This window comes from Candidatus Margulisiibacteriota bacterium (assembly GCA_028706105.1).
Taxonomy (GTDB): Bacteria; Margulisbacteria; Riflemargulisbacteria; order GWF2-35-9; family DYQY01; genus DYQY01.
Genome location: JAQWCF010000002.1, coordinates 1 through 56,061, shown reverse-complemented (window position 1 = coordinate 56,061; position 56,061 = coordinate 1). Strand labels below are relative to the sequence as shown.

General features: G+C 34.4%; 34 protein-coding genes. 12 read left to right on the top strand and 22 right to left on the bottom strand.

Going from position 1 to position 56,061, the window contains the following annotated elements:
• Nucleotides 1-252 precede the first annotated feature (252 nt).
• Complete coding sequence (locus PHF25_00500) at nt 253-1,041, top strand: ATP-binding cassette domain-containing protein (protein MDD4526498.1); 789 nt, start codon at nt 253-255, stop codon at nt 1,039-1,041.
• A 77-nt stretch (nt 1,042-1,118) separates the two neighbouring features.
• Here the strand turns inward: PHF25_00500 and PHF25_00495 are convergent, their stop codons facing one another.
• Nucleotides 1,119-1,400: a hypothetical protein gene (locus PHF25_00495; protein MDD4526497.1), complete on the bottom strand. Its 282-nt coding sequence runs from the start codon at nt 1,398-1,400 to the stop codon at nt 1,119-1,121.
• A gap of 108 nt (nt 1,401-1,508) precedes the next feature.
• On the opposite strand from PHF25_00495, the gene PHF25_00490 reads away from it, so the two are divergent.
• Nucleotides 1,509-2,084 carry a hypothetical protein gene (locus PHF25_00490; GenBank protein ID MDD4526496.1) on the top strand — a complete coding sequence of 192 codons (576 nt, stop codon included), beginning with the start codon at nt 1,509-1,511 and terminating at the stop codon, nt 2,082-2,084.
• 1 nt (nt 2,085) lies between these two features.
• On the opposite strand, the gene PHF25_00485 is transcribed toward PHF25_00490, so the two are convergent.
• From PHF25_00485 to PHF25_00460, 6 genes are read right to left on the bottom strand one after another with little or no spacing between them, the layout of a single operon-like run.
• Nucleotides 2,086-4,095 carry a methyl-accepting chemotaxis protein gene (locus PHF25_00485; GenBank protein ID MDD4526495.1) on the bottom strand — a complete coding sequence of 670 codons (2,010 nt, stop codon included), beginning with the start codon at nt 4,093-4,095 and terminating at the stop codon, nt 2,086-2,088.
• Between the two features lie 43 nt (nt 4,096-4,138).
• A complete protein-coding gene (rfbD, locus tag PHF25_00480) occupies nt 4,139-4,987 on the bottom strand; it encodes a dTDP-4-dehydrorhamnose reductase (GenBank protein ID MDD4526494.1) in 849 nt (282 codons plus the stop codon).
• A 2-nt stretch (nt 4,988-4,989) separates the two neighbouring features.
• A complete protein-coding gene (locus PHF25_00475; GenBank protein MDD4526493.1) occupies nt 4,990-5,382 on the bottom strand; it encodes a Smr/MutS family protein in 393 nt (130 codons plus the stop codon).
• A gap of 31 nt (nt 5,383-5,413) precedes the next feature.
• Nucleotides 5,414-6,340 carry a DNA polymerase III subunit delta gene (holA, locus tag PHF25_00470; protein MDD4526492.1) on the bottom strand — a complete coding sequence of 309 codons (927 nt, stop codon included), beginning with the start codon at nt 6,338-6,340 and terminating at the stop codon, nt 5,414-5,416.
• Complete coding sequence (locus tag PHF25_00465) at nt 6,341-6,649, bottom strand: DUF1844 domain-containing protein (protein ID MDD4526491.1); 309 nt, start codon at nt 6,647-6,649, stop codon at nt 6,341-6,343.
• Nucleotides 6,649-7,416, bottom strand: a complete 768-nt coding sequence (locus PHF25_00460; protein MDD4526490.1) for a YebC/PmpR family DNA-binding transcriptional regulator — start codon at nt 7,414-7,416, stop codon at nt 6,649-6,651. The genes PHF25_00465 and PHF25_00460 overlap by 1 nt, the downstream gene beginning before the upstream one ends.
• Nucleotides 7,417-7,671: 255 nt before the next feature.
• Between PHF25_00460 and PHF25_00455 the strand changes: the two genes are divergently transcribed.
• Nucleotides 7,672-7,893 carry a hypothetical protein gene (locus tag PHF25_00455; protein MDD4526489.1) on the top strand — a complete coding sequence of 74 codons (222 nt, stop codon included), beginning with the start codon at nt 7,672-7,674 and terminating at the stop codon, nt 7,891-7,893.
• Nucleotides 7,894-8,195: 302 nt separating this feature from the next.
• Here PHF25_00455 and glgA read toward each other — a convergent pair whose 3' ends face one another.
• The 14 genes from glgA to PHF25_00385 all read right to left on the bottom strand — a co-directional run bounded on the left by glgA (nt 8,196) and on the right by PHF25_00385 (nt 46,028).
• The gene (gene glgA, locus PHF25_00450) at nt 8,196-9,662 is read right to left on the bottom strand and encodes a glycogen synthase GlgA (GenBank protein MDD4526488.1); all 1,467 of its coding nucleotides are present in this window, start codon (nt 9,660-9,662) and stop codon (nt 8,196-8,198) included.
• A gap of 116 nt (nt 9,663-9,778) precedes the next feature.
• Nucleotides 9,779-11,380, bottom strand: a complete 1,602-nt coding sequence (locus tag PHF25_00445; protein ID MDD4526487.1) for a DUF1957 domain-containing protein — start codon at nt 11,378-11,380, stop codon at nt 9,779-9,781.
• Between the two features lie 7 nt (nt 11,381-11,387).
• Entirely contained in the window at nt 11,388-12,605 is a 1,218-nt protein-coding gene (locus PHF25_00440; protein ID MDD4526486.1) for a DUF4912 domain-containing protein, read from the bottom strand.
• A 17-nt stretch (nt 12,606-12,622) separates the two neighbouring features.
• Nucleotides 12,623-12,916 (bottom strand): isoamylase early set domain-containing protein, encoded by a 294-nt coding sequence (locus tag PHF25_00435; GenBank protein MDD4526485.1) that lies wholly within the window; start codon nt 12,914-12,916, stop codon nt 12,623-12,625.
• Between the two features lie 141 nt (nt 12,917-13,057).
• On the bottom strand, nt 13,058-14,845 hold the full coding sequence (gene aspS, locus PHF25_00430; protein MDD4526484.1) for an aspartate--tRNA ligase: 1,788 nt from the start codon (nt 14,843-14,845) through the stop codon (nt 13,058-13,060).
• A 252-nt stretch (nt 14,846-15,097) separates the two neighbouring features.
• The gene (locus PHF25_00425) at nt 15,098-15,487 is read right to left on the bottom strand and encodes an HI0074 family nucleotidyltransferase substrate-binding subunit (protein ID MDD4526483.1); all 390 of its coding nucleotides are present in this window, start codon (nt 15,485-15,487) and stop codon (nt 15,098-15,100) included.
• Complete coding sequence (locus PHF25_00420) at nt 15,484-15,786, bottom strand: nucleotidyltransferase domain-containing protein (GenBank protein MDD4526482.1); 303 nt, start codon at nt 15,784-15,786, stop codon at nt 15,484-15,486. Before PHF25_00420 ends, PHF25_00425 begins: the two co-directional genes overlap by 4 nt.
• A 110-nt stretch (nt 15,787-15,896) precedes the next feature.
• Nucleotides 15,897-16,562: a 7-cyano-7-deazaguanine synthase QueC gene (queC, locus tag PHF25_00415; GenBank protein ID MDD4526481.1), complete on the bottom strand. Its 666-nt coding sequence runs from the start codon at nt 16,560-16,562 to the stop codon at nt 15,897-15,899.
• A gap of 26 nt (nt 16,563-16,588) precedes the next feature.
• Nucleotides 16,589-18,058: a hypothetical protein gene (locus PHF25_00410; protein MDD4526480.1), complete on the bottom strand. Its 1,470-nt coding sequence runs from the start codon at nt 18,056-18,058 to the stop codon at nt 16,589-16,591.
• 3 nt (nt 18,059-18,061) lie between these two features.
• Nucleotides 18,062-19,738, bottom strand: coding sequence for a hypothetical protein (locus PHF25_00405; protein ID MDD4526479.1), 1,677 nt, complete (start codon nt 19,736-19,738; stop codon nt 18,062-18,064).
• Between the two features lie 78 nt (nt 19,739-19,816).
• Nucleotides 19,817-20,194, bottom strand: coding sequence for a hypothetical protein (locus PHF25_00400; protein ID MDD4526478.1), 378 nt, complete (start codon nt 20,192-20,194; stop codon nt 19,817-19,819).
• A gap of 173 nt (nt 20,195-20,367) precedes the next feature.
• Nucleotides 20,368-41,925: a hypothetical protein gene (locus PHF25_00395; protein MDD4526477.1), complete on the bottom strand. Its 21,558-nt coding sequence runs from the start codon at nt 41,923-41,925 to the stop codon at nt 20,368-20,370.
• A gap of 118 nt (nt 41,926-42,043) precedes the next feature.
• Nucleotides 42,044-45,307 (bottom strand): hypothetical protein, encoded by a 3,264-nt coding sequence (locus PHF25_00390; protein MDD4526476.1) that lies wholly within the window; start codon nt 45,305-45,307, stop codon nt 42,044-42,046.
• Nucleotides 45,308-45,647: 340 nt separating this feature from the next.
• The gene (locus PHF25_00385) at nt 45,648-46,028 is read right to left on the bottom strand and encodes an endonuclease domain-containing protein (protein ID MDD4526475.1); all 381 of its coding nucleotides are present in this window, start codon (nt 46,026-46,028) and stop codon (nt 45,648-45,650) included.
• A gap of 398 nt (nt 46,029-46,426) precedes the next feature.
• Between PHF25_00385 and PHF25_00380 the strand changes: the two genes are divergently transcribed.
• The 3 genes from PHF25_00380 to PHF25_00370 all read left to right on the top strand — a co-directional run bounded on the left by PHF25_00380 (nt 46,427) and on the right by PHF25_00370 (nt 50,986).
• A complete protein-coding gene (locus tag PHF25_00380) occupies nt 46,427-46,993 on the top strand; it encodes a hypothetical protein (protein MDD4526474.1) in 567 nt (188 codons plus the stop codon).
• 67 nt (nt 46,994-47,060) lie between these two features.
• Nucleotides 47,061-48,311 carry a homoserine dehydrogenase gene (locus PHF25_00375; GenBank protein ID MDD4526473.1) on the top strand — a complete coding sequence of 417 codons (1,251 nt, stop codon included), beginning with the start codon at nt 47,061-47,063 and terminating at the stop codon, nt 48,309-48,311.
• Nucleotides 48,312-48,613: 302 nt separating this feature from the next.
• Nucleotides 48,614-50,986, top strand: coding sequence for a DUF3536 domain-containing protein (locus tag PHF25_00370; protein MDD4526472.1), 2,373 nt, complete (start codon nt 48,614-48,616; stop codon nt 50,984-50,986).
• 53 nt (nt 50,987-51,039) lie between these two features.
• Here PHF25_00370 and PHF25_00365 read toward each other — a convergent pair whose 3' ends face one another.
• Complete coding sequence (locus PHF25_00365) at nt 51,040-51,321, bottom strand: GIY-YIG nuclease family protein (GenBank protein ID MDD4526471.1); 282 nt, start codon at nt 51,319-51,321, stop codon at nt 51,040-51,042.
• Between the two features lie 351 nt (nt 51,322-51,672).
• On the opposite strand from PHF25_00365, the gene tgt reads away from it, so the two are divergent.
• From tgt to PHF25_00335, 6 genes are all read left to right on the top strand, one after another.
• Nucleotides 51,673-52,749, top strand: coding sequence for a tRNA guanosine(34) transglycosylase Tgt (tgt, locus tag PHF25_00360; GenBank protein MDD4526470.1), 1,077 nt, complete (start codon nt 51,673-51,675; stop codon nt 52,747-52,749).
• 6 nt (nt 52,750-52,755) lie between these two features.
• Nucleotides 52,756-54,084, top strand: a complete 1,329-nt coding sequence (gene secD, locus PHF25_00355; GenBank protein ID MDD4526469.1) for a protein translocase subunit SecD — start codon at nt 52,756-52,758, stop codon at nt 54,082-54,084.
• A 10-nt stretch (nt 54,085-54,094) separates the two neighbouring features.
• The gene (secF, locus tag PHF25_00350) at nt 54,095-55,012 is read left to right on the top strand and encodes a protein translocase subunit SecF (protein MDD4526468.1); all 918 of its coding nucleotides are present in this window, start codon (nt 54,095-54,097) and stop codon (nt 55,010-55,012) included.
• 64 nt (nt 55,013-55,076) lie between these two features.
• Complete coding sequence (locus PHF25_00345; protein ID MDD4526467.1) at nt 55,077-55,427, top strand: DUF5674 family protein; 351 nt, start codon at nt 55,077-55,079, stop codon at nt 55,425-55,427.
• Nucleotide 55,428: 1 nt separating this feature from the next.
• A complete protein-coding gene (locus tag PHF25_00340) occupies nt 55,429-55,758 on the top strand; it encodes a hypothetical protein (GenBank protein ID MDD4526466.1) in 330 nt (109 codons plus the stop codon).
• A 172-nt stretch (nt 55,759-55,930) separates the two neighbouring features.
• Nucleotides 55,931-56,061: undecaprenyl-diphosphate phosphatase (locus tag PHF25_00335; GenBank protein ID MDD4526465.1), on the top strand; the 131-nt coding region annotated here is incomplete at its 3' end.

Below are 56,061 nucleotides of genomic sequence, written 5' to 3'. Positions count from 1 at the left end.
CTTAAATCATAGATAATACAAACTTACTGACTAATACTTGGGTACAAAAATACTTATCTTATCCTAAATTCCGGCTCAAAGATTGAAAGAACAAATTTCGAAACATGTTTGTGACACAGTCTGTTAATGAGGTACGAATTTAGCGGTTGTCCTCGCAGTAAGCCTCAGGCTTACAAGAGTATCTTGCTACCCCGACCATTTAAAGCCAAAATCATGTTTCTCCACCCTCCTCTACTATGATAAACTTTACATATGAAAAAAATTACTGATATTTTACTAGAACTCAATAACGCTTCAGTCCAACGTGATTCCAAGCTCATCCTTAACAGAATTAACCTTAAAATAGCAATAAATGAACAAATTGCTATACTGGGGCCCAATGGTTCGGGGAAATCAACACTTATAAAACTTATTACAGGAGACATCAGACCACTCTATCACGCGAATAACCCAATTAAATTATTAGGAGAAACCCATTGGGTGCTTTCCGAATTACGTCATAAAATTGGACTAGTATCTAATGAACTGCAAGCCAATTATCAACGTAAAGCCTCTGGGCTAAATATCATTTTGTCTGGATTTGATGGAAGTATTGGCGTCTTCAATCATAACTTTAGTAAGACACAACTACAAAAAGCAAAAGAAATTAGTAAAGTTCTCGAAATTAGCCATCTTCTAGAACAAACAATTAACAATATGTCCTCGGGAGAAGCAAAACGATTTCTGATCGCCAGAGCGCTTGTACACAATCCACAAATGCTTATCTTGGATGAGCCAACTAATTCACTTGATATCAAAGCGCAATCCATAGTAAAGGCTAGCATTCAAAATTTAATAATCAAAAAACAAGGGCTCATTATGGTAACTCATCAACTAAGCGATATTCTACAGGAATTTAGCAGAGTGATTCTTATAAAAAACGGCAAAATTGTTGCAGATGGGCCACGCAGTATAGTCTATACTGCAAAAAATATTTCAACACTATTTGACATGGATATTGATTCTACTCTTCAGCAATCAGCTTCTTGCAATTTATATTAGCACTTAATTATTAACAATTTGCGGAATATTTATTCTGTCTAAATAGGATACAACTGTATCCTATTTAGACAATTTAGTTATTTTGTAGCATCTACCTCTGGGACAACAACTGTCACAGGTTTTTCGATTACTTTTTTAACCTTTTCTTCAACTAACTTAGGGGACTTAACTTCCTTAATAACCTTAACATCTTTAGTTACTTTAGCATCCTCGGTTACCTTTATATCACCAGTCACTTGAACATCAACACTGACTTTCACTGGAACCTTAACCTCAACAACTTCTGCTTTTTTTGCAGCAAATCCAAAAGAAACCAAAACAAACAAACTTAAACTTAGAATTACTATCTGCTTTTTCATTTCACTCACCTCCTTTGTATCATGCTATTTTCTAATTTATTATTTTACACCCGACTGCAACTAATAAGAAGATAATTTAAAAATATCTTCAATGGTATAATAGCAACTATGATTACTCACATTACTGTTCCTGCTTTTGAAAATAAAACAAAAACCTTAGTTCATTATGGTAAGGAATATTTGCCAACACTTATTGAAACCTTCCCATTAGAAACTTTTCATACCAAAACGATTGCCGCCCTTATAGGCATCCTAGCCGAAAACAGTAAACATAATAACAATAATCCTATAGACGTAACTATTTCTACCGACAATGACTACCTATACATTGATGCTGATGATAGCGGACCGGGATTCGAGGCTCCAATATTAGTTAGCATTAAAGAAAAATTTTCCACATATAAAAACAGCAAAGGGAAAGGGCTTTTTTCTCTAATTATCATAATAATTTCTTGTAACGGAACACTCTCTATCCAAAGCAAAAAAAGAAAAGAAGCATATTCTTTTCAACAACGACTTAATAACAATCCCAATCAAATTATGCTCGATGAATTAATCTCTGCTATTAAAATACCTTATCAGACTGAAAACGCAAAAGGATTGCAAATAAAAATTTTTATTCCCTTAAAAAATATCAAAAAAGCTACAGCTGAGATTAATTTAGATTCCTATACTAACTTATAAATCAACTATCTAAAAACTCTTTTAAACGTGTTGATAAACCTCTAATGTTATGAATTAACTTAACATTCATATCTGTTGCTTGAGTAAGATCAAAGGCAGAGGCGGTAACTTCTTCTGCAATGGAATTATTATCTGTAGCGATATTACTTATTTCCTTTGTCTCAGACAGCATTTGCTCTGTACTATTTTGTATTAAATCTAGTTCTTCTATACTCTTGGAAAAAATGGCAGAAACATCCGTCGAACTCTCAGCAATTGCTCTTGAAGAATCAGCCAAAGATTTAATCGAAACAGAATTTTCATCTACTGAAGCAAAAAGTTGTTCTGTAATACGCATAACGCTGTCAAAACTACTGGACATACTTTCCGAAGAGGTATAAATATTCTCAACCATACTAACGGTATTATCAACGGCATCAATGATATTAAGTAAAGCAATTTTAGCATTCTCTGTCTGGGCGACACCGTGCTCAACTTGCTCATTACTCTTATCCATTGATTGTGCTGCTTCTTTAGTGATATTTTGTATTGTATATAACAAATCTGCTATTTCTTTTGTTGCCTTGCCAGATTTCTCAGCTAATTTTCTAACCTCGTCTGCAACAACCACAAATCCAACACCAGCTTCTCCAGCTCTAGCTGCCTCTATCGCAGCATTAAGTGCCAATAAATTCGTCTGGTCAGCAATATCATCGATAATATCAATAATATCCTCAATCCTCCTAGAATATTGAGATAAATCACTAATTTTTTTAGAAGAATCAGCAACTATTTTTTTAATATCACTCATTTCTTGATAAATATTTTCAACGCTTATTTTACCTTTTTCAGCAACTTCAGAAGAAGCTATTGAACTGTTATAAACATTCTTTGTGTTATCTTTTATTTTATTAACTGCTTCTAATGTTCCTGTCATGTTCTCACTGGTTAACTCTATCTTGTCTCTTTGTATTTGAGCGTTCTCATTTAAAACTTGTATTAGCTGACTAGTATTCTGCAACGCAATCGTATTGTTTTGAACACTTTGATTCTGAATTTTCACGTTATCATTAATATTTTTAACGCTCTGACCAACCTGATCAATTGCCCCAGTAACTGTTGATAATCTATCCGTCTGTGACATCGCACCTTTAGCTACCTCAAACAAAGCCGTTGTAAGTTTATGAAAATTGCTAGAAATCTCTAAAACATTTTTTTCTAAAGAATCAAGATTGGCATGCAAATCATCTGACAAACTACTTGATTTATGCACGAACTCTTTAAAATAATTTACTAACCGTACATACTCTTTTTGTAATGGCAAAAAAGTATTACAAATTTCAAAACTTGGTTCATACCTAACAACATTATCACATAAGGCAGTCATCTCTTTGGAAAACCTTTTAACATCATTCGAAACTCGTTTTTTCTTGATGATGACATAAGAAGTAACAGCAAAAACATACCCAAACAAAGACAAAACAAATAGCCATAACATTATTTTTTGGTCTACTACTGTTTCTTTTGCAACTGAGTCAGTTCCAATTATAATATCGCTGCCTTCTAAAAGTTTAGCTACCGCAATCTTCCTAACAACTACACCATCCTCAGCTGATGAATAATAAATAATTGATGCTTTACCTACGATTAATGCTTCATTGATTAACGTTAATAAAAAGGGATTTCCTTTCTGATCCTTAAATTCAGCTAAAGATAATTTACTAATGTAATAGCTAAGGGGATGATAAAGAACTCGTTCATCCTTATCAATAGCCCAAAAATATTTACTTGAGGTTTTAAAGTTTTTTATTAAGCTTAATTTAGCATCTATATTATCAATTTTATTTAAAGCAGTTTCTAAAGAGTTTGTTTGCTCAAACAACTTTTCCACAATTATCTCGTCCAAGATGATACTGTTACTAGAGTTTAAATGAGAAACAATAATAAGGGTTAAAAAAAATGATGCTAGTACAAAAAAGATTGGAATAAGGTAATAAAGAGCCCTTTTATTATATGCTTTTTTTATGTTCAAAACTTCCCCCCACTACAAGACAAAAAGTATTCGTCTATATAATTTATATTTTAGTCAATAAAAGATACTCTGACAATGCTTCTTGCCATTCTCTTATCGAATACCCCAAAGCTTTTTTTAGTTTAGAATTATCCATGATGCTAAACTTCGGTCGTTCTGCCTTTGTAATGTATTGCTCGCTGCTAGACTTAGTTAAATTAACAGACATCTTTTGTAATTCAAAAATCTTCTTAGCAAAATCATACCAACTACAAGCACCATTATTAGTTGCATGAAAAACTCCGCTGATGTTTTTATCAATCAGCTCCATCGTCCAAACAGCCAAATCCTTAGCAAAAGTGGGGCTTCCAAATTGATCATTTACAACTTTTATATCTTTACCCTCACGAGCCAATCTTATCATCGTTTTAACAAAATTATTACCATATTCACCATAAAGCCAAGCCGTCCTTAACAACAAATACTGTTTATCTACAAGGACTCTTCTCAAATGCTCTTCGCCTTGCAGCTTACTTTCACCATAAACACTTTTGGGTCCAGTTTTATCATTCTCTACATAAGGGATTATTCCATCACCAGGAAAAACATAATCAGTCGAAAAATGAATAAATTTAGCATTAAGACTTAACGCCAATTCAGCTAAATTTTTAACACCTTCACTATTTACTGCAAAGGCAGTCAACTTATCATCTTCTGCTTTGTCTACAGCTGTATAAGCTGCACAATTTATGATAACTGTTGGAGCATATTGTTCTACGACAGCTAATGTCTGTTTATTAGTTATATCTACATCTTTTATAGTGAATTCAGAGTATTCTTTCTTTCTTATCTTACATAAAGAAACAAATTCACTCCCCAACATCCCATCTGCACCAATAATTGCAATTCTCATTTCTAGCTCCTTTTCATCCTCTTCAGATAACGTTGTTTTCCTTTTTCTTTTTTTTCATTAACTCCATCTAGGTAAGTATTTTCGATTAAACTTTCTTCACTTTTTTTATTCTTTCTTGGTGAGTATTTATTAATAATAATTTCCTTATATTTAAGCCTTACCTTTAAAAAACCTGAGTCTCCAATTTCCATTGTATTCTCACCCTTAATAATATCGACCCACTTATCTTTGTGCGCATATAAAGTTTTCATAACAGATTCCCTTAATGCTCCCGTTCCTTTACCATGAATTATCACCAGCTCCGTTACACCAGAAGAGGTTAGCAATTCTCTCTCAAGAATCAACTCCGCTTGTTCGCAATATAATCCATGCAAATCAATCTCTCTTCTACTCATAACTTAATTTTTTTCCTTTTCTCTTATTAAATCAAACATGCCGGGAAAGAGCTAATTCTAGCCCAACCAATGGCTTAACTTTTCCAGCCTTAATGTCGAAATCTAATTGATGTAGTTCAGACAAGAAAGATTTAGCTTCAGAGAAACTCCAACCTTTAATATCTTTTGTTAAATTCTCTAAATAAAATCTTTTCTTATTTATTCGTGTAGCTAAATCATCTAAAAAAGAATAATTAGTACTTTTAAGTAATAATATAAGCCTTAAATGTGAAGATATTCCACCAATTAAAGCGATAATGTCCTCTGGCTTATTGGTTTCAAAAACATATTTATATAAGATTTTATCTTTCTTTCTTAAAGCCTCAAAAATATCAAGAATACCTTTTTCTCCTAATGTTGATAATTCCCTTACATCTTTTTCACTTATAGCCTTATCGGGAAGCACATAGGTCTCCATTCTCAACAAATTCGATTCGATAGACCACAAGTCAGTACCTACCAACTCAATTAACAGCTCCGCTGAGGCTCTATTAATACTAAATCCTCTTATTTTTTCTCTACTTAAAATCCAATCAACTACTTCGCCTTTCTTCCAAATGCTAAAGGGCTCAAAAGATTCGCTTTCAGAATTTTTTAACAAGAATTTAACAAACTTTTTTCTTTTATCAGGTTTTCCCCTATAAATAAAGACAATATCATGAGCCGTTTGCTGTTCATATAACAATTTCTGAAAATACTCTTCATAATCTTCTCTAACCTTAGGAAGACCTTTATAAACAATCATTTTCTTTGCTGAGAATAACGACATCGAGGAAAAAGCATCGATAAACTTCTCGATCTGATCACTTTCTGAAAATTCCTCATAAGAGTAATCACCATTCTTTGTTACAAATTCTTCTTTTAGCTCCATAGCTCTTTGAGTTAATAATAACGTTTCTTCACCATACAAAAAGCGCATCTATGCTTCCTCTACTTCTACTTCAGAGAAACCAATATCCTGTTGAGAGGAAATTTCTGCTAAATACTTTGAAACATTTTCTATGATTTTATCCAAAAACCTACTCTCTTCGTCAGACAAATTGCCTAAAGTTTTAGACTTAAGTGCTTTTAGAAGGTCAAGAGAATCAATCGCTCCTTGGAAATCAACCTTTTTCTTTTGCAACAAATCTCCTGCTTTTCCAAGTTGTTGCATGGCAGTCATGTTTAAAGTATAAACTAATGACTCGAAAAGAGTTTTCTCTCTTTCTATACTGTCATCTACATCCATCAAAGAAGCCCTTCAGCGTCTAGCTGTTCCATAATTTCATCACTAATGTCAGCATTGTGATAAATATTCTGCACATCCTCATGATCATCAACTCTGTTGATCAAATTCAAGAATTTTTCTGCTGTCTCTTTCTTTTTAATAGGAACAGCTAAAGAAGAAATCATGGTTAATTCAGAAGTCTCCGCTTCTAGTCCATGCTCATCTAATGCAGACTTAACATCTACAAAACTTTCAAAATCACAAATCACCTCAATTGAACCATCCTCATTGGTAACGATATCTTCTAAATTATAATCAAAGGTACATTCTAAAATTTGGTCTTCAGTGGCTTTGCCTTTCTCAAAAACAAACAAACCTTTCTGTGTAAACATATAAGACACAGCACCCTTTTCAGCCATATTCCCACCTGACTTAGAAACAATAGTCCGTATCTCTGGCATTGTTCTGTTTTTATTATCTGTGGCACATTTAATAATAACCGCTACGCCATCTTGAGCATATGCTTCATACATAACTTCCTCGATTTCATTACCAGCTCCGCCACCAACTGCGCGTTGAATAGCTCTATTAATGTTATCATTTGGCATGTTTTCTGCTTTCGCTTTTTGAATAGCCATCCTTAATCTTGGGTTATTCTCTACCTCTGCACCACCAATCTTCGCAGAAATAATTATTTCTTTAGCTAATCTCGTAAAAATCTTACCTCTTTTTGCATCCTGAGCACCTTTACGGTTCTTAATGTTCGCCCACTTACTATGTCCTGACATATCTACTCCTTTATTAATAATTGTAATAATTATCGTGATATTAGTAATTATAGCGTTCTCAAGATTGAAAGGTCAAAAGGTTAAGGAATAATAGGACCAAATTATTGCAATATTGCCTAGTAGTTATCGATAATTTAATATAGTCACTGCACACGATGTAACTATATACTTCAAAAATATATAAAAATAATTGGGAATATTAAAACTTCTGCTCGATAACTTAATATGAAAGCAAACAAACAGGAGGTGAGTAGGATGAAAATAATAGAACTAGCTTTAAAAGTAAGAAACTTTCTTTTCCTACAAACAGCACCAGCTACAGGAGACGAAACAAAAAAAATATTCTCCTATGACACCGCTTATAGTCATAAAGAAGGAAATAAAAAGTTTTATACCATTAGCTATGTGCACAATAGAGATGTTGTCCCGAAAATAGCTATACGACAGGCCAAACAAATCAAGCATACAATAATCTAAACGCACCCCCCTCGACCCCCCTCGAAGCGTTTAGATATTGATACTTCAAAGGAGCGTTCCCCCCAACGCTCCTTTTTAATGCTCTGAAACACCAAAATTTATCAATATATCTTGTCTGCAATAAGCAAAGCAATTAATCGATATATTAGATATATTACGTTATCTAAACAACCCTCTTCCCCCCAACAACGTTTAGATAGCGTAGTCTAAGAAGGGATGTCTCCCCCAGGACATCCCTTCAAATAAAAAAGACCTGCTTAAAGCAGGTCTTTTTTATTAATGCTAATATTCTTAAATTTATCTTAAACGGGAGAGGTTATTGTTTCGTACAGTTCCACATATTTCTTAGCTGATGCTTTCCAAGAAAAATCACCATTCATCGCATTATGCCTAATCTTCTGCCAGGCCATCTCATCATGATAAACCATTAAAGAGTTTCTGAGTGACTGTAACAACTCTTCACTGTTGTATCCAGAAAAAACAAAGCCATTCCCTCTGTCGTGTTCAAAGTCTTTAGCAAGATCAAAATCAATAATAGTATCGGCTAGACCACCCGTCTCTCTCACTATAGGGATAGTTCCATACTTCAAACTAATTAACTGACCAAGGCCACAAGGCTCAAACCTCGATGGCATTATAAAGAAGTCCGAACCTGCATAAATAAGTTGTGCTAACTTAGCATCATATTTCAAAACTACTTTAAACTTGTTAGGATACTTCGCTTCTAATTCTTTCAAAGATACATGATAGAGAGGATCACCTGTTCCAAGAATTACTATCTGAATGTTTTGCTGCAAAAATTGCTCAAAAATCTTGCTTAAAATATCAAACCCTTTTTGTTCAGCAAGGCGAGAAACTATCCCATAAACAGGAGTGTTTTTCTTATACTTAAGCCCAACTTCTTCAAGAAGCGCTTTTTTATTATCGTCTTTACTCTGAATTGTCTCCCATGAATATTTAACAGGGATTAATTTATCTTTATCTGGAGAAAAAACCGAATAATCGATACCATTTAAGATTCCAGACAAATCATCTTTTCGATTAATCAACACGCCCTGAAGTCCACATCCATATTCTTCAGACTGAATTTCTTTACTATATCTCTCACTAACAGTATTAATCTTATCAGCGTAACAAAGTGCTGCTTTCATAAAATTTACTTTTCCCCAAAACTCTAATTTATCTACTGAAAAATAATCCCAACTTAAGCCTGTTTTATCCATGATTTGTTTATCAAAAACTCCTTGATAAGCCAAATTATGGATAGTGTACAAGGACTTAACTCCCTGAAAAAATGGATCTATCTTAGAATATTCTTTTAAATATACAGGGATTAGACCTGTTTGCCAGTCATGACAATGGACAACATCTGGCTTCCAATTTAAACGTTTCGCTAAAAGAAGAGCAGCTCTGGAAAAATAAATAAATCTTTCAGCGTTATCTGGATAGTCTTTATCCGCTTCTCCATACAGGCCAGCTCTATCATAAAGCTGATCATTTTCTAAAAAATAGATAGGTGTTTTAGAGCCAGGAATCATAGCTTTATAAGCAGCGCCATTAATAGAAGCTTTGCCTATATGAACTTCTAAATTGGAAACTTCTAGCTCGGCATCATAATCTGCTTTATTTATAATTCTATATCTAGGCATTACCACAATAACTTCATGCCCAAGCTTGGTTAATTCCTTTGGCAAAGCTCCAGCTACATCAGCTAGTCCACCAGTTTTCGCAAAAGGTACAACTTCTGAAGCTACAAATAAAATTTTCATAACAACTCCCCCTATCTTTAGTCTTTTATCTTTTCCCATTTGAACCCATAGATTCCCGCCTACGCGGGAATGACTATGTCAACTGAGTTTCTAATCATCTAATCATCTTTTATCTTTTATCTCTTAAGATCTGCTGTTTGATACACTGTGTAATCAATGTTTGGAAATATATTATCCTTAGATTCCAGATCAGCTAAATAATTAGTATCGATGCCATTCCCCAATATCATATCGTACAGATTGTTAAATCTTGTGACATGACTCTTTGTTCTTCTATTAGCATACTCCACCATAGTTCCTGTTTTCATTATAAATGCCCAGTCAGAGCTCTGTGCAAGCAACACTTCTCTAGCCGCCTGATTTAACGCTCTTCTTAACACATCGTCAGCATAGGTAAACTTATTGGCTAGCTCAACCATTCTGTCAGCTATTTTATGCAAATGAGGATATACCCAATCATTGCTTCCTTCTAGCCAAACTTCGTTATAACCTTTATTTCCCCAACTAGACATAGATGGTGTAACAACCTGATTTGTAGGATTATCTTGTAAGTACTCATAAGGGCTTATCAGTTTTACTGTATCTTGATCATAATAGGCCTTACGAATAAGATTCTCTAAAAACTTAGGACCTTCAAACCACCAATGACCATACAATTCAGCATCATAAGGAGAGATAATTATAGGCTTTTTACCACCCATTACATCATACAAATACTCTACTTGCTTCTCTCTATTAAAAAGAAAGTTACTGGCATGTTCTGCTGCTGCAGCTTCTGCTTGGAAATGATTGTAAGGCTGTTTAGTATCTGTTTTACCAGTAATCTTATAATACTTAATGCCCGTATGTTTTCTAATCCCATCTGGGTGAATATAATCTTTGATATATTCCATATCTAAATCAAAACCAACATCTCGATAGAAATCTCTATATCTTTGATCTCCTGGATAACCTTCTTCAGCACTCCATACTGACTTAGAGGACTCCATATCACGACCAAAAGCAGCTACTCCATTTTTAGTGTAAACAGGGGCAAAAACTCCATATTTTGGTCTTGGATTACCATGCAAAATTCCGTGAGTATCCACAAAAAAGAAACTAATTCCTGCCTTCTTTAACTCTTCTTCATCGCCTGGATTATAACCACATTCAGCTAACCAAATTCCTTTTGGTCCTCTTCCGAAATGTCTCTTATAATCTTCCGTTGCTACTTTGACCTGAGCATGAACTGCTTCACGATTACTTTCCATCAAAGGCAAAAACCCATGAGTAGCAGTACAAGTTATAATTTCTAACTTGCCTATGTCCTGAAAATATTTAAAACCATTTATGAGATTTTTTTTATATTTTTCCACAAAAACATAGCGGCTATTCATAAAAACACCTTTATACATTTTGGCTGTTTCATGAAACTGAGGAAGATACTTAGTGCGATCAATTTCTTTATCACTAAGCTCTATCAATTGTTCAATATGGTGAATATATTTATCCTGTAACACCATATCAGAAAACATCCCAGCAAGAGGAGGAGTTATAGACATAGTAAGTCTAAAGTCTACCCCATCATTAACAAGCCTATCCATCATATTAAGTAGCGGTATATACGTTTCTGTAATTGCCTCAAAAAACCAATCTTCCTCTAAAAAAGAGGCATACTCTGGGTGCCGTACGTATGGCAAATGAGCATGCAGTACTAGTGCTAAATATCCTTTTTCCATAATTAAATTATCCTTTCGTCCTGACTTTTTCCTGTTCCATAAATCGAATCACTTTTGGAGTGACCTCTTCTACCATCTCACCACATTTCGAGACAGCACGCACTTGGAACGGATATTCCCCATTAGGAAGAGCCATATGCAATCGAAATCTTCCTTCTTTATCAAGTTTTATAGCCTCACCATTAATAGTTAACTCTTTAGCGTCTACCTTGGTTTGACCATAAACAATAAGTTCCGTATCTACCCATAACCAAAAATCCTTCTGATTCTTCACTAACGAGTGTGAAGACAAGGAATGAGAAGACAAAGACTCTGAGCTTAAGCTAACTGTTGGAAGCTTAAAATCATAAGGTCTATCAACTCTTTCTGTAACAGTAGCTGAATTTAATTGATATCTCTTCATATCATATCCACCAGAAAGTCGATATAACTCACTATAAATATTCTTATTATTATTAAAATCAATCATCATCCATTCTTCATCATAAAAATCACTTACAGAATCTCTAGGTGTTTCAATAATGTTAGACCTAGCAATACGGATAAACTTACCACTAGCATGTATCTTCATGCCGATTTCAGCACAATAGCTCCTATTTGCCGTGACAGAGAAATACCAATTTCTAGAATAACCAACGTTAAGTTCCTGCTCACTCCAAGCATTAGCGCCATTAAAGTCAATATCCGTTACATCATACAACTTCAACAATAAATCAAAGCCACTTCCAGCTAAACCAGCTTCTTGAAGTAATCTTTGTTGCGTTTTTTGTGTTGTTTCCCAGTAAATATGTATATGAGTAGGATCCACCACCATAGCAATTACTTTATCGTCACCATATGCATGAGGTACATGATAAGAGTCATTCATCGTATCATATTTGTTATAAGTATTTTCTTGTGGTTGTTCAACAACAGTTTCTTCTTTTTTGTCTTCAACTTTAATAGCCGCCTTAGTCTTAGGCTCTGCCTTATTATACTTGGAGGCATGAACAGCCTCTCTATCTTTAGCGGAATCCGCGTCAAGCTGACGACTCTTCTCTTGTTCATCCAAAATATTTTCAGTCTTGGGGTCAAAGTCTTTTTTCTTTTTAGCAATTTCCTCAAGTATAGAGGCAACCAACTTTGGTTTTGCCATTCTTGTTCTATATTTAACATCCAACTCTGTTGCAATATCCAGCAACTCGAATTTAGTTAATTTATTTAGCTGTTCCTCTTCATATATCATTTTGAACCCCTTTCGGTCTATACGACCTTGACGCTATTAATGCCGCCAACCCCATTTTCTAAAAATCTTTCTGCTCCTGGATCGTTTATCCATTCACCATCGACGATGAATTTGTATTGATGCTCGCCTTCTGACAAAATTACTCTAGTCAACCACTCGCCCTTTTCGTTCATTTTCATTTTCTTTTTAATTGGATTCCATTTATTAAAGGTACCAACAAGAGAAACATCTTGAGCCTGAGGTGCATAAAATTTAAACTGAATTTTTCTTTTCACTTCTTTTTTTTGTACCTTTTTTACTACTTTTTTCATGTTACTCACCTACCTTGTATACAGATTATACATCTCAACAATAGGCTATACAATAAAAATTGGCTTATTCGAGTCCATTATATATGCATTTTTGCTGTTTTGTGTCCATTTTACGTCCGAGCCTCACTCGGCGGACTGTTTTTATTCTTTAGAAGCTTGGCGTAGTCTAATGCCTAGCTCTTTGAGCTGTTCAGCAGAAACTTCACTCGGAGCGTCAGAAAGCGGACAACCAGCACTTTGTGTTTTAGGAAAAGCAATAACATCTCTGATTGAAGCAGAGCCAGTCATTAACATTATCATTCTGTCTAAGCCTATAGCTAAGCCACCATGTGGAGGAGCGCCATACTCTAAGGCACTTAATAAGAAACCAAACTTCTCTTCTGCTTCTTTTGGTCCAATGCCGAGTAATTCAAGAATTTTCGATTGCATCTCTGCCTGATGAATACGAATTGACCCACCACCTAGCTCGCAACCATTAAGAACGATATCATAACCTATTGAATATAAAGATAAAGGGTCAGCATCTAACTCTGATAAATCCTTAATGTCTGGCTTAGTAAAAGGATGATGTAATGCTTTTAGCTTTCCCTCTGACTTCTCAAACATAGGGAAATTAGTCACCCAAACAAATGAATATTTCTGTTTTGGTACAATCTTCAACAATTCTGCAATTTCCAACCTTAGCCTACCTAATACATCATTTGCAACAACTACACTGTCCGCGATAAAAACTAAAACATCGCCCGGTTTGGCATCAAATTGTTCCATGGTTTGCTTAAGTTGATCAGCATTAAAGAACTTAGTAATTGGTGAGGTGTATTCATATTTACTTATATCATCTGGCGATTCTGGTCTAACTGTTATATACGCCATTCCTTTGGCTCCATGTTTTTGAGAAAAAGTGATTAAATCATCCATATTCTTTCTACTTAGAGAATGACCATTTTTAACATTTAAGCCTTTAACCATACCTCCACCATTAGCAATCTGGTTAAAAACCTTCAATTCAATATTCTTACAAATATCTGTAATATCCACTAATTTTAAATCATAACGCATATCAGGTTTATCACTACCATAAAAATTCATGGCATCATCATAGGTAATTCTGTTTATAGGAAGAGCAACTTCTTCACCAATAACTCTAAAAGCTTCTTTGATGACTCCTTCGGTTAAAGCAATAACATCATCTTGTTCAACAAAACTCATCTCTAAGTCTATCTGTGTAAACTCTGGCTGACGGTCTGCGCGAAGATCTTCATCTCTAAAACATTTAGCTACTTGATAATACTTTTCAAAACCACTAACCATTAATAATTGCTTGAATAGCTGAGGTGATTGAGGAAGAGCAAAAAACTTACCAACATTAACCCTACTTGGGACTAAGTAATCTCTAGCACCTTCTGGGGTACTCTTATTAAGTATTGGAGTTTCTACTTCATAGAACCCCTCTTTGTTTAAATGATTTCTTATTGCAGCTGTAACATTATGTCGTATTTTGAATTTATTTAACGAGGTTTCTTTCCTTAAATCCAGATATCTATATTTTAGTTTTAATGTTTCATCCACCTGATCATCATCAGCAACACTGAAAACTGGTGTTTTACTAGTATTTAATATATCTACTATTGTACACTCAACTTCTACTTCACCAGTAGGCATATTAGGATTAACAGTTGCGTCTGAACGCGTAATAACTTGACCTTTAACAGCTAGAACATACTCACTTCGGATGCTTTCAGCAAGTTGATGGGACATACCTGCCTTGGAAGAATCGAAAGTTATCTGGACAATACCACTTCTGTCTCTAAGGTCTAGGAAAATTACTCCACCATGGTCCCTACGACGATTAACCCATCCGTTAAGAATAACTTCCTTACCAATGTCTGACCGTCTAAGTTCTCCGCAATTTATGGTTCTTTTAAGCATAGGCTATAGTATATAGTGAAAGGTAAAAAGTGAAAAGTGGAAAGTGAAAGGAAAATTCTATAATAAACCCAAATGACAAATGACAAAATCCAAATAAATACTTAAATCTCAAATCAAGAAAAATTCAATTTCAACTATTTATTTAATTATTTGTCATTATCTGATTTATTTGACATTTGAGTTTTGACATTTGTCATTCTATTAATGGATCCGTAATTCCTGCTTCTGCAAAACCTTTAGCTCTAAGTTTAATCAAATCAGCGATTTTAGTTTATCGTAAAGTTTATCAAAAACCGACATATTCTTCTTAACATTATTATAAACACTAATAGCTATCGGATAATTATAAGTGTGACTAGTTAGGTTTCTTGCCATAAGAAGTTCCAGAAAAACTGCTTCATCTTCTATATAACCCATTCTATATGCTTTTTTAATTGCTTCTCTAGGTGAATTTGCATCTTCTCCATAATCTTTTATAACCATTCTTATAGACTTCCAAGCATTTTCAAAAGTAAATTCAAAACGTTGAATTGCAGCATCTAAAACTATGCTATCTTCATTAATATCTCTTTGCATTACTTCCTTAAGTCGTTGAAGAGAATCTGTAAAATTACCTAATTGATTATTTATTTCTTGATTCATATTAATACTCCAGTTTGATCAATGTTACTTTTAAAAAAATCATTCAAACGATGATAATCAGAGATATCTATAGTCCTTAAAGTATCCAAATTATCAATTTTTTGTTCTATTGAAAACAACTTAACTGCAGGAATCTCTTTATCTATTTTAATACATATATCAAAATCCGACACTATCTTTGCTTTTCCATTAATACGAGAACCAAACAAATAAGCTTTTGCTTCAGGCAACTCAGAGATAATAATTTCTTTCACGTTACTAATAATCTCTGCATCTGTTAAAGGAATAACTTGTATCATTACAATATTATAACTTTCATTTGCTCACTAGTTCAATGGATAACTGGAAGAATGGAGGATATAACCCTAAGTCGCACTAACGAAGGCCATCTTCCTTGATAAGGGAGCCACTAAATAATCTTTGTGACTAAGATAAAAAGAGGGTCTATAATCCCTGCTTCAGCGAATCCCTTTGCCCTAAGCTTACATGCAGGGCACTCTCCACATGGAGGTCGTTGACCTTTATAACAAGTGTGGGTGTATTTCATAACATCTAATACGCCAAGCTCTTTTGCCATAAGGACTGTATCTTTTTTGTCTTTATCTACAAGAGGTGTATGAATAGTAAAATCAAAATCCATACCCAAAGAAATCGTCTTTTCTAATGACCTCATCGTTTCTCTGCGACAATCTGGATAGCCACTGTAATCAACCTGAGAGACTCCTAATATTAAATCCTTAATCCCTTTAGTGTAAGCATACCCAGCAGCAAGTGTTACAAAAATTAGGTTTCTTCCAGGAACAAAGGTTGTAGGAAGCCCTGTTGTCTTATTAATAACAATTTCTTCGTCTTTAATCATGGCATTATCAGCTAACTGCTCAAGTGCTGTTACTCTTACTAACTTATGAGGGACTCCAGCTATTTCAGCAACTTTCTTGGCTGATTCAAGTTCTACTTTGTGTCGCTGTCCATAATCAAAGGTAATGGCCTCTACTGAGCCAAACTTCTTCTTAGCCCAAAACAAAGTAGTAGTTGAGTCTTGTCCACCAGAAAGTATCATTAATGCTGTAGTCATGGGGATATTATAACATGTGAGGGAATTTAGTCTTCGTACAACTCGCCTGATTTATCAAGCTCATAAAAGGCCTTCAAAATCTTATCCCTAGCTTCTCTCGCTTCAGTAAGATTCTTTGAGTTCCATAGTTCCTTAAGCAAAGGCATATACGTTTGCTTAGCTGAAACACTAACTATTCTATTTCCGAGGAACTTTCTGTCTCTAATGAAAAGGTCTGACAAATCATATTTCGCACAAAGGATAAGTCTTAGTGTTTTTGATGAACGAAGCTTAATAAACTCTATCGCTTCATGATACTTCATATCGCCAAGTTCTGTTCGTTTTGGGTCCATCATTCTATTAATCATTGACCTATTAACAAAATAAGAAACATGGCCTTCCTTTAATGCCGCTACTTCAGGATAATTAGCATGCATACCAAAAAAATCATTCAACTCTGAGGTTTCGCCACTATCAAAAACTTTCTTCTTAAATTTTTCAATAAGTTCTGGCTCTAAATTATACTTTTCTAATAAACCCTGTACATCCTCTTGTTTTCTATTTCCAACATAATAATTTGCTATCTCTAAAGCAACACTAATCAACACATTTGATGATAATTTACTTACTTTAGAAATATATCTGTATGCATCCAAAAATGCTAAACGACGAGCGACATAGCTAATATATTGCGGACTAACTGTAAGCTTTGCTTTGTTACCATTGATATCTTCGTAATAGTTATCCCTCTCAACAAAAGAAGCTCCATAAGCAGAAAACACTTCTGCATTTCTTTCAACTTCATTAACAACTTTCAAATCAGCAACAGAAAAAAAATAACCACTTCTTTTGGAATATCTACTTTGAACTTCTTGACTCCTAGTAGGATGAGTATGATTCCAAGAAAATATAGCTTTCTGACCGAAAACGGGCTTAACCGGTTCTGATAATATTAAAGCTTTAAACACATCTGTGTCGATGTTTATCTTAGATTCATTAATATCTTCCCTATAATACAAATAATCCTCGGTCTCTTCTATTATGTTTAATAAGTAATTATATAACTCTGGTATCAGAGTATCTGCTCTACTTAAATCATCCTCACTTAAATCACTTCTTAAAGTACATGCTTTGTAGACATTACCATCAGAATTTACAATATCTTGAGTTATACAAAAATCATTAACCCAAGAATCAATATCTATCGAAGACAAATTAGCAAAATCTGATATGTATTGTCTGAACTCAACTATACTCAATCCTCTTTTAATACTAAGCAAGGAAATTTCCTGTCTATCATCAAACATATCTACTGTAGATAAAAAGTCGCGAAATATAAGATTATCGCATCTTCTTAAACCTTTAAGCATTTTTTGCAATTCATCAATTCTTTGCTGAAATACACTATTACCTATAGATATTTGTTCTTGGAAAAAATTGATTATTGGCTTAAGTTCTTGATCCAAAAGCGAACCAATTCCAGAAGGATATGCTAAAGAAATAATTTTAGCATTCATTTCCTACTCCAAAGGAATACTAAATCCGCGACTAATCATTCCATCTAAAACAAATGAACGAATATCATCTCCATACTTTAAGGCAGACTCTTCACCACCAAACTTTAAAATTAAATCTTTATACAATTGTTGCTCTTTATCAGAAATCAACGAACTAATACTTTCAAAATTATGTGGAGACAGCGACTTCATTTGACTGAAAAAATTAATCCAATTCTGGCTTATTATAATATCATCAGAAAGATTTTTATTAATAAGTTCATTATATATTCTCATGCATTTTTCAACTCTTTTATTGAAAGAGTCATAATCAAGGATTTCTTTATCTGTATCAACATATTCCATTTTTTTCAACTTTACCAACACATCCGCAATTGTATTTCTATACCAAGTAAGAAAAAAATCAAAAATACTATTTAATTCACCATATAATTCAATAAAATCTATCTCGGAATCTAACTTCAAACACTTCAATAAAGGAGCAAACATAAGATATGTATAGGAATGCATAAATTCCGTGTCTGTATCTAAAAACCAACCATCACTCATATACGTTAACAAAAGTTGCCGTGCTTTTGAATTATTACCATTTTTAACTGCTGTATCAACTATATTTTTCATTGGTCCCTTCAAATGAAGCGAACCAGGCATCCATTCAGTTAACACCTCAGTCATAACAGTCAAGATATTTTCTTCTTGAACTGAAATAGCCGTTACCATAGATGATTCCTCTTTAGTTAAATTAAAATCATCTAAAATATCATGAGACACCTCATGATAGGAAAAATTCTCCATCATTTTATTTATAAAATCATCCTTAACTTCTAATAATTCTTCTTTATTATTAACAGAATAAGCCTGCATTACTTGTTTTTTAATTGCTTCAGCTACTTGATTCTCAAGATTGCCGTTCATGAAACTCAAAAAAAATGGTTCATCTTCTACAACTGGAAGCCATTTTTTGTAAAATATATATTCACAAACCTCTCTTCGAATTGCAATCTGATTTTGATCAATAACAGCAACTATATAATTTACTGCATTAGGGGTACGGATTTCTTCTTTATACAAAATATGTATCTCATATTCATGATACTTAACTGTTGTGGCTAATGCAAAAATCATTGAAATGTAACTTCCACTCAACCCCATAATAACTCGTCTTTGACTGCTTACAATAGCTAACAATTTGTTCAGTTTTGCAGTCTCAGTAAAGCTAAAAGACAACCCCAAAATATCGAACGTTGGTGATTTTATTCTATTAGAAAGTTCTTCCTTATTTAAACTATCTACTTTATATAAAACTGCTAATTGATTTATTTTATCTTGAGAAAAAGAATAGTCCGAATAATTCAAATCTTTATCTGCTGGAAAACTATTTAAAACAGCAAAAAATGAACTTTTAACACGATCTTCTCCAGCTTCAGTCCACTCTCCTGTTTTATCCATATATAAATACTGCATCACAGCATAATATTCTATATACCCATAAATAGTTGATTCAATCAAGCCTACGATATCTCCAACTATTTTATCTGTATTTTTAATTGAAGTTTTTGCTTTCAAAAAATCAGAAAGCAAAATAACTGATTCCGCTGATATTAGTTGATTTAGTACACTTGAAAATTTTTCTGAATATTTTTTCTCTATTTCTAAAACACCAAGACTACTTTCCCCCATAATGTCCATCCCCTTATTTCTTTTCTTAATAAGAAGTGCCTTTTGGCACTTCTTATTATTATAGCAAAATAATTTTAATTAATCTGCTTGTTCTACTTCTCCTGGCTTAACAGCTTTTGAATCTAATTTTGATGCATCTGCTGCTTTATCTGCTGGATCAGTTGCCGCAATTTCTGCTGGAGCCGCTGCTTTATCAAAAACGATTGTTTGTCCTGCTTCTTTTTTAACAGCTGTAGATGCTACTTTTACTGCCCCACCATTAACAATTGCCGCAAGTTCTACGCCATCTTCGCCTAGCTGTGGACCAACTGTCGCCATACTTTTAAGGCTGTTACCAAGTCCTACCTTTTGTGCAGTAAGATTCTCTAATTGAGCTGGAGAAGGGGCTACCTTTTCCATTTTTGTACTATCAAACTTCGCTGGGGTTGTTACTTTCATATTATTTTCTACTGGCATTTTATTTCCTCCTATTATTTTTTAAATTTTTCTTTTTACTATTTACTAATCTTAACCGTATTCACAAGTGCTATAATGACCACACCCCTTTCAGATGTTTTATTTATATTAATATATCGTTGCAACCCTTAGATTATTGCAAACAAAACCACATATCAAAAAAAAACAATATATTAAGCGACATCATAGTACCTATACAATAACAATATCTTGGATTTATCCTCTACGTTATCCTTTCCCTGAGATATTTCATCAAATAAACTAAGAATATGTTCCATAATATTCCCTTCAGGATATTTGGACCTCATAGCAATCAAAAACTCTGTTGAGCCATTTCTTATAATCTTACTTGCAAGCAACTGTCTCTGCTTAAGCAAATCTTCACCTTTTAAGTGGTTAGTTGCCTTAATCTCTGCAACAAAAGAATCAAGACCTCTTAATTCGCTTAACTGGGGACGACCAGTAATCATTGCAATATCATATATGGAATGATCAGCTGACTTTATGTCATTATTCTTATTTGCATAAGCTAACGTTCTATATAGCTCAACTAATTTCTGTCTATTTTTATCTAATCGTCTGAAATCGCTAGCATATAAAGATGGTTGTTCCGTACCATCAACCTCACTTCTGCCATTGTTAATCAAAAAATTGTTCAGCTCATTTCTTTCATTACTAGCTAATCTTTCATACTCCATTGAACCAAAATATTTAGAATCTCTTTCTCTTTGGCTCTTTAACGAAACGTAAGATTCAATAAAATTTTCATTATTCATCCAGTTAAAATTATATGTTCTAAATTTACTCCTAGAATACAAAGAAGGAATGCCAGCTACTCCTTTAAACAAAGCTATCGTCTTAATAAAATTCTGGAAATCTTTAACATCATCCCCTGCTGACTTCTCTATTGAATCATAACCAGTATTCTCAACCAATGCTACATTCTCCCAGCCATAATACAAAGAACCATTGTCAAACATAAAATCGTATAACTCTTTAATAGCCTTACTATTCTCCATTATATAATCTAAAGCATTCATCCTATCAATAGATGCAAGGTTTGGGTCACTAAGCTTTGTAAAGATTAGGTTTAATTTTTTGATGTCACTCATAGATATTTGCTTTAAAATTTGATCAAATTTCCCTCTGCTTGCAACAATCCTACTCAGTTGTGACTGCGAAAAATCACCTCTTATCACTCTGAAAATAAACAAACTAATATTTAATTGCTTCTTGCTCTGATAATCATTCCTTATAAACAAAGCAGATGGACTCATATCTACTTTAAAAAGCACACTGTCTTTATGTTCTTGAAAAAAACTATCGTATTGCCAAAGCCTAAAAGCATCTTCAATATCCTCCCTAGCAGTAATATCTAATTCTTTTATTGACTCAGCGATTTGTTCATCAGGCAAGCACCTAAAGGCATAAGTTTTCTTATAATCCAATCTAGCCTGTGATTCAAAAAAATGTGAAGATTCATTGGTAATATAATTTGCAACCATTAAATAGTCTAATGTTGCACTACGAACTTCGGAGTCATTACTAATACTAATAAACCCTCTAGCCCTCATATACTTATCATAGTCATTAGCCTGCAAACTCCCATAATTATCATACACATATTTATAAAACTTGGATTGATTAAAACTCTTCGAATGACGCATTAGCCTTTCGCTTACACTAAGATTATCGGCAAAAAAATTAGTGGACAATAAATCAAAAGGGAAAACTTGCCTTAAGTGGGTTGGCTTATTAACAATGGTATATTCGCCAGGATGAAACTGAAGAAAACCAGAATCTCTTTTATTAAAAGCCCCATTCTTATAAAGCATATAAATATTTCTAAAATCATCACCACTTAAAGCAAATTCTTTTTTACGAATACGATCACGAGGCTGTCTAGTAAAATAAACATATTCTGACAAACTAAGTGCTGAATTTATTACTGTTTCGATACCTGCAGCTATCCTTAAAATATTCTCATTTTTTACATCTACACCAAAACCAATAAATGTTTCGTCTGTAATACTATTCTTCAAAACATCAATAAATTCTTTTAGCTCATCTTCACCTAAGGTTATTTTTTTATAATCAATTCTATAGAGATCATTTTGATTATTATCAATACCTTTAAGAACCTCGGACTGCTTAAGCACACTAACAATCAACTTTGCTTCTTGAATATCACAACCAACAATTGTTGCTATTGCTTCTGGATTAATAAACCCTAAACTCAAATATCTATATGCTTTTAAAAAATCTAAATAACCAGTCCGTTCTTTGCCACTCAAATCACTAAGAGAGGAAATCCTCTTGCCTTCAGAATCTAACGTTCTCCATTCATACAAAGCTTTATTCCTTTGGGCTTGAGTTAACCTCAACAAAGCTGAATCTGCTTTGTTTTGATTTCTTTTTATATCCTCTTCTAGAATTTCTGTAGCTATTGCAATTATAATGTTTTTATATTTTGGATCATTTATAGGCAATTCGCCTGTTACAAGATATTTTTGTACCATACCAGCAATTAATGCTTTATTATCTTTAAGAATTTGATTTGACCACTCCTCATAACCTTGTGATTCAGAATTATATTTTAATCCTTCATAATTAATATCACCTTTCACAATAAATGTTTCCAGTAAAAATCGACCCAATCCTTCATCAATAAGAGTATCCTTCCAAGTTCTATCTGTTGACACAACCTTCAATGAATCCACAACCTGTCCATCAACAACTAGCTTGCCAGTGTTTACTGCGGAAAAAACATTAATCCCTTCAGATAAACTAATACCTTTACCATGTAATCTTATTGAACATGGAGAAATAATCTCTGTCGGTTTTTCCTGAGCCCCCATTGTTAATCTAATTTCATCCTTAGGATAATCTATCGTTAACTTAACTACATAATTAACCATAAAATCAGGTTGATCTTGATAACCCACCCTCTCAATGGAAACATTAACCATCTTCCCTTTAATCTTATCTTTATTCTGTTCTAAAGTTTGACAAATATGAATAAATAAATTCGGATTCATATCGTAAAGACTATTAACACTAATATTTAATTCATAAGCTAAGTTGCTATACTCATGTAATTTACCAAAAATACTAGGAGCCCTTCTTGTAGGCCCAGAGCCATTCTCTATAACAAAAGCAGGATTATCGCGCCCAAGGGAAGCTTTTAATGAAGAATACCCAGGATATATATTCTCCATTAACTCTTGTAGGTTTTCATTATCATAATATCCATTTTTTGTGTCCTGAAAAAAATTACTCCAATAAAAAGGTCCCCACGAATGAACATTAGAATTAGTTATTTCCAATGTAACACCTGCCTCCTTTGAGAAATTGGCTAACATTCTAACCTCGTCCCTGTCTTCTCTTATACCTGTTGTTTCAATTCCCCAGTCATAAGCTTTTGGTGCATAATATACAAGAGCAGCTGTTGCAACTGTCAAAAGAGCAACCGGTAGTGCGCCCGACACGGCAGCACCAGCACTCGTTTCTGCTAACATTGAAGCAATCACAACAGAAACTGCCTTAGCAGTAACTGTTCCAACGAACACCGCTCCACCAACCACAAGAGCCTTTTCAACCGCCTCCTCAATAGCTATACTGGAAGAAATTCCTCCTGATTTAACTTCATCCCAATTTTCAATTAACACACTCAAACACTCATAAGCGGCAGCTGCGTAAGGTCCAGCTAGTGGAATCTTAACAACAGCCCCTCTAATAGTTAAATTAATCACTCCGGCGTTAGTTGCTACACCCTCAAGTAAACCAATTGCCGCAACGGAACCTGTCTGTTTGCCAGCAGTCACTAACGCCTGAGCAACATCATCCATACTGATACCATCACGCGCGCCATTAATAAGAATATTTACTACAGATAATGCAGCATAAATCTGCATTAGCCTATTACCTCTTATTTTAAATTGCCCAGTTGCATCATCAGTAAACAAAAACTTATACAAATCACCCTTTCCGTCTTTAAGTGCTTGGTCCATAGATGCCTTACCAACAACTAACTTCTTACCACCTACAGTAGTAAATTCAACCATATCCCCAGCTAAAGGTTTAAAATCAAGAAAAATCCCTGAAGAAGCTTCTCTGACAATATCCCTTGCATTCATTGTCACTGAAAGACCTGTTGCTCTTCTTGATAAATCCGCTGATAACTTCTCCGCTTGTTTATAGGTAAGCCTTTGCATTTTACCGTCCTTAAGTTTTACTAATAGGTCATCTGAACCTTCGATAGAACTTATGCTTTGACAATGCGGACTTAAAGAATCTACTACTGACTTCACTCCCCTTGGAACTCTAGCTAACTTAACCTTACTAAGGTCGGAATTATTAATCATAACTCCTCTACGACTAATTAAATCTTCAGCTCCTTCATTTATTGCTCGTTGATAAGGTGTCAGTAAATTATCCGCGTCAAGAGGCGCCTGAGCCCATCCAGCTTTCACAGCTCTTCTGTGAACAAGTTTCGCCATTTCCACATCCAATTTCATTAACCCAACATCCACAGCCAAACTACCAACAGTGCCAACCGTCCTATTAAATGAGGAATCTGAACTCTTTAAACCTGAAAACCCAATAGGGTCAAAACCTGACCAATTACGTTGAGCATCATTAAGATACCTAAGCCAAATACTTGGCGTCAAAAATTTTAGTGGAGCGAGAGATTCATAAAATGGATCGATAGAGTTATCAACAACAAATCTAACAGCACCACTTTTTTCATAGGCTATGTTAAAAAAATGTTGACTCACCATAATATATGCCAAAGAAGCAAGTCCCATTGGAGCAAAATGTGTTTTAGCCGTATGCCCACATATTTTTGGCATTCTAAGACCTTCTTTATTGAAAATCCTAGTAAACTTATTATTATAATTTGCTTTATCATATTGACCCCATTTTCTAATCGCACGTCCTTCAAGGAATCCATGAGCATATTTAAATGTTGCAAGACCTATAATGCCTCCGGCTGTTCCCTTCGCAGTACCAAGACCTGGATTTCCAGCCTCTGCTTGTTCTAGTAAAGGAATTTTATTGTCATTTGCATAATCAGAAACTTGTTCTCTAAAAACAATCAAATGTCTTTTTGGGGCTGGCATCCCATCCTTAGCTTTAGTGTTTTCCATCAATCCCTTTGAAGCCTTATCCCCTGCAACTTCAAACTTAAACTGACTAACAAAAAGATCTTCCGTTGAATAAAACCCAAAAACATCTCCCAATAAATCTTTATTATTATATAGAACTTTAGAATAAGACTCGTAATCCTTTTCTGTTCCTTGAAGAATTGTTTGTACTTTTTCTAAATTACTTACAGATAAAGAAGTGATGGCTAAATCTCGTAATAAAACAAACTGTCTTGAGTCAAAAAAATTGTTTTGTTGTTCCTGCAAAAACTTATTAAGTTTCTTTTCATCTACTCCGTCCTTCAGCTTAAAACACATTTTCCCGTCTACTTCAATAGCTTCAAAAATAACAGAATAATTAGGTTTTAATTTATCATTATCAGAAAACATAAAGCTATAAACATCAGAAACACCAACTCTGTTTTCTGTTATAGATTTATTTAAAGCATCATTAACATATTTAACTGTTAACGCAGAAAACTCGTTACTATTAACTGACAAATAAGGGAACGCTTTATTAAAATCAACACTTACCATTCTATCTCTCAATAATTCAGCCCTAGTTAACTCCACCAAATCAGCAAACTTTATAAACTCACTAAGTTTTGGAAATGTTGACACTAATGCTTGGTCAATTTCAAACAACAACATATCCATTTCCCGATTATCCCAGTTCTTGTTTTTATAACTTTTCAAAATAGTCCCTAATTTAGACATTAAGTCTGAATAAGAATCTTTAATGATTTTCAACTTATCCAATTGTTCCGAGGTTAATTCAATCTTATTCTGAAGAAGAAACTCATTAAATATTTGCATATCCCTTTCATCATATAAAAGAACTAAACTACTAAAATAATGAGACTGTATCGAGTCAAAATCTGGATACTCTTTCTTGACGTCACTAAGCATGCTACTCAAAAGATCTTGACCCTTGCTCTCTAAAACAGAATGCATCTCCTGAAGAAAAGACGGTTTATATTGACCTTTTTCCGTAATGTCGCTATCAGCTAACTTATATTCTTTAATGTACCCATCACGAATAATACTCTCCACCCAAACTCTCTTTAGTTGTTCTTTTAAGGCATATCTTACATCAAAGGATCCTTTCATTTTACGAACTATAGATGAAACCAAGATTTGTACTAATAGTTGACGCAACTCTGTTTCGTTCTTATCTTGCAAACCCATAGCTTCAACATCCACGCCCAACTCTTTAATTTTTATAATAGTTTTTTCTTTATCCATACCTACTACAAAATCTTTCATTAATTTCACCAACCCAGACATAATTTCATCAGGGTGATAATTCATCATATTTATAAATTTTTCTGAAACAAAATATTTAACGTCAGAACCACCACTCATTGGGCCCAAAACCAAGCATCCAGTATTTTTAAAATACTCTACAGCTAGTGCCTTAAAAGATAAGTTATTTAACACATCGAAAGTGCTATCGGTTATAAAATAATCACCAGGATACTGTAAGTTTTGTAATAACTGATTTACGCCTTCCCCTGATAGCACATTATCTTTGTAGGTAAAAGAAATACCTAAGTTACTCTGCACATCACTGCCTACGACTTGCACAGAAGCTACTTCTTGTTCAACATTAGTGTTCAACAAATCATTAAAGCTGTTCTGTTGTTCTCTTTCTGTTTGTCTTACAAAATTAAACTCTGCCATTTGATGAATTGCTTCTGTCCTGGCCCTACAATAAGTATCAAGTCTAGAAACCATTACAGATATCGTCATGGAAGTCACACCTTCTCCATGGTACAAAACTCCAAGACCTCGTTCTATCATCATTCTTTTCATTAAAGCAGCAGTAACTGTTAATTCATTAAAAGCCAAATTTACTACAGACTCTATATCAAATTTTTCATTTTTCATTTTTGCATTAGTAAATTGTATTACTGCGGCTACAGCCAGTACCATTAGAAATTGAGTACTATTCTCTAAAACATCTGTTGCTATTCTACTTGAACGTTCACCAGGATAAAGCATTCTTTCAAGCTGTTGATTAATAGTTAATCCTTGACCCTTTAATTTGCTTTTTTGACTTTCTGTCATCCCAGCAAGCAAAGTGTTTTTTAAACCTTCTGCATGTTCTTTTAACTTCTGAGGATCCATTGTCCCGTCATTTCTAAAAATATCACCTAAACTGTCACCTCTTGAACTAAAATAATTTTTCATCATGTCCTCAGTCATAACCCATCCAAGCTCATCAAAAGCACGTCTAACAAAAACAACATCTCTATCTAATGTTGTCTTCATAAACTCATAATAGGCACTCTTTTGCTCTTTAGGGATATTAGTATCTTTAACAGCTTTCTCTATTAACTCATCTGTAATCGATGTGGCAGATCCACCACGTACTTTTGAATAAATATCATCTTGTAATTTAGAGACTATCTGTCCATCTAAAAAGTGCATTTTCCCATTATTATCTTTTTGTATAACAGCAGAAAAGCCCATTGGCTTACCTGCCAACTGCCCCTCATCAACTGCGTCAGCTGCAAACATCATTAGACCAAACCCCTTACCCTTTAAGGATAAAGCATCTTCATCTTCCATTCTCATTAACAGCTGTTCGTCCTGATAAGTAGCATTCGCACCCCAAGACTGATGCTGGAACTCAACACTACCTACTTTACCAGCATACTTTTCTCCACCAAAAAACATAGGCATTAAACCCATCCTAACTATAACTTCTGCGGATGACCCTCTAATAACATAAAAAGGTTGTTCGCTAGTTAAACTGCCACCATCTTTTGTTGCGTTGCTGTCATTGATAGCCCTATCAACCATAGAAATCACAACACCACTTGGAGATTTCCTAAGATTAACCTTTTGTTTATCACTCCCGTTGTCCAGCTGCTGTTGGGTTGCACTAATAATCCTTGAATAAGCATCAAAACAATTTTTAAAAGAAGGATATGCTTTCTCAAACTTGTCACCTAATCCCGGCTGAATACTATCTAAAGAACTTTTCAACATAGAATTTGCTTGTTGTTTAGCAGACTCATCTGAAAGTTCAGTTGTGTTTCTAATTTGTTGTAAAATATACGAATATAGATTCATTTGTTGCTTTTTGCTTAAATCTTGTCTTCCTGTTGCAATAGCCTTACCAAGCTCATCACCAAAACCTTCGATAACTAATCTTTCTGTTTGCACTGTTTTTGCATCTTCAGCAGTAAATATTATCTGAACTTTTGTTGAGCTCTTAACCTCAAAAACCTGATTTGGATTCTCTTGGCCCAAATCTGAAATTGCAAGAACAGCTCGCTTGTAATCGCCTTCAGTATGAGGCGTTGATATATACTCCACATCTTTATATTTAGTAGCATCTGGCTGAGTGTCAGATTGGTTTCTTTGCGCAGGTGTACCCTTTTCTGGCAAAGCTGTTGCTTTCATGTAGGATACGCCTTCAGGAGATTTACTGTCAGCACCAGATACTTCAGATTTTTTGACAAATGATATTTCCCCTAGAAAAACACTAAAACGAGATTGTTGATCTCTAACAGAATTAGCCAGGTTATACTCACTACTATTTTGTTTTAACGCTTCAAAAGTACTGTTAACGTGCTTGGTTATTCTCTTTGATAATGTATTTAATTTAGGGATATCAAGCTCTCCTTTACTTCCCACACAACTCTTTAATACTTGATACATTTCTTTATCAGTAGGGTCTTGGGAAGCTGATAATCTAAAAAGCAAATACTGAAAAATAGCTTTTGATTGAGCTCTATTTCCATCCATAGCTATTATTTTTTCAATGATTCCATCTTTACCAAAATCAGCACTAAATTCTAACAACATATCAACAAAAGGATCTTTCCTTATACCTTCTGGCATGTCTGCAAGCATATTATCTTTAAAGTCACGCATATGGCTGGTTTCATGTATTCTTACAAATTCAGAAAGCATTTGTAATGCTTTCCCTGACAAATCAAACAATGTTAATGCCTTAGACTGAAACTCTCTCTCTTGTTCCGTAGAGAGATCTTCTTTTGTCAAATACATAAACTTCTCTGTTAACTTCCCATTACTATCGACATACCCCAACCTTCTCCAGTCCTGATATTTTTTTATTTGTTCATCTTCACTTTTTATCCCTAACCTCTGACCAAGAACCTTATAATTAAAAAAAGAAGGAAACCCCGTTAAGCCTTTCATTTTTTCTATTGATATATCAATAGACTGCAAAAACATCCTTGCATGATCACCGTTATTGTCACTTTTCTGAGAAATCGCCTTTTCAAAAAGGTCCATAAAACTTTCCTGTAGCTTACTCTCTGCAACAATAATCTCGTACTTTGAGCTTGTTTCGCTTCCAAAGGCAAATCTATTACCTTGCTTATGATAAATTAACCCCAAATAATCTGTTTGCCCTCCACCCCAAACTCTACCAATTCTAATAACCCTATGATCTTTCTGTTCATCTACTGATATAACTTCTGCAAACTTATAAGACCCATCATATATTAAAATACTTTTTCCGGATGGATTACCATCTGAAATAAGCTTTTGATTTATTTGATTTATTGTAGATGTAATTTTTTCAACAGCAGTAGTTAATTTGTTCCTTGTTGCTGCTGTAATGTTTTCATCTTTACTTATAACCTCAGTTCCCTTTAGGATTCTTCCCTGAGCATCGATGTACCCCTCTTGTCTTAAATATTCATATTCGACTTTTAAAGCATCTGGTTGATTATCTCTTATTTCTCCCAATTTAATTTGTAATGATTTTTTGTCAGTTGCGCTTAATTCTATATAAGTACCTTCTGGCACTCCTTTACTCTTAACTGGTTTCTTTTGGAGAAGAAGATTAGCTAATGTTTCAAACTTCTTTATAGTTTCTGCATCTTTAACGGTTTTTGAATTATCCAACCAAGCAATAAAATCATTAACCTTTTCAGCATCTATCCAATAATATCCCTGAGATGTTATCGTAAATTGTTCAAAAAACAATGCTATTGCTTGAGAGTTGACTATTCGATTTAAACCAAACTTGGCTAACACGTCTTGCGGCATTATTGCACCAAAATCATTTGCCTGAAGATAATTAGCACTTATACTAAACTTTTCACCAAAAATAAGTTTTAATTCATCATCAGAAGGGTCTCTATTTTCCCTATTACATCTAAGAATTAAATTTTTTAACTGATATTGTACTTTTTCTTCTGGATTATTTTTATAATTATCATTCCCCTTTAATGCGCGAGATGCTTTCCATCCAAATAATGTATCAGAAAGTCTATTCCAGCTTTTATAATTAACCTCATTTATCGCTTCCTGGTGTTCAGCCCTATGTTTTTCCACCTTTAAATCTACATCATAAATAAACTTAAAATAAAAGAAATCAGCTACGTTTTTTACTGTTTTTTTAAGGATGGTTTTTGGCCTACTACCATCAGAAAACATATCAATCGCCATTTTGTCTATTAATCCTTCTTGCATGCTCTGCCACAAACTTTCATAATTGACATCAGAGCCAATAACCATCGTAGTAGCTGTCAAATGCTCAATATACTTTTCTGCCTCAGAAAGATAAACGTTAACTAATGCTAAACGTTGGGAAATAAGAGTTGCTGCTGCTGCTTGTCTATCTTTTGGCATTTTAGGGTCTGATGCTAAACCATAAAAACTCTTTGATACTCCTGACTTAAAAATATCCCACTCTCTAACACCACTAACATATTCAACATTAAATCCCATTTTGCTATTAATATAACTTTCATACTTTCTTCTTACTGATTTGTTAGTAATCATCTTAACCATTAATTCATCTAACGAGCTAATCCCCTGTGATACACAAAACTGTTTTGAATTTACTTCTAATGCTCTTTCAAAAAACATTGTCAACATTGTTGGGATATCCTTAACTTGATTTAATTGTGAAAAATCTCGTGAAATATATTCAATATCAGTTGCCCTATAACCCAAACGAAAACTACGTTTACCATCACCTTGAGACTTACCAAGAAGATCTTGTAGCAATCTTAGTGGTGATTGCCTTTCTAATGTTTTACCTTGAGAAGCTTTTGAAGACTCCATGTTATCACGATTAGTTTTTTCTAAAGAACCTCTAACTTTATTAAACATAGAAACACTTTGTTTTAGATGAATAAACTTATTATTCTCAAAGCCATCCTTAATAAAATCTGAAACGTCGTTTTGTTTAATAATCCCGACTAACACTAGGTCAGTAGCTACTCGATAATTATAGATTCTGCCTTCTGCTGCTTTCCAATCTATAGACTCCTTGCCCTTAGATGGGTTATGGCTCTTTGCTAGTTCAGAACAAATCGAACCTACTTCGTTACCCGTCATGTCGCGGAAAATACCAACAGAAATTGCTATTCTTAAACCTTCATCTGTAATATCCGCTAAATTTCCAGGTAAACTGTATTCTCTTTTTGCAAACAACTCAGGTATATTCTTAGTTAAAGACACAAGCCCGCGATAATTTGACTTTATTTGGCTTAACCGTTTCTTTTCAACCGCCGACAAGTCTGATTTTAAACTTAAATCATGAAATTCTTTTAATATACCATACGCAAATTTAGTAATAGCATCTATCGCCTCTTTATCCTCTGGAATAGCCACAAGATACTTGCCTATATTATCTATCTGCAACATAGAATTAAGAGGATAAAAAGGAACATCCATTAAGGCTGAAATGCCCTCCTCAGTAAAACAATTATCTCGAACTAATGCTTGTAATTCAGGTCTTTTTGAAAGATTATTATCCCAAATATTAGTAACGCCATAAACTGCTCCTTCTGACCTACCTAAACCTAGTGTTCGGCCTAAACGAAAAATCTCTTGTATCCATTCAACACTGTCTCTTTTCAGTTGTGTCATTACACCAACCATGCCAATATTGGAATATCCAGATTTGCGTCGCAATAGTATAAGAGCATCATGTGCCTTATATCCTTTTAATTCGTCTACCCCAATGTTTAGATACTTAGCCAATGCCTCAAGTCTCTTTTTGGCTTCTGGCTTTGCTTTATCACTAATCATTTTCTTCCAAGATTCTTTAAAAAACTCAGAGGTAGGTTGGATATCAACAGCCCTGTTACTATTTGTACTCATTAATACCCTAATTGTTCCATCCCCAAAATAATCTATTCTTTGTTTTTCAAGATCATCTGCTGTTCCTTCAAAAACATGATCAATGCCTATTCCTGAACTTGACTTAGTGGATCCGAAAAAACGACCAACTAAAGCATTAAAATCTAAAATGGCTTGATATTTAACTAAATACTCACCACCTCCTAATCTTTGATAAATAGCATCAAATTGTTTGTCCGAATAATTATTATCCTTAATTTTCTTATCTAAAAAATCAAAAAAATCTTTAGTATACTCTTCAAACACTTGTATGGTTAGTTCCGCCTCCAATCCTGACTTTCCTGACTTTTTCTTTGGTATATGGAGTAAAATAGGAGCTCCTTCTGCCATCTTGCTAGCAGCTAAAAAAAGTACATTCTGTTTTTGTGCTTCTAATCCATTTACCGAAATCTGCGGAGCGAACTTAAGCGTCTGTGGTGCAATGTCCTTTGCAGGGATATGTTCTATCATTAATCGTTCTATCTCTCTATGCATCTCCAAATTGGTTCCTGACAAACCCAATATTGCATTAATAACATCTTTCTGAAATTTCTGTGTGGTTAAACTTATACTACTAAAGGATGGTCTTGAAATATGAGAAATAGAACCATCATTACGTCTCGGACCAGATCCACTCAAATGATATGCTTCTACTATTTGATGATATTTCTGTTGTACACTACTCCAATTAAACCTTCTCATTCCTTGGTCTAACAATTTCACCTTCCCTTTAACAACATCATACTGTTCACCACAAATAAAAGTTTTAGTTACGTCTAAAACATCGTTTGCCATAAATGCCACTCGCTCATACATTAAGTTTTCACTAGAATTAAGCTGTAAACTTATTTCTCTGGCATTACTTGCTAGCTTTATTTTATCTATTCTAGATTGAATTTCTCTAACTGATGGTAAATTATCAGAGAATACGATTTTTGACATACTTACTTTTAAAATATCAATAGCTAACATTCTTTTAAATTCTAATGTGCCCTTTTCTGTTAGAAAAAATTGGTCTCCTACTCTAAAAACTAATTCGCCTTCTTTCTTAGCATTGTTTTTAATAAAAGCATCCATTACCCTTACCGCCACAACATACTGGTCCTTATCAATACCTTTTAATATCTCATTATTTGAAGTACTCATAATGGTAGGATTCGTTCCATCTATTAACAAATTTTTGTCTGCTTCATCTAATATATACACCATCGAATCGCTTGAATCGGTTGGCAAAATTCTCTCTGTTGGATTAATAATGTCTTGCAATGCTCTAGAAAGAAAATCTGAATGGTTCACATAAACCACTCTACTTTTTGCAAACATAGCCCGTAACGTCTCAGGATTATATGCTCCTATTGGTCGTTCATATACAGCTGGAGGCTTACCAAACATAGTTTCATAAACTCTCGTTGTTGATTTAACACCAGCTGATTTATCTGCATCATTAGAAACGCCTACAACCACATGATACCCCATCATATAACGGAATAAGACCAGTCCTGTTATCAAAATAGTCTTGCCTCCGCCAGCATTCATATTAAAAAACATATCTTTACTGTTTGCTTGCATTGCTAATGTTGCTAATGATCCTTCAATAGGTCGAAACCCTTCTGACTTCAATACAGAAAGAGTCCACATACCCAAAACCTTACTAGTTAGTTTCCCATCAGCATTTGCTTTTTGGAATTCATCAATACTTGCTCTTTTATTGTGAGGTTGCCCTTTTGCTGCCTTCTTTGCCTCTTCATCATTCGCTCCTTTTACTGCATTAAAAGCTGTTTCACAATCTTCCCTTTGGGCATCAATTATTATTTGAAGAGCTGCCTTATATGCGTCAGGATTATTACGCGAATCTTTCCCTTCTACACCAATACTACAAGCTTTATAAAAGTCATCTATATTTCTACAACTATCTAATAACTGATTTAGAACACTATTTCCATTCTCCTTCAGGGAAGCTTTCTGTCCCTCAATAAAAGACCATAAGTCTTCATGTGACTGTCTCGCAAGAACAACACCTTTAGCATAGTCTCTTGATTTTTCGGAGATGAAAGATTCTAGCCGTTCTCTTTTTTCGCCATCAACGTGATAGGAATCTAAATCACTACCAATCGATGCCAATGCTGACTTAACTTCAGCATTGTTTTTCCAAAATTCATTAAATTTTTCATCAAAAACAGAACCTCTTATTCCTCCAGAATGTTCTAAAAAAACTCTTGCTAATTGTTCTGCTTTACCAAAAATTATATCAGCTGCCTTTCTAAAATCAGGAGGCACAACATCTCTAAACCTAACTTGCTCTAAATAATTATTGACCGAATCAATATTCATTTTCCAATTATTTGGTTGCTCTTTAATAAGCCTAAAAAACACTGAAAGTTCTTGAAAAGAGAACTTTCCGTTAAGTGCCTTAAAAACATCCTCATTTATTACAATAAGAGTATCGTTTGTTACAAGCGTATAAAAGTCTTGCATTTTAGAAACACTATTTCCATCAGTCCCAAAATTAGCAATACTTCTTTTAAATCCTGCATCCAACTGAAGTGGTCGAGACTTTATCTCATTCAAACATCTTTCAAAGGCCATAGATGAAGAAGCCCCTGATGTTAATCCACGTGCCAAGTCAACTGAAAGATGTAATTCTAAATTATCTTTACTAAACGAAGGATTATCGCTTCTTAAAACAAAAACAGCATTATTTTCATTTGCCATTGATGACCCAATAATAATTTTACCTATATTAACTTCTTTTGGATTGATACTTGTTCCATCCTCAGAAACACTCTTAACAGAAATTCCATCCAAAACACCATTAAATTTTAATGTTTCCTGCAATTTAGATAAATCAATATTTCTTTTAGCATCTGGAGATACACAATAAAAAGATAATGAACCATCAGCTTTGATGGTTACTTCGGTGACAGACTTCTCTGTTTCTGCCTGAAAACTATCATAACTCATTCTTTCAAAATATCTTGCAACAGCAGGATCCCCAGCACACTCATGAAAAATTTGCTTCACATAGTCCCTAAATTTGCCATTTGGGTAATTGCCAATAAATTCTTGCTTCCACTTATCTAGGGCATACAAAACGACATTTGCATTAAGCCTATCTATTCCTTTACTAAAAACCGTATCACCCAAACTTCTTAATACACTACCATTAAATATTAATCTAGCTGCTCTGAATTTACTCATGTCTGTCAGGTCAGTTACCTGTGCTTTTTCATAATCACGATTTCCCACAATACTCATTGTTCCTACCACATCGACTAAGGCTCTCAGTGCTAAATATCCTGACTTATATTGACCATCTTTTTTTGTTAGATTCTCCCACTTATCTGACGCTTTGCCAGAAACTCCGGTTGCTTCCATTAATGTTAATAACGCACCCTGTTCGTTAAGCATATCAATGCCTTTAAACAACCATTGCAATCCTTTCATCCTATCGGCTCCAAGGAATTTTGCAGAATCAGCAACCCAACCAACAGGCTTCCATAAAATTACATCTCTGCCAACTGTCCTGCCCATCCAGCTATCACTAAATTTTTGTCCTGACTTTGGCAAAACATACATATTAGCCAAATTAATCTTTATCCAAACTGCAGCCCAATCACTAGGGGTAGCTGCGTTTGACATGTCTTCCCATATGCCTAAGTACTGATAGAATTGATAGAAGCTATGTGTGAAATTATAAATATCTAACTGAATGGTAGCTACTTCAACTGCAGTGTCAGCAACCCTTTTCCAAACAGTCCCCATCAAGTCATCAATGTCTTCATCCAAAGATTGAAAAGCACCAAGACTATGATCAGCCTCATATCCTCCAAACGAAGCTCCTTCTAAATAATCCCATCTACTTTTTTGGTATTTTTCTTTTATTTTTTCTTCTAAAACCAACAACCCATCGCTATTTTTAAGCATTGAAAGATAACTACTATCATCTAAACTAAGTCCATCTTTTTTCATAATTATTAATTTGCTAACTACTTTTATATATCTATCCAATACAGTTATTTCTTTTATGCCTTTAAATTGCTCAAACAATTCTGTTTTCAAACTATCTTTATTTGCAACACCTGCTTCATTAATATACATAGAAAGTAAAACAAAAATTTCTAACTTTTTCTTTTCAATATCTTTTAAAGAAGTTAGATTTCTAATAGTTTTAATAACATTCTCCATACCAACAATAGATTTAGTTACATCACCTATTACTGCAACACTTAACCCATACGATTCACCATATTTCTGCAAATCCCGTATTATATCTATCTGTGCAGTAACCAATGCAACTTGAGATGCTATTTCTTTTTGATGTAAAACATTATTTTCTCCTGACACCTGAGAAATAACACTTTTCCAAATATCTAAAGGTCTTGAAAACTTAAAATACCAACTCAACTTCATAAACTCAAGAGGGGTTCTAACATAATTTAAAGTAGCATCACCAACACCTACCCCTAAAGCTACATGACCTTCCTTTTTTTTCTCTTCAGATACTGCGCTTACATACTGATATCCTTCACTAAAAACAAACGCTGGGTTATTTCCTTTCAATAAATCCCAAGCTAAACCACCTAGTGCAGACCCGCCACCATCACTAACTGGCTCTTTCTTTTCCGCTCCTGTCATGTATCCATCAACTAAAACTAATTCCTGAGAACGACCAAGTCCATCATTCATTGTTAAAAATGATGCCACCGCAGCTAATTTTAAAATATATAAATACTTTAAATTACTTTTGCAGTTTTCCTGAGTGATAACATAGTTTCCTTTAGGCTCAACATCTTTCAGAGATTCCCACCCTTGCAGTAATTCCTCTATTTCCTTTTTTGATAGCTCACTTGAAGGATGAAAGTATGTTTGATTAATATAACTTCTTAGTCCATTAATAAAAACATCAACATACTCATCACTCATTTCATTATTTGATAAAATTAAATTATGATAAATCACCTCGCTCTTTAAGCGGTCGCTATTATATGCAGAATTTGTAATAAGACCAGAAAATGCATCTTTAATATTTGAAGTAAGTATCCCCACTTCTGGCAAACCAGCAACCTTTGATGCTCCTGATGTTAACCAACTACCCAAACTTGGAACTGGTCCAAAGTATTGATTAATAAAGGACACAGCTGATGAGCCAAATAAATTATTTGCATCCTGCAAATCAGCCACTTGTGGTTCAGCAGTAGAATCTTTCAAATCAACTAGTTTCTGAATAGCGTTATTATCTACACCATGAATCCATACAGCCATTAATGTTTTCAATTTTTTCATTTCAGGACTGTCACCATCAAGAAGCATCGTTTCGTTATTTTTAAAAGTAATTTTTCCTTCCAAAATCTTGTTTCTGATTTCAGTTAAGGCTTCCCCTATATCTCCCTGCGAATAATTCAACACAGTTTTCTTATCAGGAGTAAATGTCTGCCTCCTCCCAAAAACTAAGTCAACTATTAAATCTGCTCCCAAAAAAGCAGAACTATCACTTTGAATTACATCTATTAGCCAAAGAGCAAAATCAGCATCAAGCATAAATAAATTTTCGCTTGGTACAGGCTTATTCTGAGACAACAAGAAAGTAGGATTCATATAAACGGAACTCAAATAACGTAAAACATTAGGATCACTTAAATCGTTATCTTCTACTTTGGCTAAAGCAGCTACTATATTATTATATGCTTCTATATTTGTTTGCTTTAAATACAGCAACCTTATCCTTGTCCAACTATCAATATTAAACTGCTTATCAAAACTAATAACCTTTGTTTGCACCTTAATATCTCTATCAGCTGCTAATGATTTTTGTAATTTAGCTGTAAAAGTCTTGGATGTTTCCACTACGCCCTGCAAAATATTTCTATCAACCAATCCTTTAACTAATTCAATTAACGGTGTTGCCGCAACTGTAACAAAAGAACCATCAGCTTTATAATATTCAAACCCACTAGCTACACTCTTTATCAGAACACAACCAGTATTCTCTAAAGTAGCAACTAATTCTTTTAATGGCTTTATAAGTTCAGAAAAATCTTCATCTGAAGAAATAATATTTATTATCTCTTTAAGTTGATAAATATTGATCTGATTAAAAACATTTGTTGTTTGCCTAAACCCATGACCCTGAGTTTTATTTACTTGTGTTTGATATACCAAATTCAGAATTGCAGCTCTATATTTAGGCTCATTTAATTTATCAGGGTTAACACTATAATTACTTTTTGATAATTGATTAGGAACAATTTTAACATCTTTAATTTGACCTAAAACCTTTCTATCTATAGCACTACCAGCAAAATGTTCAATTAACATCTGTATAGCAGAACCATCTCCTTTTCCGTCTTTTAAATAACTTTCAATCTCTGAATATTTAGCCTCAAATTTCTTCTGAATATAACTCAAACAATACTCTTCAACTGTTGCTATTCCCTGACTATCTTTATTAAACTCATCCACTAAAAATTGATACAACTTTGTGCCTGAGAATATTTCAATTAAAGACTCATTTGAACCTCTTAGTTTGCTTAGCAACTTTTGTTCTAAAGACTGATACACCTGGCTTATTGAATAACCAAAAACAGCCCTACTATTTAGAATGCTATAGGCCTTTAACTGACTATTATTTTCATATTTAAAAGATTCTTTAATAAGCGTTCCAGATATTCCAGTTAATAACTGATTACCAACAACCAATAAGTCATAAAGCGTTAGTGGAGTACCATCTGCCTTTGTAATACCAAGATTTATAGCAGATGCCTGTTTTATAAACTGTTCATTTTTTATACCGCTAGTATTTAAAGACTCGCCTTGCCCTTTAATCAACAATGATATAGTTAATGGATCAACAAATGCTTGTAATTTTGCATCATCTATAATTTTCCTAACTTCTGGATATTGGTTATACAATTGAATAATCATTTGCTGATTATTTTGAAACAAACCAACCATCTCCTGAGCTGAGGCAGTTTCCTCGCTAAACAAATTTGCCAAATATCTCATCTCATCGCTTCTTATACCTTTTTGTCCATTAATATCAGCAAATGCTGGATTATACATATGCAGCATTTGTTGTATCTCTTCCATTTGTTGATTTCTTGGTGCCACATATGCCTCGAAAAGATTCTCAAAATTTTCAATTTTTTCAACAAAATAAACATAATTATCTTCATTAGATTGCTGAACTGCCCTACTGTCACCGCTAGATTGAACATCCGTTGGTTGCTTCAAAACTTCAAGGGAACTTGTATCTATATTTGTTCTTTGATAGGCTATTGCTTTATATTCCTGCTGATTAAAAACCATCTTAAAAACATCAGAAAAATCTTTTAAATACGCGAATTGCTTACCAAACAAAACGTTTAAAACTTCAACCCTTAAAAACATTCCTGAAATTGACATTTGGTCAACACTTTTACTATCTTCAAAACTAAACATAGAATCATTAATTAATCTGCTTTTATTAAAGCCAAAAAACAACAAATCATAAATAAAAACTTTATCTTTATTTTCAATTGGTTTGTTGTCAATAATTGCTTGTCTTATCCTGTTTACTGTTGCTTCATTTTCTAATAAATAATCAATAGCCAATTCATTCAAGGATTGACCATATTGGTTTATCCTACTGAAACTGGAAATACCGTTTCCTTCTACTGCATAAAACATATCAACTTCTCCTAATAAACCTTCTATCTCTGGAGCGAGAACTCTGTTTTCATTAACTCCAACTACACGCTCCACCTCAATAAGTTGATTCGAAACTTCAGGAGCTAAAGTCAAGCTATCGACACCATTTGTCCAAGAAACTAAAATCTCTCCCTTTTTAAGATTTAATTGATTTCCAATAAAAAACTGAACACTCTTCCGTTCATATGCAGATGATTTAGAACTAATTTGTATGTCCATTGGTAACTCAACGCTTGAAAATAAAATATCCCAATTCTCTTTTAAATTAACATCTTCTATTAATTCTTTTATTTGCATTAAATTATCACTTGTAATTACTAATCCACCTGTTAAAGCATCGACATACCCATTTTCTTGAGCCTTCATAAATAACTTTTGCAAATCACTTTCTTTGCACCCAAGTTTAATTGCAAGATCTTTTTGTTGGAAAGATAAAGAAACTGATACCTTGCCTTCCTTAACAAGAAGTCCAAAACTTGCGTTACCTTCTCTATTAATTTCAATTTTTGCCACATCTAGCGTTGGTATCGGTGTACTAAAATCAACATCTTTTGAAACATACATATCCAAGTCAACTTTTAAATCAATGTTAATACTCTTTGTTAATAATTGAAAAAGAATTACCTTTGTGTTGTAATCAAAACTAGAATTAATAAGAATTTGTTCTATCTCATCTGTTGAAACTAGAATATTTGCAGAACCTTCGGGGCTATCAGTCTTCTCAAGAATCCCTTGGTCAATTAAAAAGCTCCATATCTCATCAACTTTACTTTTCAAAGCAACAACAGCTTGTACATCTAACCTCGTTTCACTATAGACTAACAACTCATTGTTAATTTCTGATTTTTTAATAGAACTCTTTCCTATGTATAAAGAAATATTTCCTTGATCATAATACCCATCAGCTAAGGCGATGCTTCCTTCTGAAAAAGGCAAATACTTTGTCCCGTTTTCGTTTGAATATTTCCAATACAGATTGTATCCATTCTCCTCAAGTGCCTTAACCTTACTATCAGCAGCATCTAAGGTAGGCATTACAGCTTTGTTCTCATTAATAGTTACACCTTTGATTGTTACTTGTTCTGAAATAGGACTTACTGCTTCAGTAAATATTGTGTCAGCTGATTGTATTTTTTTAGTAGCAGCAGTTTCTGCAATCTTTCTTTCTAACTTAAGTTTAAATGAAAAAACTAACCCTTGTCTTTTTACAATTAAATATATTGGATTATTCGTATCATAGTTAAAAACTTTTGACTTATCTACTTCTACATTTCCAACCTTAAAAGAATAATCCTTATCTTCGACACTCTTGAGTGTTGGCCACTTAATTTCATTCTTTTCATTGATTGTTATAACAATATTTTCTCTTAACCTGATAAGGTCTTCTGGCATATATCCAAACTCTATACTAGGGGAAGTTGTATCCCCTTTACCTGACACAATTCCAACTTGAATTGCAAATATATCCTTTGAGTCTAGCTGAAATAGTAAATCTTTGTTACTTTCACCAATCACTAATCTTTGTTGACTATCATCATTAAAGGTAACCATCACAGCTAAATCTCTGCCTTGAGCAATTAACTGTTTTAATTCTTGAGGAACAACCAAGTTCCCTCTCTTATCTATTGGAAAAACAACATTAGCGGATAACGCAGAAAGTTCTTGTTCTTGATTAACTTTTACTTTCTTAACTTCTGGAATAGAAGATACAGCAGGAATGCTAGTTCTTGAAGAACCATAACCTCCAAAAGCGCCAATGTTACCATCACCAAATCCCATATAAACCCATCCTTCTGTTAAATCTTCTATACTATATTATACCTATAATATAGTATTCCCATAAAAGTGGATTTATAAACATTTTTTTCTAATAAAAATTGATTATATGAAAGTCAATCTAGCTTGTTACTAGTAGGCTCGGACTGGGATTGTTATTTCCCCCATCTGAATCACCTATATTTGCATCCTTACTTATCTCCTGAATAGCTGAAATTTTGTCTTTAATACCTGAAATATTAATAAAATTAGGACCGTTTGGTTGAGTTAACCCATCTAAAAATTTAATGACCTTTGCTTTATCCTCTACACTTGAAGTTGCTGTCTCTGTTAATAAAGCCATAAACCATTTGCTAGAAAGCAACCCAACCGCTGTATGGAATACAACAGAAGCAGAAGCATTTAAGAAACTAGCAAATTCTTGTGGTAATTCTGTAATCAGTTTCTTCAAAACTAGCCGCCCTGAAGCAGACCCAAGAAATTCAGGGTTATACAACTGTTTATTCTTAAGTATGTTTGGCTGTAAATTATCACCCAGTCCCCCAACCCTAATTAAAGCCAACAACCCCTTTGCCTCTATATTTTCATTCAACTTAGCAATTACCATATTATTATACTCTTCTCCACAAATCCCTTTCATTAAATATGCTACCTTTGAGAAATCATGGTTATCCGTCAAAAGGCCTTCAACAAAAACAGCTTTATCTACAATATCTATCAGTCTTTTTCCTATATCATAAAAATCGTCTACACTCCAAGTATCACTAATTTTCTTAATTAACTCATTCCTTTTACCGGAATCCATATTTGCAATGAAATTAGCCACCAAGGTTTTTAAGGCTTCCACGCCATTTGCATAATCCAACGCTATAAAAACTTTTACTAAGTCATCCGGAGATAATCCATTTAGTGCGTTCACAAAACTAGTAGCTACATCAGTGTTAGCATAATCTATTTTACCTAAAACCAAAGCCAATACCGCTGGCGTCTCTTTAACAAGTTTTCCAGCATTATAAAGTTTACGCATTGCGGCAGGTATAATTTCTGCAATGTTAATTGGAGTTATCTGTTTGATTTGACCATTCAAGTATATTGCCACATTCTCTGGTGTACCAAGGGCTGAACTAAGCATACTTTTTGGGGCTATAGCATCAGCACTCTTGACTTCTATCGAAACAATCGGTGATGAATCATCTATCGTTGTTATACTGGAATCAGTTTCGTCCTTTTTTGTTTTTGCAAAAGTTAACTTAGTAGCATTTGCAGGAATAGTCAATTCTGTCTCACCGTTTAATATAGAATAAGACGTACTCCCATCAAAATTATAAGCACCAACCTCTCCACCTACCAAATCAGCAATCTTCACCTTCATACCAGGGAATAAGGGAGCATTACTCTCTCTGAGCGTTAGTCTTCCACTTGCATCTGCTGGCGGTTCTTTAGTGTCTCCAGTTGTTCCTGCTGCTCCACCCGTTGCTCCTGCTTGTCTCGCTGCTAGTGGTGGTGCTGTTGACGCATTAATAGCATTGGTAAACGTTTGGGGAAGTTCAAACTTGTATGACTCAGTTTTAGTAGTCTTTTCTCCCGTTGGAGTATATCCTTCAATACTGAACTGATAATTTGTGCCAGCATTAAAGCTTGTAGCCAAAGCATATCCAGCAATTGCGTTACCCGTAAATACTGATTTCCATGAAGGAGGAATAGCCGCTTTAGCTAAGACAGGAGGGTTCGCTTTATCATTAGCTGCTACAGCAGGATTACCTGCATCCCAATACATTAGCGATGCAGGATTTACGCCTTCACGATTCAATCCGTCATAAAGTTCCTGTGACGTCGCCACTCCCTTTACTGACGCTAACGCAGCTTTCAAAGCTGTTGCTTTCGCCTGAGTTTCTACTAAGTTTATATCCTCTGTTTCCTTAACATCCTCATCTCTATAAATAGTCATTTCATTTAAGTCGCCTTGTGCCAACATTTCAAGTATATTAAGGAACAAGAGTTCCTTCTCTTTTTCATTTGGTGGAGGATTCTTCTGAGTCATAAATGTCAAAAATTTATCCCAGTCAGCTTTCTTAAAACTTACAACTTCATAAAAAACATTGTTATCACCTTGAACTGAAATCTTTAACTCCTCGCCCTTCAGCACTAATTGAACCCCTGGACCAAAAAGTCGGAATGGAGCCGTTGGTGACAATGGTAATGTTACCATAGCAAAATTATTTGCCAAACTTGTCATCTGGTCTGCAGTTACTGCGTGGCCACCAGAACTAAATTGTCGGGCTAAATGGTCAGCAGCAGCAGCGGAGTTAGTGCTCCTTCTTGTAATAGAATAAGCAGAGGCTGAAATAAAATCTTTAGAAAATTTTTCAAAATTAACAGTACTACCTCTCATCTTCACTGATTCAAAAGAACGACACATAGCAGTTATTGCTTTTATTAACGAGTTTCTGTCAACGTGTGGCAACTCGTGACCTTCAATAGGTTTAAAAAATTCTGTTCTAAAGGCTGTACCGCCTGCCCAAGAAATAGACACATCTTGTCCGCCCTCCTTAAAAACACCCTTTGACTCACCCTCATAATCTGTACTTTCACCAAAATACCCAGCAAGAGCAAGCATCCTTAACATTGCTACTTTAGCTGTATCACTAATGTCTTCATTACCAGTGAATAACTGCCTGATTTGTGATGGCAACTTATCTAATGGCAACTTATCAAGCGCTTTTGCGTCACTCGGATTTTTTGCTCGCATAACAAAATCTTGAAGTGACAAAACTGATATTAAAACTTTTTCATCGTCAGGTGATATTTCTGGTGATGCTTCAGGCTTGACTGCTGCTGGTGCATCTGGCTTGACTGCTGGTGGTGTTGAGACATCCATCTTCAGTTCTTTCTGAAACATAATCAATTCTGCATACGATATAATTCCTGATGGCAATGCATCCGAACTAACTGCATCTATAACCCAAACATCTTTAGCCCCTACTTTACCTCCATCTTTTAAAAAACCCTGAAGTGTTTCCAATGCAGTTGCCTTTGATGTATCATCACTAGCAGTAAGCCATATATTTAATGCTTCCTTAACAGCTTCAAGTCCGTCCTTCGTAAAATGACTATCTCCTTGGATTTGAGAAACACCATCCAATAATCTATCTAAAACTGATTCACTTGGTCCTACTAAAGAACTAGCAGAAATCACGCTAATACCTTCTAATTGCCCAACTAAATTTTCATTTAATTGGACTGAAGGATTAAATGTATCGTTAAGCAAGGCTGATATTTTAGCAGCAGAAATTGGAACAGCTCTTAATGCTCCACTAGTTGTTGCATCAAAGCCTTTAGCCACTTGTTTAAAATAAAACTTCGGTGCTCCTTCAACTGATGTCATATCTTTATCCTTTCGCTAACCTCACCCGGCGTAAGACACCGAGAACTTTTTAACCACTACAATATCGCCACCCTCTCCTGACAGAGAGGGTTCACTATTTACTATTTGCTATCTACTATCTATATTCTGCCCAATATTTTCTATCTTAAACATACTATTTTTAAAATCAAATCTTCCCGGCGTAACACAGCTACAACTGCTGAAACACTACGATGTCGCCACCCTTCTTTATCAAGAAGGGTTTATTTGCTGTAATTTTTTTAGTAACTTTTTAATCAAATCTTCCCGGCGTAACACAGCAACAACTGCTGAAACACTACAATGTCGCCACCCTTCTTTATCAAGAAGGGTTTATTTGCTGTAATTTTTTTAGCAACTTTTTAATGACAAGATCGGGGTATTTCAAGATTTCTTCATTGGTGAAGCGAATTATTTCAATTGCAAAACTTTCTCTAAGGATATCTTCCCTTAGTTTATCGTATTCTTTATTGTCATCATGATAATCTCCATCAACCTCTATAACAAGCAAATGTGCACTACAATAAAAATCAGCAATAAATTTATATAATGGTTTCTGTCTTAGAAATCTGTATTCCTTAAAACAATCTTTTTTCAATATATCCCACATTCTAGCCTCTGCTAGAGTCGGGTTTATTCTATTAATCCTAGAAAAAGCTAATAATCTTTTTTCATAAGTAATAAACGTAAACTTATCGCGCATAGCTCAATTCTACTAAACAATGTAATGTATTTAAAGTTACTCTCAACGCCCCTTAACACCTAATCCTTCCTTGTCAAAGGAAGGTGCTCACAACTTTCCCCATTCTGAAACAATCTACTCATTTGAGCGGATGGATTCCTAAAGTTACTCTCACAAGTTTCTGTCTTCTGAAATGCACTGAACTATTCGCTCCCCCTTAGTGGGGAGCTGTCAGCCTTAGTCTGACTGAGGGGGTCTCACTACTCATTTGAGCGGATGGATTCCTAAAGCCACTCTCACAACTTTCCCCCTTTTCCCTTTTACTTTAATAGGTAACAGACGTAATCTTTTTAAGATTAACAATAATTGACGAATAGTTATTTGACACAAATAAAAAACAATGTTATATTCCCTCTACAATGACATTAACTACCAACGACATAGCAACGATAAGAACCATTGTAAAAGAAGAAACTTCTAAAGACTTTTCATGTCTTAAAACAAGTGTGTCTTATCTTGAAAATGATAATTCTACTCTTAAAACAGATGTTGCTATACTTAAAACAGATGTTGCTATACTTAAAACAGATGTCGCTGTACTTAAAACAGATGTCGCTGTACTTAAAACAGATGTCGCTGTGATCAAAGAAGATGTTTCTATCCTAAAGGAAGACATGTCTCACGTTAAAAAAAGACTGGATAAAATGGACTACAATTTTGATGACACCAATGACAATATCCAATTTATAATGGATAACATGTTAACAAAAGATGACGCTAATACTATTGTTCATAATGCTGTAAACTTGGTAATGGAAAAATATATGGGTGAATTTCAAGCAGTCAGAGATAAACTATTCTTCCAAGACGAACATTTTGTGGCTTTCAGAAAAAAATTAGAAGAACAAAGAGCTCAAACAGACCTTAATTCACTCAAGATATTGCATAACAGTAAGAGAATAACTACTTTAGAACAAACCAAATAACCAACTAAACAAATAAACATTAAGCTTTAGGCTTTCAGCTTTTAGCTTTTAGCTTTATAATAAATATATGAATATCGGACTTATCGGAACAGGAACAATCGGCTCAGGCGTTATCGCTCTTTATCAAAACAACTTTGATAAGCTTAACTCTCACGCCAAAAAACACTTTAAGCTAAAGACCATCTGTGACTTAGACTTTAGTCGCTGTCCTTATGATTTGTCTTCCTTTCAGAAAACAAACAGCTTTAAAGAACTTATTGCTGACCCAGAAATAAACATTATTATTGAGCTTATCGGTGGAGATGAACCTGCCAGAACAATTATCGAATCTGCACTTAAAGCTAAAAAGCATGTAGTAACAGCTAATAAGCTTGTTTTAGCAAAATATGGCAAGGGACTACTTAAGCTAGCTGAGGAGAACAACGTTTCATTACTCTATGAAGCATCTGTTGGCGGAGCTATTCCTATTATTAACAATCTAAAAGATTCACTTTCGCCAAACAACTTTAAAGAAATAGTTGGTATCCTTAACGGAACAACCAACTTTATTCTAACTAAGATGCAAAAAGAAAACGCTGACTATGCCGTGGTGCTAAAAGAGGCTCAAAAACTTGGTTATGCAGAAGCTGATCCTTCCTCTGATGTAGAAGGAATGGACAGTTGCTACAAACTCTCTATTTTAGCGTCTATTGCCTTTCAATCTGACATAAATATTGAACAAATTTTAATGGAAGGCATAACCAAAATATCTGCAAAAGATATAAACTATGCCAAAAACCTTGATGCCAGCATTAAACTCCTAGCAATTGCTAGAAATACTGACAAGGGCTTAGAGCTAAGAGTACATCCAGTTATACTTAACAACACTCACCCACTTGCTGCGGTTAACGATGTTTTCAATGCTGTCTACGTAGAAGGTGATGCTACTGGAGAAAGTATGTTCTATGGACGAGGCGCAGGAAGCATCCCAACTGCAGGTTCTGTTTGGGCAGACCTACTAAATATTATCAACGGAACAGCTTATGGCACAGAGAAAAAGAAAACGATAACCATTCTACCTAAAGATGAAATTGTCTCTAAGTATTACATCAGACTACTTGTAGAAGACAAACCAGGCGTACTTGCGGAAATAAGTGGTATTTTTGCTAAAATGAAAATCAGTATCAAAGAAGCAATCCAAAGAGGTGCGGGAGAAGATGCTGAATTAGTTATAGTCACACACACCATCAAAGAAGGCAATAAAAACAAAGCAATCGAACAGATCAAAGACTTGTCTTGCATCAAAGACGTTGCAAGCATTATTCGTGTAGGGATTTAATCCCCCTCTGTCATTCCCGCGTAGGCGGGAATCTAGTATTTATTTCCTATTTAAACTTACTTACTAAAAATAAATTCTAATGAATGGATTCCCGCCTACGCGGGAATGACGATAGTAAACCAGGAATGACTAACATATTCATATACAGTATAGCTTACATTTATTCCCCCTTAATAAGGGGGAAACCTTTGCCATAGCAAAGGAGGGTGATTATCGCAAATAGTTAAACAAAATCTTTAATATATTCAAAAAAAAGGCTAATATTCTAATAAGCTAAGAAATTAATTTTATCTGGGGGGATAATGAACAAGTATATTTGCATTCACGGACACTTTTATCAACCACCGAGAGAGAACCCCTTTCTTAATAAAATAGAAAGACAAGACAGCGCGTTCCCTTATCACGATTGGAATGAAAAAATTAACGATGAATGTTATCGACCAAACACCTCATCAAGAATTCTTTCACCTCATGGAAAAATAGTTGATATTATTAATAATTTTCAATACTTAAGCTTCAATGTCGGGCCCACTCTAATGAACTGGATTTACGATAACGACAAAAGTACATATGAAAAAATAGTTGAAGCAGATGAAATTAGCAAAGAAAACAACAACGGACACGGTAATGCTATTGCCCAGGTTTATAACCATATAATCATGCCTTTAGCCAACGAAAGAGACAAACAAACACAAATCAAATGGGGAATAGCTGATTTTAAAAGACACTTCGGACGTGACCCAGAGGGTATGTGGCTTGCAGAAACTGCTATCAATATGGAGACAGTAAAAGCTTTAATAGCTAATGGAATTAAGTTCACAGTGCTATCTCCCTTCCAAGCAGAAAAGGTAAAAACATATTTCTCTAATGAATGGATAAATGTTTCTAATGGAACTGTTGACCCAACTCAACCCTACCGAGTTTTTGTTGATGAAACCAAAGAAAAATACTTAGATGTCTTTTTTTATGATGCCCCAATCTCAACAGCTATCAGCTTTGAGCATCTCCTAAAAGACGCTCACACTTTTGCAGAGAGGCTAGATGCAGCAGCTAAACCCAACCAAGGCAGACCTACGCTAGTAACAGCCTCTACTGACGGCGAAAGCTACGGACACCATGAACCGTTTGGGGACATGTGCCTTTCCTACTTTTTTAAACATCTTGCCAAAGAGTACAACATGAAACAAATTAATTATGGTGCTTTTCTGGAAAGATTTGCCCCTATCTCTGAAGCAGTACTTAAAGAAGGAACTAAACATGAAGGCACTGCATGGAGCTGTGTCCATGGCGTTGGAAGATGGAAAGAAAATTGTGGCTGTAGCACTGGTGGTGGCGCTGGGTGGAATCAAGAATGGAGAAAGCCACTGAGAGAAGGACTTAATGCGCTTCGAGATTTATTATGGGAAACTTACGAAAAAGAAGCGACACCTCTGCTAGCTAACATCGAAAAAGCAAGAAATGATTATTACTTCGTCTTTCACGGTAGCTGGTCTAGTGAAAAGTTTTTTGAAAAAAACGCCAAAGGATCTCTTACCGATGAACAAAAAGTAAAAATATTAGAATTATTAGAAAGTCAGAGATTTAGTCAACTAATGTTTACTAGTTGTGGATGGTTTTTCTCTGAGATATCTGGAATAGAAACTGTTCAAATCATTAAATATGCCAATGCTGCTATTTACTATGGACAACAACATACTAAAGTAGATTTAGAAAAGGTTCTTATTGCTTACTTGAAAGAAGCTAAAAGCAACATTAATTCTGCGCATGACGGAGATGCGATTTACAAAAAATGGATAAAACCCTACGAATTAACTAGAGAAAAGGCTATTAACCAGTTTATAGTCAAAGCACATCTAACCAATAAAATTAAAGAACAAGAAGTGTATCTATATACCGTCAGTCCTATTAATGATCTTACTTTTAAAAACGAAGATACCACCTTTAGAGCACTTAACTGTTCAATAATGAATATCTATACTGGGAAAACAACAGAACACTCAGCCTTACTCTCAGAAAAAAATGGGCAAGTCAAAACATCTATCAGTAAAACGATTCTTGACCTAAATTCCATCAAAAAAGAACTACTGGATGATCCAAATAACTCAACAGAAATAATTAAAAATAATTATCAGAAGACACTAAGCATGATAGACCTTAACTTTGAAGAAAGCTCTGACATCATGAAAATACTCTGGTCTAAGAAAACCAATAGACTGAACAAAGACCTCAATAAATTATATACTGGCTTTAGAGATTTAATAGAAGAAACTGTTAGAATGGGCGGAAATCTTCCTACTGAAATAAAATCAGCAATTGAGATAATCATGTCAGCAAAACTATTAAGTGAAATCCAAGAAATAACTAGCTGGAATAACAAAAACATAAAGCCAGCACTAAGAATAATTAAACTTAGTCATAGCCTACATCTAAATCTAAATGTTAATGAAACTCGTGCTTATTTAGAAAAATACCTAAATTCATTAATAAGCAAAATAGAAAAAGGCAAAGACCCTAAAGATATCAATATTGCAATATCTTTCCTTGGCATCTATGAAAAATTGGAAATTAAATTCAACAGATCTTCTGCTGAAACAAAAGCTTTTCTTCTTCACAAAGCAGACCAAAACAATACGCTATTAAAAGAACTAGCACTAATGATGAATATTTTGGTATAACTAGTAATCCCCCGTCACGTTCTGTCATTCCCGCGCAGGCGGGAATCTAAAACCTAAACAATAGTTTCATATAAATCATCCCATTCTGAATTATTTTCTATTATTTTACATATTTTCCAATCTCTATTCCATTTTTTCATTCTTTTTTCTCTTATAATCGCTTCTTTAGCAGTTTTATATGACTCATAGTAAACTAATTTATCAAGATCATATTTTTTTGAAAAACCATCAATTAATTTTTCTTTATGTTCATAAATTCTACGAACCAAATTATTTGTCATGCCAATATATAACGCGCCAAATGGTTTATTTGTAATTATATAAATGTAATACATTCTATTATTGTAATAGATTCCCGCCTTCGCGGGAATAACATAGGAAAAAACAGGAATTACTAAATAAATGCTCAGGAATGAAGATAGAAGTTGCTGGAATGACTAAATAATACACAGGAATAACAGAAACAAAATGTTTATGAATAACTAATTAAAATGCTAAGTGACTAACACATAGACCTTGAGGTATAAATAATAAATAAACGTATATACTTTTAAGACCCACGAAACTTGTACTGAGTTTATCGAAGCATCAAAGGGGGAAAGTCGCATTTACACTGAGCCAGTCGAAGTGAAGCGATTGGGGGATTATTTATTGTCGAAGCGAGCTAATGCACATATAATACTCTAATGGAAAACTTTTCCTTTAAAATTCTTAAAAAAAGCAAAAAACATCAAGGCAGGGCTGGAATTATTTCAACTCCACATGGTGAGATAAAAACCCCTGTTTTTATGCCAGTTGGCACTCTTGCCTCAGTAAAAGGGCTGACACCAGAAATGATTTATGACACAAATGCTGACATTATTCTGGCTAACACCTACCATCTTTTCCTTAGACCTGGCACAGAGGTTTTAGAACAATTTAATGGCATACAAAACTTCATGAATTGGCATAAACCTATTCTGACAGACAGTGGCGGTTTTCAAGTCTTTAGCCTTGGTAACCTAAGAAAGATAACAGAGAATGGTGTAATATTTAATTCTCATCTCAACGGAGACAAGTTTGAATTCACACCTGAAAAAGTTATAGAAATCCAACAGAAAATTGGAGCAGATATCATCATGCCTTTAGATGAATGCTTGGCAGCTGAAACGAATATTGATAAAACCTATAAATCACTAGAACTAACAACTAGATGGGCAAAAAGGTCTCAAGAATACCTTAATAACTCTGGTCGACACTCACAAGCCCTCTTTGCTATAATACAGGGAGGCATGTTCCCGGAATGTCGCAAGGCATCCGCAGAACAGTTACTTGATTTGAATCTTTTCGGTTATGCAATAGGTGGACTAAGTGTTGGAGAAGGTCCGGAAAAAATGTATCCACTAGTGGAGCATACTACTGGTCTAATACCTGAACACAAGCCACGTTATCTAATGGGAGTTGGAACTCCTGAAGATTTAACAACCTGCATAAAATTAGGCATAGACATGTTCGACTGTGTTCTTCCAACTAGACTGGCAAGACATGGTGCTTTCTTTTCTGACCAAGGAAGAAAAAGCATCAAAAAACCAGAATATGAGTTTGAAGAAGGACCATTAGAAGAAAACTGCGACTGCTACGCTTGCCGAAATTACTCAAAAGCTTACATAAGACATCTTTGGAGAAACCAAGAATTATTAGGAATGACTCTAATGTCTATACATAATATTAAATACCTGATAGATCTTGTAACAAAAATCAGGAATAACATACTGGAGGAATAAACTGAAATGTTCACAGATAAACTAAAATTCTTTTACCTAGTTATTGGTATTGCCTTAATGGTCTTAGTCGCAAATAAAGTACCTATCAACTTAGGTCTTGATTTGCAAGGCGGGATGCTGCTAGTTCTCGAAGCTCAAGACACTGAACAAGTCAAAGTAAATGACGACGCAGTGCTTGGAGCCTTAGCTATTATACAAAGCAGAATAGACGGATTAGGTGTTTCTGAGCCTGTTATTCAAAGAAAGGGTCAAAGACAGATTGTAGTCGAACTTCCTGGGATTTCTGATCCTGAAAGAGCAGAAAACCTCATTGGAGACACCGCCCTACTAGAATTTGTGGAAGCTGAATTTGCCCCAATGGATGCAGAAACATTATCCACTGAAGAAATCAAAATTATTGCGGGCGAAGGCATGCGACTAGCCAGAATGAACATCAAGGATAACGCTGGCAATATTGTCCAAGAAACTCCTATCTTCCTTGGCAAAACTCAACTTACTGGCAACGACCTCAGCTTTGCTGGACCTAGCGTTGACCAATTTGGCAAACCAATGATTAATATAGAATTCACACCTGAAGGAACCAAGAAATTTGCAAATGTTACCAGAATGAATGTAGGAAAACCCTTAGCAATTCTGCTAGATGGAGTTGTTTTATCAGCACCAAGAATTAATGGACCAATCCCTGGCGGAAAAGCACAAATATCTGGCTCTTTCTCAATAAAAGAAGTCCAAGATATGGTTATCAAACTAAAAGCTGGCTCGCTTCCTGTACCAGTGAAAATAATTGAAAAAAAAGAAATCGGCCCATCTTTAGGAAAAACCTCCATTGATCAAAGTATCAAAGCAGGAATTATTGGATTTGTTTTAGTTGCTATCTTTATGTTATTGTTCTATAAGTTTCTAGGGTTTATCTCTATACTTTCTTTAATCTTTTACTTCTTCCTTTCAATGACAGCATTCCGACTATTACATGTAACACTGACTTTACCCGGACTTGCTGGCATCGTACTTTCTTTAGGTATGGCAGTCGATGCAAATGTTCTTATCTTTGAAAGGTACAAAGAAGAACTTCGTAATGGTAAAACGCTCAAAAACGCACTAGAGGCTGGATTCCAAAGAGCGATGATTACTATTATGGATTCAAATATTACGACACTAATTACGGCTGGCGTTCTTTTCTGGCTTGGTACTGGGACAATCAAAGGGTTTGCCGTTACATTATCTGTAGGTATTGTAATGAGTCTTTTCACTGCACTTTCTTTAACTAAATTCTTTTTGTTCAGTAGTCTGAACATTACAAAAATAAGAGAAAGCAACCTAATTAGGTTTAAATAAGGAGTTAATAATGGGAAAAATCTATTTTTTAAATAAAGCAAAATATTGGTTCAGCTTCTCAACTATTTTGATATGCTTTGGTCTCTATTATATGACTAGCAATTTCATAACTACTGGTTCACCCTTTAATTTAGGAATAGATTTTACTGGTGGTGTTAACTTTACCATTAATGTTGAAAAGGCAACCACTGAATTTAATACAGACGGCAAATTATCTGAACAAACACGTGGTGAGATAACTTCCTTAATCAGAAAAACCATGAATGAGGCAGGTGTCTCTAGTTTACAACTTACAACAATGGATAAATATCTTTTCTCTTTGAAATTCCAACAAATAGAGAACATCAGTGTAGACGAACTGGCTAAAAAGCTTACTTCCACAATAGAGGGAACAACAATACTTGGGACAGACTTCATTGGACCTTCAGTAGGTCACGAACTCCAAACACAGTCTCTAACCATCCTTGGCGTCGCTATTTTACTATTACTTATTTACATCACCCTTAGGTTTGAATTTTGGGCTGCTATTGCTGCTATCCTTGCGCTCATTCATGATGTTCTGATAGTTCTTGGACTAACCGCTCTACTCCATATTGAAATCAATACCGCTTATGTAGCGGCACTGCTAACTGTCCTTGGTTATTCCATCAACGATACTATTGTTATCTTTGATAGAATTAGAGAAAACTTAAAAGAAAACAAAGACGAATTAGTTGATATTATCAACTCAAGTGTAGATCAAAGCATTACAAGATCAATAAATACTTCCTTTACTACCTTAGCAGTGTTACTTTCCATCTTCTTGTTTGGTGGCGCATCTATCAAAGATTTCGCACTAGTACTATTAATTGGAATTAGCTTTGGTACGTATTCTTCTATTTTTATAGCGAGTCCGTTGCTATATAGATTTAAGATGTTGAATCAATAATCCTCCACCTCGCTATGTTCGGCACCCCCTTTGATAAAGGGGGCTTTAAAGGTATAATTATTTTATGAATTTCAAAACAGCTGATGAACGAAACCCGCTAGAATTAAATGAACTTAGTGAACTACTTGGTGACCCTTATAACTCCATGATTAAATTTACAATTGATGTTGAATTAGAAAAAGCTGTTTTCGGTGGAGAGATGCATGCTGATTCAGAACTAATCTTACTGAAGAATGGTTCTCTTCAAAAAAACATCTGGGGAGCTAACCTTTATCCTGAAAGAGAACGTTCAATCTGGCTAGAATATACCTCGCTTATTAATATCCGTCCTACCCAAGACAACCTAAGTATGGAAATACTTTCGGTAGACTTACAAAACACAATAGCTTTAATAATTAATAAAATCATCAAATAATATGCTCCATACAACTCTTACTCAAGATAAATGGGATAAATACTCAAATATGCAACAAATACTCTCTATCGGCGCAGAGTTCGGAAGAGCAAAAAATGCTATTAAGATAAATGATGACAAAGAAACTAGTAACTCTTATCTTCGAGCATTGGAATTGCTAGAGTTAACATCTGGTGATATAAAATGGCAAAAAAAATTAAAAGAACTACTCTATTTAAAAGAATATTTAGCCTGGGTTTGGATGTTTGCCAGAGCAGACATTGATATCTGTCAAAAAATGTACAGAACATTGTTAGACATTTCCCCAGAGACTTACTTATTTAAGACATAATAATCCGAGAAATGACACTTACGTCCTAATATCAAAAGATATTAGTCCACCTTCCCTTAAAAAGGGAAGGATTAAAAAAATAAGCCCTAAACAAAGAAACAACTAAACCCCACTTCGCTCAAAGTGAGTTCGAAGGGCTGGCAAATAAACAAATAAACAGTATAATAATCCTATGCTAAAAATCGCGTTACTAGGGATTATCCAAGGACTAACTGAATTTCTACCTATAAGTAGCTCCGGTCACTTAGTTATAGCAGAGCATCTGCTGGGAATTTCTTTCTCCGACCTTAGCCTAGAACTGAT

Excerpts from the sequence above, each read along its gene's own strand:
- PHF25_00500 (MDD4526498.1), top strand. The coding sequence starts at position 253 with ATGAAAAAAATTACTGATATTTTACTAGAACTCAATAACGCTTCAGTC.
- PHF25_00495 (MDD4526497.1), bottom strand. The coding sequence starts at position 1,400 with ATGAAAAAGCAGATAGTAATTCTAAGTTTAAGTTTGTTTGTTTTGGTT.
- PHF25_00490 (MDD4526496.1), top strand. The coding sequence starts at position 1,509 with ATGATTACTCACATTACTGTTCCTGCTTTTGAAAATAAAACAAAAACC.
- rfbD (MDD4526494.1), bottom strand. The coding sequence starts at position 4,987 with ATGAGAATTGCAATTATTGGTGCAGATGGGATGTTGGGGAGTGAATTT.
- PHF25_00475 (MDD4526493.1), bottom strand. The coding sequence starts at position 5,382 with ATGAGTAGAAGAGAGATTGATTTGCATGGATTATATTGCGAACAAGCG.
- holA (MDD4526492.1), bottom strand. The coding sequence starts at position 6,340 with ATGCGCTTTTTGTATGGTGAAGAAACGTTATTATTAACTCAAAGAGCT.
- PHF25_00465 (MDD4526491.1), bottom strand. The coding sequence starts at position 6,649 with ATGGATGTAGATGACAGTATAGAAAGAGAGAAAACTCTTTTCGAGTCA.
- PHF25_00460 (MDD4526490.1), bottom strand. The coding sequence starts at position 7,416 with ATGTCAGGACATAGTAAGTGGGCGAACATTAAGAACCGTAAAGGTGCT.
- PHF25_00455 (MDD4526489.1), top strand. The coding sequence starts at position 7,672 with ATGAAAATAATAGAACTAGCTTTAAAAGTAAGAAACTTTCTTTTCCTA.
- glgA (MDD4526488.1), bottom strand. The coding sequence starts at position 9,662 with ATGAAAATTTTATTTGTAGCTTCAGAAGTTGTACCTTTTGCGAAAACT.
- PHF25_00445 (MDD4526487.1), bottom strand. The coding sequence starts at position 11,380 with ATGGAAAAAGGATATTTAGCACTAGTACTGCATGCTCATTTGCCATAC.
- PHF25_00440 (MDD4526486.1), bottom strand. The coding sequence starts at position 12,605 with ATGATATATGAAGAGGAACAGCTAAATAAATTAACTAAATTCGAGTTG.
- PHF25_00435 (MDD4526485.1), bottom strand. The coding sequence starts at position 12,916 with ATGAAAAAAGTAGTAAAAAAGGTACAAAAAAAAGAAGTGAAAAGAAAA.
- aspS (MDD4526484.1), bottom strand. The coding sequence starts at position 14,845 with ATGCTTAAAAGAACCATAAATTGCGGAGAACTTAGACGGTCAGACATT.
- PHF25_00425 (MDD4526483.1), bottom strand. The coding sequence starts at position 15,487 with ATGAATCAAGAAATAAATAATCAATTAGGTAATTTTACAGATTCTCTT.
- PHF25_00420 (MDD4526482.1), bottom strand. The coding sequence starts at position 15,786 with ATGATACAAGTTATTCCTTTAACAGATGCAGAGATTATTAGTAACGTG.
- queC (MDD4526481.1), bottom strand. The coding sequence starts at position 16,562 with ATGACTACAGCATTAATGATACTTTCTGGTGGACAAGACTCAACTACT.
- PHF25_00410 (MDD4526480.1), bottom strand. The coding sequence starts at position 18,058 with ATGAATGCTAAAATTATTTCTTTAGCATATCCTTCTGGAATTGGTTCG.
- PHF25_00405 (MDD4526479.1), bottom strand. The coding sequence starts at position 19,738 with ATGGGGGAAAGTAGTCTTGGTGTTTTAGAAATAGAGAAAAAATATTCA.
- PHF25_00400 (MDD4526478.1), bottom strand. The coding sequence starts at position 20,194 with ATGCCAGTAGAAAATAATATGAAAGTAACAACCCCAGCGAAGTTTGAT.
- PHF25_00395 (MDD4526477.1), bottom strand. The coding sequence starts at position 41,925 with ATGGGATTTGGTGATGGTAACATTGGCGCTTTTGGAGGTTATGGTTCT.
- PHF25_00390 (MDD4526476.1), bottom strand. The coding sequence starts at position 45,307 with ATGACATCAGTTGAAGGAGCACCGAAGTTTTATTTTAAACAAGTGGCT.
- PHF25_00385 (MDD4526475.1), bottom strand. The coding sequence starts at position 46,028 with ATGCGCGATAAGTTTACGTTTATTACTTATGAAAAAAGATTATTAGCT.
- PHF25_00380 (MDD4526474.1), top strand. The coding sequence starts at position 46,427 with ATGACATTAACTACCAACGACATAGCAACGATAAGAACCATTGTAAAA.
- PHF25_00375 (MDD4526473.1), top strand. The coding sequence starts at position 47,061 with ATGAATATCGGACTTATCGGAACAGGAACAATCGGCTCAGGCGTTATC.
- PHF25_00370 (MDD4526472.1), top strand. The coding sequence starts at position 48,614 with ATGAACAAGTATATTTGCATTCACGGACACTTTTATCAACCACCGAGA.
- PHF25_00365 (MDD4526471.1), bottom strand. The coding sequence starts at position 51,321 with ATGTATTACATTTATATAATTACAAATAAACCATTTGGCGCGTTATAT.
- tgt (MDD4526470.1), top strand. The coding sequence starts at position 51,673 with ATGGAAAACTTTTCCTTTAAAATTCTTAAAAAAAGCAAAAAACATCAA.
- secD (MDD4526469.1), top strand. The coding sequence starts at position 52,756 with ATGTTCACAGATAAACTAAAATTCTTTTACCTAGTTATTGGTATTGCC.
- secF (MDD4526468.1), top strand. The coding sequence starts at position 54,095 with ATGGGAAAAATCTATTTTTTAAATAAAGCAAAATATTGGTTCAGCTTC.
- PHF25_00345 (MDD4526467.1), top strand. The coding sequence starts at position 55,077 with ATGAATTTCAAAACAGCTGATGAACGAAACCCGCTAGAATTAAATGAA.
- PHF25_00340 (MDD4526466.1), top strand. The coding sequence starts at position 55,429 with ATGCTCCATACAACTCTTACTCAAGATAAATGGGATAAATACTCAAAT.